General features: G+C 63.1%; 48 protein-coding genes and 1 pseudogene. 36 read left to right on the forward strand and 13 right to left on the reverse strand.

Features of this window, described 5'->3' with window-relative positions; all coding sequences use genetic code 11:
* Positions 1 to 482, reverse strand: a 482-nt coding sequence (locus CQ12_RS46865) for an FAD-dependent oxidoreductase (protein ID WP_245310243.1), incomplete at its 3' end; no start/stop codon positions are given.
* A gap of 56 nt (positions 483 to 538) precedes the next feature.
* Positions 539 to 856: an ArsR/SmtB family transcription factor gene (locus CQ12_RS30835; RefSeq protein ID WP_057839047.1), complete on the reverse strand. Its 318-nt coding sequence runs from the start codon at positions 854 to 856 to the stop codon at positions 539 to 541.
* Positions 857 to 966: 110 nt separating this feature from the next.
* On the opposite strand from CQ12_RS30835, the gene CQ12_RS30840 reads away from it, so the two are divergent.
* Genes CQ12_RS30840 through CQ12_RS30855 form a run of 4 tightly spaced genes read left to right on the forward strand, consistent with a single transcriptional unit; the run spans position 967 to position 3728 of the window.
* Complete coding sequence (locus CQ12_RS30840; protein WP_057839048.1) at positions 967 to 1335, forward strand: ArsR/SmtB family transcription factor; 369 nt, start codon at positions 967 to 969, stop codon at positions 1333 to 1335.
* A complete protein-coding gene (locus tag CQ12_RS30845; protein ID WP_057839049.1) occupies positions 1322 to 2017 on the forward strand; it encodes an aquaporin in 696 nt (231 codons plus the stop codon). Before CQ12_RS30840 ends, CQ12_RS30845 begins: the two co-directional genes overlap by 14 nt.
* Positions 2014 to 2421, forward strand: coding sequence for an arsenate reductase (glutaredoxin) (gene arsC / locus CQ12_RS30850; RefSeq protein WP_057839103.1), 408 nt, complete (start codon positions 2014 to 2016; stop codon positions 2419 to 2421). Before CQ12_RS30845 ends, arsC begins: the two co-directional genes overlap by 4 nt.
* A 47-nt stretch (positions 2422 to 2468) precedes the next feature.
* On the forward strand, positions 2469 to 3728 hold the full coding sequence (locus tag CQ12_RS30855; protein ID WP_057839050.1) for an adenylate/guanylate cyclase domain-containing protein: 1260 nt from the start codon (positions 2469 to 2471) through the stop codon (positions 3726 to 3728).
* A 126-nt stretch (positions 3729 to 3854) separates the two neighbouring features.
* On the opposite strand, the gene CQ12_RS30860 is transcribed toward CQ12_RS30855, so the two are convergent.
* The 4 genes from CQ12_RS30860 to CQ12_RS30875 form a co-directional block, all read right to left on the reverse strand.
* Positions 3855 to 5099 carry an MFS transporter gene (locus tag CQ12_RS30860; RefSeq protein WP_057839051.1) on the reverse strand — a complete coding sequence of 415 codons (1245 nt, stop codon included), beginning with the start codon at positions 5097 to 5099 and terminating at the stop codon, positions 3855 to 3857.
* Between the two features lie 169 nt (positions 5100 to 5268).
* A complete protein-coding gene (locus tag CQ12_RS30865; RefSeq protein WP_057839052.1) occupies positions 5269 to 7038 on the reverse strand; it encodes a flotillin family protein in 1770 nt (589 codons plus the stop codon).
* A 3-nt stretch (positions 7039 to 7041) separates the two neighbouring features.
* Complete coding sequence (locus CQ12_RS30870) at positions 7042 to 7701, reverse strand: OB-fold-containig protein (RefSeq protein WP_057839053.1); 660 nt, start codon at positions 7699 to 7701, stop codon at positions 7042 to 7044.
* Complete coding sequence (locus tag CQ12_RS30875) at positions 7698 to 8837, reverse strand: PspA/IM30 family protein (protein ID WP_245310244.1); 1140 nt, start codon at positions 8835 to 8837, stop codon at positions 7698 to 7700. Before CQ12_RS30875 ends, CQ12_RS30870 begins: the two co-directional genes overlap by 4 nt.
* Before the next feature lie 633 nt (positions 8838 to 9470).
* Here CQ12_RS30875 and CQ12_RS30880 point away from each other — a divergent pair.
* The 5 genes from CQ12_RS30880 (at position 9471) to CQ12_RS30900 (ending at position 15040) form a co-directional block, all read left to right on the forward strand.
* Positions 9471 to 11159 (forward strand): arylsulfatase, encoded by a 1689-nt coding sequence (locus CQ12_RS30880; RefSeq protein WP_057839055.1) that lies wholly within the window; start codon positions 9471 to 9473, stop codon positions 11157 to 11159.
* A 114-nt stretch (positions 11160 to 11273) separates the two neighbouring features.
* Positions 11274 to 12587: a metallophosphoesterase family protein gene (locus CQ12_RS30885; RefSeq protein ID WP_245310245.1), complete on the forward strand. Its 1314-nt coding sequence runs from the start codon at positions 11274 to 11276 to the stop codon at positions 12585 to 12587.
* Positions 12588 to 12612: 25 nt separating this feature from the next.
* Positions 12613 to 13077 carry a hypothetical protein gene (locus CQ12_RS30890; RefSeq protein WP_057839057.1) on the forward strand — a complete coding sequence of 155 codons (465 nt, stop codon included), beginning with the start codon at positions 12613 to 12615 and terminating at the stop codon, positions 13075 to 13077.
* Positions 13074 to 13439, forward strand: a complete 366-nt coding sequence (locus CQ12_RS30895; protein WP_057839058.1) for a hypothetical protein — start codon at positions 13074 to 13076, stop codon at positions 13437 to 13439. The genes CQ12_RS30890 and CQ12_RS30895 overlap by 4 nt, the downstream gene beginning before the upstream one ends.
* Before the next feature lie 206 nt (positions 13440 to 13645).
* Positions 13646 to 15040 (forward strand): Nramp family divalent metal transporter, encoded by a 1395-nt coding sequence (locus CQ12_RS30900; protein WP_057839059.1) that lies wholly within the window; start codon positions 13646 to 13648, stop codon positions 15038 to 15040.
* Between the two features lie 151 nt (positions 15041 to 15191).
* Here the strand turns inward: CQ12_RS30900 and CQ12_RS30905 are convergent, their stop codons facing one another.
* The 4 genes from CQ12_RS30905 to hemB form a co-directional block, all read right to left on the reverse strand.
* Positions 15192 to 15728 (reverse strand): hypothetical protein, encoded by a 537-nt coding sequence (locus CQ12_RS30905; protein WP_157088597.1) that lies wholly within the window; start codon positions 15726 to 15728, stop codon positions 15192 to 15194.
* Between the two features lie 7 nt (positions 15729 to 15735).
* Complete coding sequence (locus CQ12_RS30910; RefSeq protein ID WP_057839061.1) at positions 15736 to 16512, reverse strand: arginyltransferase; 777 nt, start codon at positions 16510 to 16512, stop codon at positions 15736 to 15738.
* Between the two features lie 176 nt (positions 16513 to 16688).
* Positions 16689 to 17273: an RDD family protein gene (locus CQ12_RS30915; protein WP_057839062.1), complete on the reverse strand. Its 585-nt coding sequence runs from the start codon at positions 17271 to 17273 to the stop codon at positions 16689 to 16691.
* A gap of 251 nt (positions 17274 to 17524) precedes the next feature.
* Entirely contained in the window at positions 17525 to 18586 is a 1062-nt protein-coding gene (gene hemB, locus CQ12_RS30920) for a porphobilinogen synthase (RefSeq protein WP_057839063.1), read from the reverse strand.
* Positions 18587 to 18791: 205 nt separating this feature from the next.
* Between hemB and CQ12_RS30925 the strand changes: the two genes are divergently transcribed.
* The 11 genes from CQ12_RS30925 to CQ12_RS30975 all read left to right on the forward strand — a co-directional run bounded on the left by CQ12_RS30925 (position 18792) and on the right by CQ12_RS30975 (position 26945).
* Positions 18792 to 19259: a DUF6163 family protein gene (locus CQ12_RS30925; RefSeq protein WP_057839064.1), complete on the forward strand. Its 468-nt coding sequence runs from the start codon at positions 18792 to 18794 to the stop codon at positions 19257 to 19259.
* 448 nt (positions 19260 to 19707) lie between these two features.
* Complete coding sequence (gene ldtR / locus CQ12_RS30930) at positions 19708 to 20223, forward strand: transcriptional regulator LdtR (RefSeq protein ID WP_028345688.1); 516 nt, start codon at positions 19708 to 19710, stop codon at positions 20221 to 20223.
* Between the two features lie 344 nt (positions 20224 to 20567).
* A complete protein-coding gene (locus CQ12_RS30935) occupies positions 20568 to 21461 on the forward strand; it encodes a carbohydrate ABC transporter permease (protein ID WP_245310246.1) in 894 nt (297 codons plus the stop codon).
* A gap of 7 nt (positions 21462 to 21468) precedes the next feature.
* The gene (locus CQ12_RS30940) at positions 21469 to 22305 is read left to right on the forward strand and encodes a carbohydrate ABC transporter permease (RefSeq protein ID WP_057839066.1); all 837 of its coding nucleotides are present in this window, start codon (positions 21469 to 21471) and stop codon (positions 22303 to 22305) included.
* 61 nt (positions 22306 to 22366) lie between these two features.
* Positions 22367 to 23653: an extracellular solute-binding protein gene (locus CQ12_RS30945; RefSeq protein ID WP_057839067.1), complete on the forward strand. Its 1287-nt coding sequence runs from the start codon at positions 22367 to 22369 to the stop codon at positions 23651 to 23653.
* Positions 23654 to 23729: 76 nt separating this feature from the next.
* Positions 23730 to 24824: an ABC transporter ATP-binding protein gene (locus CQ12_RS30950; RefSeq protein ID WP_057839068.1), complete on the forward strand. Its 1095-nt coding sequence runs from the start codon at positions 23730 to 23732 to the stop codon at positions 24822 to 24824.
* 111 nt (positions 24825 to 24935) lie between these two features.
* The gene (locus CQ12_RS30955) at positions 24936 to 25160 is read left to right on the forward strand and encodes a hypothetical protein (protein WP_057839069.1); all 225 of its coding nucleotides are present in this window, start codon (positions 24936 to 24938) and stop codon (positions 25158 to 25160) included.
* A gap of 32 nt (positions 25161 to 25192) precedes the next feature.
* The gene (locus CQ12_RS30960) at positions 25193 to 25414 is read left to right on the forward strand and encodes a hypothetical protein (RefSeq protein WP_057839070.1); all 222 of its coding nucleotides are present in this window, start codon (positions 25193 to 25195) and stop codon (positions 25412 to 25414) included.
* 101 nt (positions 25415 to 25515) lie between these two features.
* Complete coding sequence (locus CQ12_RS30965; RefSeq protein WP_057839071.1) at positions 25516 to 25872, forward strand: DUF6152 family protein; 357 nt, start codon at positions 25516 to 25518, stop codon at positions 25870 to 25872.
* Between the two features lie 7 nt (positions 25873 to 25879).
* On the forward strand, positions 25880 to 26368 hold the full coding sequence (locus tag CQ12_RS30970; protein ID WP_057839072.1) for a DUF6644 family protein: 489 nt from the start codon (positions 25880 to 25882) through the stop codon (positions 26366 to 26368).
* Between the two features lie 10 nt (positions 26369 to 26378).
* Entirely contained in the window at positions 26379 to 26945 is a 567-nt protein-coding gene (locus CQ12_RS30975; protein WP_057839073.1) for a histidine phosphatase family protein, read from the forward strand.
* Between the two features lie 12 nt (positions 26946 to 26957).
* On the opposite strand, the gene CQ12_RS30980 is transcribed toward CQ12_RS30975, so the two are convergent.
* Positions 26958 to 27209 carry a hypothetical protein gene (locus tag CQ12_RS30980; protein WP_057839074.1) on the reverse strand — a complete coding sequence of 84 codons (252 nt, stop codon included), beginning with the start codon at positions 27207 to 27209 and terminating at the stop codon, positions 26958 to 26960.
* 299 nt (positions 27210 to 27508) lie between these two features.
* Here CQ12_RS30980 and CQ12_RS30985 point away from each other — a divergent pair.
* From CQ12_RS30985 to CQ12_RS45305, 10 genes and pseudogenes are all read left to right on the forward strand, one after another.
* Positions 27509 to 28133 (forward strand): annotated as a pseudogene (locus tag CQ12_RS30985) (glutathione S-transferase family protein).
* A gap of 250 nt (positions 28134 to 28383) precedes the next feature.
* On the forward strand, positions 28384 to 29682 hold the full coding sequence (gene glyA / locus CQ12_RS30990; RefSeq protein ID WP_057839075.1) for a serine hydroxymethyltransferase: 1299 nt from the start codon (positions 28384 to 28386) through the stop codon (positions 29680 to 29682).
* A 13-nt stretch (positions 29683 to 29695) separates the two neighbouring features.
* Positions 29696 to 30178 (forward strand): transcriptional regulator NrdR, encoded by a 483-nt coding sequence (gene nrdR / locus CQ12_RS30995; RefSeq protein WP_057839076.1) that lies wholly within the window; start codon positions 29696 to 29698, stop codon positions 30176 to 30178.
* The gene (gene ribD / locus CQ12_RS31000) at positions 30175 to 31326 is read left to right on the forward strand and encodes a bifunctional diaminohydroxyphosphoribosylaminopyrimidine deaminase/5-amino-6-(5-phosphoribosylamino)uracil reductase RibD (protein WP_057839077.1); all 1152 of its coding nucleotides are present in this window, start codon (positions 30175 to 30177) and stop codon (positions 31324 to 31326) included. The genes nrdR and ribD overlap by 4 nt, the downstream gene beginning before the upstream one ends.
* Positions 31326 to 31934, forward strand: a complete 609-nt coding sequence (locus tag CQ12_RS31005; RefSeq protein ID WP_057839078.1) for a riboflavin synthase — start codon at positions 31326 to 31328, stop codon at positions 31932 to 31934. The genes ribD and CQ12_RS31005 overlap by 1 nt, the downstream gene beginning before the upstream one ends.
* 193 nt (positions 31935 to 32127) lie before the next feature.
* The gene (gene ribH, locus CQ12_RS31010) at positions 32128 to 32619 is read left to right on the forward strand and encodes a 6,7-dimethyl-8-ribityllumazine synthase (protein WP_057839079.1); all 492 of its coding nucleotides are present in this window, start codon (positions 32128 to 32130) and stop codon (positions 32617 to 32619) included.
* Between the two features lie 2 nt (positions 32620 to 32621).
* Positions 32622 to 33116: a transcription antitermination factor NusB gene (nusB, locus tag CQ12_RS31015; protein WP_057839104.1), complete on the forward strand. Its 495-nt coding sequence runs from the start codon at positions 32622 to 32624 to the stop codon at positions 33114 to 33116.
* Positions 33109 to 34101 carry a thiamine-phosphate kinase gene (gene thiL / locus CQ12_RS31020; protein WP_057839080.1) on the forward strand — a complete coding sequence of 331 codons (993 nt, stop codon included), beginning with the start codon at positions 33109 to 33111 and terminating at the stop codon, positions 34099 to 34101. The genes nusB and thiL overlap by 8 nt, the downstream gene beginning before the upstream one ends.
* A gap of 243 nt (positions 34102 to 34344) precedes the next feature.
* Positions 34345 to 36465: a sodium-translocating pyrophosphatase gene (locus CQ12_RS31025; protein ID WP_057839081.1), complete on the forward strand. Its 2121-nt coding sequence runs from the start codon at positions 34345 to 34347 to the stop codon at positions 36463 to 36465.
* A gap of 101 nt (positions 36466 to 36566) precedes the next feature.
* Complete coding sequence (locus CQ12_RS45305) at positions 36567 to 36722, forward strand: hypothetical protein (protein ID WP_187399163.1); 156 nt, start codon at positions 36567 to 36569, stop codon at positions 36720 to 36722.
* A gap of 129 nt (positions 36723 to 36851) precedes the next feature.
* Here the strand turns inward: CQ12_RS45305 and CQ12_RS31030 are convergent, their stop codons facing one another.
* Entirely contained in the window at positions 36852 to 37856 is a 1005-nt protein-coding gene (locus CQ12_RS31030; protein ID WP_057839082.1) for a Bug family tripartite tricarboxylate transporter substrate binding protein, read from the reverse strand.
* 127 nt (positions 37857 to 37983) lie between these two features.
* A complete protein-coding gene (locus CQ12_RS31035; protein ID WP_430642285.1) occupies positions 37984 to 38460 on the reverse strand; it encodes an outer membrane protein assembly factor BamE in 477 nt (158 codons plus the stop codon).
* Between the two features lie 128 nt (positions 38461 to 38588).
* Between CQ12_RS31035 and CQ12_RS31040 the strand changes: the two genes are divergently transcribed.
* The 6 genes from CQ12_RS31040 to CQ12_RS46870 form a co-directional block, all read left to right on the forward strand.
* A complete protein-coding gene (locus CQ12_RS31040) occupies positions 38589 to 39140 on the forward strand; it encodes a ubiquinol-cytochrome C chaperone family protein (protein WP_057839084.1) in 552 nt (183 codons plus the stop codon).
* Positions 39137 to 39721, forward strand: coding sequence for a YceD family protein (locus CQ12_RS31045; RefSeq protein ID WP_057839085.1), 585 nt, complete (start codon positions 39137 to 39139; stop codon positions 39719 to 39721). The genes CQ12_RS31040 and CQ12_RS31045 overlap by 4 nt, the downstream gene beginning before the upstream one ends.
* Before the next feature lie 300 nt (positions 39722 to 40021).
* The gene (plsX, locus tag CQ12_RS31050; RefSeq protein ID WP_057839086.1) at positions 40022 to 41077 is read left to right on the forward strand and encodes a phosphate acyltransferase PlsX; all 1056 of its coding nucleotides are present in this window, start codon (positions 40022 to 40024) and stop codon (positions 41075 to 41077) included.
* On the forward strand, positions 41074 to 42051 hold the full coding sequence (locus CQ12_RS31055) for a beta-ketoacyl-ACP synthase III (protein WP_057839087.1): 978 nt from the start codon (positions 41074 to 41076) through the stop codon (positions 42049 to 42051). The genes plsX and CQ12_RS31055 overlap by 4 nt, the downstream gene beginning before the upstream one ends.
* Positions 42052 to 42182: 131 nt before the next feature.
* Complete coding sequence (locus CQ12_RS31060) at positions 42183 to 42512, forward strand: integration host factor subunit alpha (RefSeq protein ID WP_057839105.1); 330 nt, start codon at positions 42183 to 42185, stop codon at positions 42510 to 42512.
* A gap of 64 nt (positions 42513 to 42576) precedes the next feature.
* A partial coding sequence (locus CQ12_RS46870) for a MerR family transcriptional regulator (protein ID WP_245310248.1) occupies positions 42577 to 42746 on the forward strand: 170 nt, incomplete at its 3' end.

Below are 42746 nucleotides of genomic sequence, written 5' to 3' on the forward strand. Positions count from 1 at the left end.
GGATTCGGCGCATGCCAGGTGCCGGAAGCGTCGATCACGGCGTCGGCCCTCACGACCTTCGGGCCTTGCCCGTTCTGATAGCGGATTTCGAACGGCGCCTTTTCGCGGCCGTTGGTCTTCATCTTGTCGAAGCCGGTCCGGCTGATGCCGGTGACGCGGCTCGAGATCTGAATGCGGGATTTCAGCGCGGTCTTGCCGGCGAGCGGTTCGAGATAGCGCTCGACCATCTCCGCGCCGGTCGGGTACTGGTCTGGCTCGGGAGAATTCCAGCCCGCCGCCGCGAGCAGGCGTGCTGCCGCCTTGTCGACATTGTATTCCCAGGGCGAGAATAGTTTGACGTGGCCCCATTGCCGCATGGCATGCCCGACATTGTCTCCGGCCTCCAGCACGATCGGCTCCAGCCCGCGCTCTAGCACATGGGCAGCGGCGGCGAGGCCGACCGGCCCGGCTCCGATGATGGCGACGGTCCTGGTTCCGCGCATGCGCTCCTCCCGTAAAACTAGAAATATCGAAATAGGGTTCGAGAAAAACGCGGCATTCAAGCCGCGGTCTTGGTGTCCTTGGTCTCGGCGCTTTCAGTGCAGCATTCGGCAACGAGAAAACCCACCAGCTCCCGCATCACCTCATAGTTGGCGTGGCAGATCAGCGTGGTGGCATCGCGCACTTGGGTGACGAGACCCACCACCACCAGCGCCTTGATGTGGTGGGAGAGGGTGGAGGGCGCGATCTTCAGTTTCTCCTGCAGCCGGCCGACGGCAAGCCCGGCGCCGCCGGCGCGGATCAGCGCGCGGTAGATTTTCAGCCGGGTCGGATTGCCCAGCGCTTCGAGATGGGCGGCGGCGTCGTCGAGTTTCATGGTGAGATCATGACCGGAAGGTCGCGGTTCGTCAACGGTATTTCCAGAACTATCGAAATATGGACCGGTATCCATTGACGGTGCGGTCATATATCGATAAGTCCAGATATATGGAATCCGAGCAAGCCATTCTGGCGCTGGCAGCGCTGGCGCAATCGACCCGGCTCGACGTGTTTCGGCTGCTGGCTAAGCACGAGCCGAAGGGGCTGGCCGCTGGCGACATCGCCAAGGCGCTCGCCGTGCCGCAAAACACCATGTCGTCGCACCTGGCGATCCTGTCGCGCGCCGGGCTGGTGACGGCGCGCCGCTTCAGCCGCTCGATTGTTTATCGCGCCGATCTCAGGGCTTTTCAGTCCGTGGTGTTGTTTATGCTCCGGGATTGCTGCGACGGGCGCCCGGAAATATGCGGTCCGCTGATTGCAGACCTCACACCGTGTTGTCCGCCTGCGAAGAAGAAGCGCGCCAATGCAGGAGTTTGACCTCACACGCCGCCTCGCGGCCGAAGCGCTCGGCACCGCTTTGCTCGTTGCGACGGTCGTCGGCTCCGGCATCATGGCGGAGACCCTGACCAAGGACGTCGCGCTGGCGCTGCTTGGCAATACGCTGCCGACCGGCGCGATCCTGGTGGTTCTCATCACCATCCTTGGCCCTGTCTCGGGCGCGCATTTCAATCCGGCGGTGTCGCTGGTCTTCGCGCTGAGGCGCGAGCTCGCGCCGCGCAACGCGCTGGCCTATGTCGCCGCGCAGGTCGCGGGCGGAATTGCCGGGACCATCATCGCGCATGCGATGTTCGCGTTGCCCTTGATCGATGCCTCCCTGAAAATGCGAACCGGCGGTGCGCAATGGTTTGCCGAGGGCATCGCCGCCTTCGGCCTGCTCACCACCATTCTGGGCGGTATCCGGTTCAACCGCGTCGCGGTGCCGTGGCTGGTGGGCCTCTACATCACGGCGGCCTACTGGTTCACCGCCTCGACGTCGTTTGCCAATCCCGCCGTTGCAATCGCGCGCTCGATGACGAATACGTTTTCCGGCATTCGTCCCGCCGATCTGCCCGGTTTTATCGCGGCGGAGCTTTGCGGCGCGGTGATTGCCTTGATCTTCATAACGTGGCTGCTGCGTGGGGCAGGCGAGGCGGCAGCAGCGAAGGAGGCCCGACCATGACCGTCACGATCTATCACAACCCGGCCTGCGGCACCTCGCGCAACACGCTGGCGATGATCCGGCAGAGCGGCGAGGAGCCCGAGGTGATCGAGTATCTGAAGACGCCGCCGAGCCGCGCGCGGCTGGTCGAGCTGATTAGGGCGCTTGGTATCTCGCCGCGCGAGCTGCTGCGCGAAAAGGGGACGCCCTATGCCGAGCTCGGCCTCGCCGATCCGAAATGGAGCGACGACGAGCTGATCGATGTCATGCTGGCGCATCCGATCCTGATCCAGCGGCCGATCGTGGTGACGTCGAAGGGCGTCCGGCTATGCCGTCCCTCGGAGCTGGTGCTCGACCTGCTCGATACCCCGGTCGATTCCTTCGTCAAGGAAGACGGCGAGGCGGTGACGCGCGCGAAACGTTGAAGGGCGCGAGGCTTTCACTCGTCACGATTGCGCGGCATAATCAGCGTATGGAACTCACGCCCCGTTTGCGCCTGACGAACTGGCTGGTCAGCCAGGGCCTCACAGGCCTGCCCCAAAACGATTTGATCCGCGGCTTCTGCGAGCGGTGCCGCGCCGAAGGCCTCCATGTGTCGCGCGGAATGGTCTTCATCGATACGCTGCACCCGATTTTCGAGGGCCGCGGCTTTCGCTGGAACGATGCCGAGACCAACGAAAGCGACGTATTCGAATACGGCTCGACCAATGAGGGCGAAGCCGCGGCGGCCTGGCGCAGCTCGATCTTCTATCACATGCTCGAACATGGCCATGACGAACTGCCGGTCGACCTCGCCGACGGCGCGGCCCAACGGTTCAAGTTCGTGAACGAACTCGCCGAGAAGGGCCACAAGCATCTCGTGGCCTATGTGCACCAGTTCGGCGAGGCCGGCACCATGGGGCAGATGGATTGCGTCTATTCCTATTGGGTGACCCGTCGCGACGAGGGATTCGGCGCGCAGGGGCTCGCGGCGCTTCGCGATCTCGTGCCGGTGCTGGGGCTTGCGATCAAATCCGCGGCGCAGGCCGACATCACCAAGACGCTGGGGCGCGTCTATCTCGGGCGCGATACCGCCGAGCAGGTGCTGCGCGGACGGATGACGCGCGGCGTCACCGAGCGGATCAACACCGTGCTGTGGTTCTCCGATTTGCGCGGCTCGACCGCGATCAGCGAGACCATCGATCCCGGCGAGATCATCCCGTTCCTCAACGACTACGCGCAGGCCTCGATCGATGCCATCCATGACGCCGGCGGCGAGGTGCTGAAGCTGATCGGCGACGGCGTGCTGGCGATGTTCACCCACGAGAACATGGCGAAGGCAAATCGCGCCGCGCTGCGCGCAGAACATCGCTTCCGCCGCAACATGAAAGCGCTCACCACCCGCCGCACGGCGGAGGGGCGGCCCGTGACATCGGCCCATGTCGGCCTGCATGTCGGCGAGGTCTTTTACGGCAATATCGGCAGCGATGACCGGCTCGACTTCACCGTGGTGGGACCGGCGGTGAACGAGGTCAGCCGCATCGCCTCGATGTGCCGCTCGGTCGACCGGGAGCTGTTGATGTCGTCAGCCTTCCGCGCCGGCCTCGACGCCGCGGGGCGCAACTATCTGGTCTCCACCGGCCGCTACGCGCTGCGCGGCATCGGCCGCGCGCAGGATTTGTATACGCTCGATCCGGATATTGCTGCCGACGAGGTGGTGGGGGGGAAGTACGAGCGGTATTTAGCGAGCTGATTGTGAGGCATCCCCGTCATTGCGAGGAGCGAAGCGACGAAGCAATCCATCGCTCCGCGTACGCCGCGCTCCGGATTGCTTGGCTTCGTTCGCAATGACGACCACAGCGGCGCGCGAACCTGATGGCTAGCAGTGCGCAGCTTCCCCCACCATCTCCGGCTGCCGTGCCAGCGAAACGGCGGGCGACAGCAGGATCACCAGCGCCTGCGCGGCGAAAATCACCGCTGCGAGATAGAGGCAGGCTTCGGCGCTGTAGAGGCCGCCGACGATGGCGCCGAGCGCCGAGCCGAGCGGGCGGGCGCCGTAGCTCATGATGTTGATGGCGGAGACGCGGCCGAGCAGCGAGGGCGGCGTCACCGATTGGCGCAGCGTCGTGGTCGAGATCACCCACAGGATCGGGCCGGCGCCGAGCAGGAAGAAGCTCAAGGCCGCAACCCATGCAGCGGGGACGATCGTGGTCAGCGCCATCACGGTGGCTGCTATGAATCCGGTCACGGGCCCAAGGCCGATTACGGTGCCGAAGGCCAGGCGCTTCATCACCCGCGTCGCCGAGAGCGCGCCGGCCACCATGCCGACGCCGTACATTCCGAGCGTCACGCCGACGCCGGTGGCAGATAGCCCGAGATGGCGCACGGCATAGGGCACGAACACGGCGAGCAGCAGGAACGAGGCCGTGTTGAAGATGAATTGCGTGATGAACACCGGCCGCAGCAGCGGATGATGCAGCACGAACGCCGCACCTTCCCTGATTTCCTGCAGCGGATGCCGTCGCGGGGCGGGCGCGCGCGCCGGCTCGTAAATGCCTGACAGCAGCACGACTGCGATCACCGATAGCGCCGCGGCAACGCCGAACGCAGGCGCAGCGCCGACCCATCCGACCAGCACGCCGCCGAGCGCGGGCCCGCTCGCAAACGCCACCGTGCGCGCCAGTTCGATCCGCGCATTCGCCGCGGGCAATTGCTCCGAATTGACCAGCGATGGCACCAGCGCAGGCGCGGCGACGCTGTAGGCAACCGTGCCGCACACTGCGATGAAGCCGAGCAGGGCGAGCAGCGGGAGTGTCATTAGCCCAAGCCAGAGCAGCAGCAGGATTCCGGCAAGTGCGGCCGCCCGCAGTGCTTCCGAGCCCGCCATCACCCAGCGCCGCGAGACGCGGTCGGCGAGCAGGCCGGCGGGAATCGCAAACAGGATGAAGGGCAGCGTCAGCGCCGTCTGCAACAGGCCGGTCTGGCCTTCGCCGACGCCGAGCAGGAGCACCGCAACGATCGGCGCAGCGGCCAGCGCGATCTGCTCGGCCGATTGGGCGGCGAGGTTCGACCAGGCCAGGCGGTTGAAGGTCGCGGGCAGGCGCGTTGGTTCGGCGGCGGACATGACGAAATCCTTGGAGCTTGAATCGATCTAGCTGCATTGTCCGGCCAGGGGACGATCCAACCCACCCGTTTCCCGACAAGGCAGAGGGAAACAAGAAAAAGGCCCGCCGCGAACCGCGGCAGGCCTCTTCGACGTCGATGGGAACGGCGGAACCGTTCCCTGATGTGATTTATGATTTCGGACCGAGCGTCGCCTTGCCTGTTCCCGAGATGGTGGCGGGTGGCGTCGCTACATGATCTTCATCTTCGTCTATCACGGCCGGCAGTTCGGCCGGAGTGGCCAGTTGCTGCGCGGCCAATGCATTGGTCAGGCTGGTCAGCGCGTCCGGGCCGGCGGCAAAACCGCCTTCGGCCAGAATCTTGTCGATGATCGGCTTGAACGCCGAGACCGACAGCAGTTGCGCGGCAAGGCCGTCGCCGAGGCCGAGACCGTTGCTGTGGCCGTTCATGGCGCCGTTGCCGCCACCGCGGCCGAGCATGCCGCCGGTGTCGAAGATCCGGATGTCCGAAATCTTTTCGATCGGCTTGACCGCTTCGGCCAGCGCGTTGGGGATCACGTTGATGCGCGCCATTGTCAGATCGTACTCGACCATCGCCGTGGAGAGCTTGTTGCGGGCTTCCGCCTTCAACGCCGCCACCTCGGCTTCCGCCTGACCGAGCGACTTGACGCCGGCCGCGCGGGTCGTCGCGGCATCGGCGTCGGCCTTGGCCAGCATGGTGATGGCTTCCGCCTTGTTGGCCGCGGCCTGGTTCTCGGCTTCCGCCATCACCGTGATCGGCATCGCGTCGGTTTCGGCCGCCTTGCGCGCGGCGATCACGTTGATGATCTTGTCGCGTTCGGCGATTTCTACGGCCTTGGCGGTGGTGACCTTTTCTTCCGCTGCAATCGCCAGCGCACGCGCGGTTTCGGCAACGGTCTGCGCCTCGGATTGCTCCTTGCTCTTGGTGGCAATTGCGATCGCACTTTCCTGCGCCACGATCTGCAGGTCGCGCTCCATTTCGGTATTGCGCCGTTTTACGGCAAGATCTGCCTCGATCTTGCGGGTGTCGCGGGCCTGATTGGCTTCGGTCTGCTTGTTGGCGACCGCCAGCTCCTGCTGGATGCGGTATTCGGCCTCGTTCTGCACCGCGGTCTGCTCGACCTGCGCGGTCTGCGCGCGCATCGCGGCGGTCTTGTTGGCGATGTCGCGCTGCTGCGCCAGTTCCGCCTCGCGCTTGGTGGCTTCGATCGTCAGCGTGGTCTGGCGTGCGACGAGGTCCTGCTGCGCAATATTGACCTCGGTGGTGCGGACGATCTGGTTGCGCTCCTGCTCGCGCTCCCGGGTGATCTTGGTCAGCGTCGTCAGACCGTGCGCGTCGAAGAAATTGCTCGGATTGAAATGCTTGATGTCGCTCTGGTCTAGCCGCGTCAGCGACACCGATTCGAGCTCGAGGCCGTTGTTCTGGATGTCGGCGCCGACCGCTTCCTGCACCGATTTGACGAAGGTCGCGCGCTGCTCCTGCAGCTCTTCGAGGTTCATGGTGGCGGCCACCGAACGCAGGCCGTCGACGAACTTCGCCTCGATCAGTTCGCGCAACTCGCCGGCTTCGTTGGTGCGGCTGCCCAGCGTCTGCGCGGCGAGCGCGATCGAGGAGCTATCGGGCTTGACGCGCAGGTAGAATTCGGCGCCGATATCGACGCGCATGCGATCCTTGGTGATCATCGAATCCGGGCCGCCGCGGGCAACCTCCAGCCGCAGCGTCTTCAGATTGACGGCGGCGACGGAATGGAAAACCGGAAGCACGATCGAGCCGCCGTCGAGGACGACTTTCTGGCCGCCGAGGCCGGTGCGGACATAGGCCTCGTCACGGGTCGAGCGGCGGTAGAGTTTGGCAAGCAGGAGACCGATAACAAGAATGGCAATGACGCCAATAGCGACGGGTACTGCAAGTTCCCACATGTGTTAAGCCCTGTCTGATCGTTGTTGCGCAATGAGGTCGGCTGGTGCGGAAATAGCGATAAAGCTCTTGGCGTCCCGGTCGACCAGCAGCACGCTGGCGCCGACCGGTAGCGGCGTGGATTCGGGACTGGCGCGTGCGACGAGAGAATGCCAGTTGCCGAAGACATCCTTGAGACGGACGCGGCCGGGCAGCCCCTGGTCGAGCGGGCCGATCGAAACCTCGGCGACGTGACCGACAAAGTCGGCCTCGTCCACCACATAGGTCTCGTCGCGCGGGATGATGCGGGCGATGCCGCGGCTGGTGACGCGGATGACGGGAAGGCTTCCGGCTGCGGCAGCGAGCGCCGCGATCGAGGCCGGGACCGAAATTCCGACACCGTGCGCCAGCCCCTGCAGGAAAAATCCCGCGATCGAGAACACGCCGAGCGCGAGGATGATCAGGATCAACAGCGGCAGGCGGCCCGCATTGATCCACAGGAACAGGCCGCCGAGGCCGTTGCCGTGGTCGACGTCGACGGCGACTTCCTTTCCGAAGACTTCGCCGATCGAGAAGCCGACCAGCATCGCCAGCAATTCGATGCCGCCGAGCGCCATCATGATCGCGGCAGCCACGGCGAAGGGCCGCACGTCCGGCGCTAGCAGGATGTCGGTCAGGGCACTCATTGCTGCGACTTGATCCTTTCAAGGCGGGCCGCGATTTCCTTTTCGCGGTGCAATCGGTCGAGTTCGTCGAGCTCCTTGTCACCGGGCACGCTGGAAGCGGGCACGCCGGTGACGCGTGCGATCGCTGCCATTGCCCGATCGGGACTCACTGTTTTAGTCGCGCCAGCTGCGCGTCCGGTTTCCTGCGGCGAATGCTTTTCGAGGCTCGCTTCGAGATCGGCGAGACGGGTTTCGGCTTCGCGTCGCGCGCCAAGCATCGCCTGTAAGGCCTTGGTCTGCTCGTCGATTTCGAGTTCGATGAAATCCATCGCACGTTCGAGCGCGGTGCCCTGCGATTCCAGATCAATTTGCCGTGCGACCCCAGCGCGCGCAAGATCCTCGCGGCTTTCTGCAACCGCAAGACGAATCTTTTCCGTCAACCCGCCGATTTCGGCATCCAGCTCCTCGCGCCGTCGCTTGAGGCGGAATTCCTCGGCGCGCGACTTGCCGAGCGCATGGCGCGCTTCGTCGGCGCCGGCGTCGATCTCGCGGATCGCCTGTTTGACCAGCGCGACCTTGTTGCTGTTCTCGGCATTGTCGATGGTCTCGCTGGCGATAGCGGCAAGAAGTCTACCCATACGTGCAAGGATACCCTCGTGAACCATGGTCCTCTCCTCCGGTGGTGATTTCGATTTGACGGCGATGTGGATTTCGTAGCCGCGGCCATCCGAGACGAGATGCGCCGGGAAGGGGCTTTCCCAGCCATCGAGATAGCCAGGGATATGGAAGGGCACCAAAACACGCCCGCGGACCGTGCTGATGGTCACGGACGTCGGGCCCTTGATCGCAAACAGCTTGTCGTCGAGCGGAATCTTGCGCACCGCCGCATCAGCCGCGTAGTTGGCGCGGTCGCGCAGGCCGAGCGTCACCAGCCGGGCGGGCAGCCCCGTCTCGGTGCGGATCCGCTCATAGGCCTGGGCGTGGAGTGCGACGAGATTGGCGCCAACCGGCGCCACCTCGGCGAGGATGGCCATCATCCGATCGTAATCGGCAAAGGTCGCTTCGATGGCGGCAATGCCGGCCTCGTCGGGCGCGAGGGCGTATCGCAGCGTGGCCGTGGGTGTTTCGACCGGAAGCTTGATCATGGGAACTAACATAAAGCACTTCCTCAGTGCTTTCCAGGGGGATGAGCGGTATTATTTTCGTGATCGTCGACTGCAGTTGCAAATGAATTGCAGCACTCGCCTCAGCCGGAGCATGCACGTGTAAGTGTGAGGCTTCATAATGCTTGTGGAATCGTCGCCCGAGCGTTGTCGGCTCCGCACTTGTGGACCGCGCGCGTGCCTCTGATTTTGGCAGACAGAAAACTTGGATGTCCGCGACAGGACCGTGCACTGCGCAGGCTGCTGCGGGCGAGCTTGCGCAGGAACGCTGTCCAGAACGCCTCGGCTTCCGAGGGACCGCCGCCTATCGGTAGAACAGTCGCCAGCAGCGAAGGTCGATGTCCGTCTCGGGCCTGACCGAAATAGCGTTGATCTAAGTCAACAACCAATCGATCGAACGCCAATCATTAGTCGGTAGTGAACTGCCAGCCTGCGAGCAGAAGCCTCGTGAAGGCTCTTTCGATGCCAGCCACATAACAAATAGCTGCAAGCCCCCTAAATCCGCGACCCCGTCGATAACCCAAAAAATCAAGAAGCAATTCGGACCGACAGAGTTCTTTGGAATCGTTCGCTGCACGAGCGATCCGAAATCAATTGGAGAAAATAATCAACCGGAGAAAGTATGCCATGAGTATCCGTAGCCTCATCTGGACGAGCGCAGTCGCGCTGTCTACCAATTTGACGCTCGCAACCTTGCCCGCGACCGCGCAGCAACAGCGGCCACCAAACATACTTGTGATCATGGGCGACGATGTGGGTTGGTTCAACATCGGCGCGTACCATCGCGGCATCATGTCGGGGAAGACGCCTAACCTGGACAAGCTGGCGTCAGAAGGCATGATTTTTACGGATTACTACGCCGAGGCAAGCTGCACGGCGGGCCGGGCGAACTTCATAACCGGCGAGTTGCCTATTCGCACGGGGCTGACGACCGTCGGCCAGGCCGGGGCGGATGTCGGCATGCCGGCACAGGCAGTCACGCTCGCCACCGCTCTGAAGGCGCAGGGCTATGCCACCGGTCAGTTTGGCAAGAACCATCTCGGCGATCTGAACAAGTACCTCCCGACCTTGCACGGCTTCGACGAGTTCTTCGGATATCTGTACCACCTCGATGCGATGTCCGATCCGTACTGGTACTCGTTTCCCGTCAACCAGGACTATTACAACAAGAACGGCCCGCGCAGCCTGATCCGCAGCTTCGCGACCGAGACCGACGATCCGACCGAGATGCCGCGCTGGGGGAAAGTCGGCAAGCAGAGGATTATCGATGAAGGTCCACTGCCGCCGTTCCCCGACATGTCGAACGTGCCGAACATGCACGACTTGCCTTTCCTGAAAGCAAAGTACGACATGACGACCTTCGACGAGGTGCTGGTCAAAGCTACCAGCGACTTCATGGACAAGACCAAGCGGGAAGGCAAACCGTTCTTCATCTGGCACAACACCACGCGCATGCACGTCTGGACCTTCCTCTCGAAGAAATACAGCGCGATGCAGAACAGCGAGACCAATTACGGTCTCGAGGAAGCCGGCATGGCGCAGCTGGACGACAGCGTCGGCGCCCTGATGAAGAAGCTCGATGACATTGGCGAGGCCAACAACACCATCGTGATCTTCACCACGGACAACGGCGCGGAAGTATTCACCTGGCCGGATGGCGGCATGACGCCGTTCAGGAACACAAAGGGCACCGTCGGCGAGGGCGGCTTCCGTGCGCCCGCCATTATCCGCTGGCCGGGCCGTATCAAGCCAGGGAGCGTCGAAAACGGAATCTTCTCCGGGCTGGATTGGTTTCCCACTCTGATGGCTGCGGCAGGCAATCCCAATATTACCCAGCAGCTGCTGAAGGGCGTGAAGCTCGGCGATCGCACCTACAAGAACCATCTGGATGGCTACAATCAGATGGACTTGCTCACCGGGAAAGGCCCGTCCAAGCGAGAAGAGATCTTCTATTTCGGCGGAGCACAACTGGGTGCGGTGCGCATCGGCAATTTCAAGTTCCAATTCTATGTGCAGCCGTGGGGCTGGCCGGGCGAGAAAATCACCACGGACATGCCGTCGATGGTCAACATTCGCCAGGATCCGTTCGAGCGCACGCCGTTCATTCGAGGCGAATCGTCCAATACGGGCGCATTCGGCTATGGCAACGACTTCTTCGCGCGCGAGTTCTGGCGTTTCGTCCTGGTTCAGGAATATGTCGGGAAACTGGCCCAGACGGCAATCGAATATCCGCCGATGCAGGACCCGGCTTCCTTCAACCTTGAATCGGTGAAGAAGAAGATCGAGGAGTCGATCAAGAATCGCCCGGGTCAGTAGATCACTTCCGACCGGAAGTCGGGGTCGCCCGACAAAGCAGGAGACGCAAACGGCAACAGCAATGCGAGCGCACGTGACAGATGCGCTCCATTGCAAAACGCGAAGGAAGGAATCATGAAGTCGATATCTTCTCGCTTCGGAATTAGCCGCCGTGTTCTGCTCTCGGCTTTGGCATTGCTTCCGGCCTTTGGGCCATCGGCTGCGATGGCCCAACAAGCTCCATCGGCTGCCTTTTCATTTGCCGCCTACGGCGACTCGCGTCCGATGATGTATCTCCCGTACAAGGAGGGGCAGGGGGAACTCAATCAGTTGTTCGTTGAAATGTTCGGGCTGGTCATGCCCGAAAAGATTGCTGAAGCGGTGGTGAAGAGGGATGTGAAGTTGATCTTCGATCCGGTCACCAAGGATCTCGTAAAAGCCGTGATGCCGTTCGAGTCCAAGTCGGAAGTCATGACGTTGACGTTCGAAAAGGGGTGGGTCACCGAGGCGTCTGTCGAGGACGTAAAACTGCTTCCTGGCGTGCACCGTACGATGTTCCGGCTTCATGGCGGCGAATGGGTAGCCCGCGAAATCGTGAAGGACGTCAAATCCGGGCGGGCCAAATTTGTGATCAACAGCGGCGACGTCATCTGGTGGGGAAACCAGGGCCGCACGGTCACCGACAGCCCGTACTGGAAGCGGGTGAACGACACCATGTTGAAGCAACTCCCGCCTGCGGACAGCGAGATGCGCGCTGCCGGGCTGGAGGGGCGGTGGTTCATGGGGGTGGGCAATCACGAGGTGTGGGGCGATCCCAAGATCGAGGGGGTGCTGGACGCAGTCCCGTACCTGAAGAAGTTCGGAGTCACACCGGAGAACCTGATCTACAAATTCGATCTCCATGGCGTCCGCTTCATCTATCTGTGGAGCGGCAAGTACGACTACCGGTCGCCGTCGCTATGGGACGCTGATCGGCCGAAATACGCGGAGCAGATGAAGCAGTTGCAACAATGGATGGACGAGGCCAAGGCCGCCGGCATCCGCAAAGCCTTCATCACCTTCCACTACCCGACGTTCGCCCGGTCCGGCATGGGCGCCATCCCTGCGCCTGACAATCCGCACAAGGTGATCGCGGCCTACGCGAAGGACATGGAAGTGATCGTGTTCAACGGACATGTCCACACCACCGAACTGTACGACGTTGACGGCGTGAAATACCTGATGCTGGGCGGCGGCGGCGCCGAACAGGACCCGATCCTCCCAGGGCGAACGAGCATCAAGGTGCCGGCGGACTATCCACCGGACCTTTATTGGAAGGGTGAGCCGCCCAAGGAGGAGTACAACTACGTCCTGGTGGATGTTGAGCCCAACCAGAAAACCAAGTTCACCCTTAATCGCTTCCGACCCTGGTCGGCCGAGCCGTTCGCAACTGTAGAGCTTTTCAAGTAAGGCGCTCAAAAGGCAGGGGACGCGCTTGGACACCGCTCTGCTGATTATTCACGGGCTGGTCGCGGTCGCCCTGCTCGGTGCGATCACACATCAGACAATCGCGGCGTGGGTGCCGTCGCGCGGCCGACGTGGTTCGTTCGTCGGCCGCTTTCGCGCCGTGACACCGGGATCATTTGCCACCGCCATCGTCGTTCTCTATTCGGTCTCCGCTTTGTTGGGCGCGGTTTTGTACCTGTCATTCCGCGTCCAGATACGACCCGATTTGGAGCGCGCCGGACATTGGCCGGCGCTCGGTGTTTTTGATCTGAAGGAGCATTTCGTCTCCATCGGATTGGCAATGCTGCCGGCCTATTGGGTTTGTTGGCGACAGCAGCGAACCGACGAACCCTCTCGAACGCCTGCCGCCCTGACCTTGATCCTAGCCTTCATCGTCTGGTGGAGCTTTCTGATCGGTCACGTCCTGAACAACATCATGGGTTTCGGGAGATGACGCCGCCTCCTTGGTTTCGCAGGTTCGCATTTGCATTCGGAATCGCCTTTGCGGCGCTCTACGTGGTCGCGGTCAAGCTCGACCTCGCGCTGTTCACCGTCTATCCATCGATTCGCGTCGTGCTTCTGGGTACCCATCATTCGCGAGATTACGTGGGGCCATCGATGGGAAGCTTCATGCCGGCGATGTATTGGTACGGCTGGACTGCGACCGCCGCGCTGGGCGCGCTAATAGTCGGCATTGGCGCCGCATTCCTGCCCGAGCGTTGGTCGCAACCGTTCTGGTCGGGATGGTTGTGGGTGATTCCCGTGGCCGCGATGATTGGGTGCGTTTACCTCACGCTGCCCTGGTTTCGACTTTAGTCACGAATCTGTCCTCTCGGTTCCTTAGCGATCTTGGCTGCCGTCAATCCGGATGCCTGCTGTCTGAAAGGCAGGCGGATCTAGAGAAGGCGAGGGGTGCGTGCTGCATCGCGGGCTTCAACGGCCGATCGAGATATTCGACTACCGGGGCTAGATGCAGTTGCAAATGAGTTGCAATAAGAACGGATATCAGTCATCTTGGTGAAATGGATGCCCGAACGCCTGCATTGGGCCGCGAGACCGCGACCAAGAGTTTGCCTATGACTGAGACGACTGCCGCTGGATGGCGTGCGGATGCCGCCGCTGGCGCCCAGCGCAGCCTGCCAGAAGTCAATTCGACCATCAGAGTGCCCTTTGGCGGGCATTGGTCGCGCCGGCTGCTGGCCTTCCTGGGGCCGGGCTATCTGGTGTCTGTCGGTTACATGGACCCCGGCAACTGGGCGACCGACCTCGCGGGCGGTTCGAAGTTCGGCTACACGCTGCTGGCGGTCATCCTGCTGTCGAACCTGATGGCGATCCTGTTGCAGGCGCTGGCCGCGCGGCTTGGCATCGTCACCGACCGCGATCTGGCGCAGGCCTGCCGCGCCAGCTTCTCCCGGCCCGTCAACTTCATGCTGTGGGTGGCCTGCGAGGCCGCGATCATCGCCTGCGATCTCGCCGAGGTGATCGGCACCGCAATCGCGCTCAATCTCTTGTTCGGCATTCCCCTGATCTGGGGAGCGCTGATCACCGCGCTCGACGCCTTCCTGCTGCTGCTCCTGATGAACAAGGGTTTTCGCTTCCTCGAAGCCTTTGTCATCTCGCTGTTGATCGTGATCGCGATCTGCTTTTCGATTCAGATCGTGGCTGCGGCGCCGCCGGTCGCCGCCGTGCTGAAGGGGTTTGTACCGTCGCCGCAGATCGTCACCAATCCTGAAATGCTCTACATCGCGATCGGCATCATCGGCGCGACCGTTATGCCGCATAATCTCTATCTGCACTCCGCGATCGTGCAGACCCGCGCCTATGAACGCACCAACGAAGGCCGCCGCGAGGCGATCAAATGGGCGACGACGGACTCGACGATTGCGCTGATGCTGGCGCTGTTCATCAACGCTGCGATCCTGATCGTCGCTGCCGCCACCTTCTATTCGAGCGGACGTACCGAGGTCGCCGAGATCGGCCAGGCCTATGAACTGCTGTCGCCGCTGCTCGGCCTCGGCATCGCCTCGACGCTGTTCGCGGTGGCGCTGCTTGCCTCGGGCCTCAACTCGACGGTGACGGCGACGCTGGCCGGCCAGATCGTGATGGAAGGCTTTTTGCACCTGCGCCTGCCGAACTGGGCACGGCGGCTTCTGACGCGCGGCATCGCCATCGTTCCGGTCGTGATCGTTACCGCAGTCTATGGCGAGCGCGGCACCAGCCAGCTCCTGGTGTTCAGCCAGGTCATCCTGTCGATGCAATTACCGTTCGCGGTGATTCCGCTGGTCAAGTTCGTTTCCGACAAGCGCAAGATGGGCGAGTTCGCCATCCCCCGCGGCGTGGCGGTCGTGGCCTGGATCGTCGCCGGCATCATCGTGGCGCTGAACGTGAAGCTGCTGATCGAGACGTTCTTCGGCTGAACATCGCTGTGACTGCCCGGCTTGACCGGGCGACCCAGTACGCCGCGGCCTCTCGGTTTCATCACTGCTGTCTCTGGAATACTGGATCACCCGCTTTCGTGGGTGACGACAACTGCATGGGTGGTTCAAGCGCGAGCGCTCGATCCTGAGGTTAGCACAGCCCGCTCATATGCCGGAACTTCCAGAGCGAGGGTACATCCTGAGGATTGGTTCTTGGCACGTACCCCCGCAGCGTCGTCTTCGGTCCCTTCAGCCTGAATTCATCGATGCCGCACGAGGTCGGACCATCATACACACTCACCGTCACGTAATAGAAATCGGGCAGGATCTTCTCGATCCTGGCTTCGGATTCGATGTCCGCGTTCGGCCGTTTCCATGAATGGATGATCTTGCGACCGGGCTCAGGCTTGTCGAACAGAGGAACATCCGGAGCGAAGAGGTCGGCGACCTCGCCAATTTTGCTGACCTGCTGACCATAGCCGTTGAGGAATTTCAAAAGCCTGGCAGATGGGGGCTTGGCCTCGACGCAGTGTCCATAATAATCCTTGAAGCCGGTTTCGCAGGCATAAGCGTGGGTGCTCGTCAGCAAAGCAAAAATGGGCAATGTAAGGAGGACCAGCGATCTGAAATTCTGAGTACCGGCAAATGGCGCCGATGCGCTTCCACTCGCCGCGCAACGCCGAACCATCGTTCTCTCAGTCCTGCGGCTCGGACAGCATTTCGCCGGTCGCATCCACCCGGAGCCAGCCCGAGGGCGCCAGCCGCTGTTGCGGCAGGAAGCGGCCCTTGTAGTCCATCTTCTTGGAGCCCTCGATCCAGTAGCCGAGATAGACGTAAGGCAGCCCGAGCCGGCGGGCGCGGGTGATGTGGTCGAGAATCATGAAGGTGCCGAGCGAGCGGCTCTGCTGCGACGGCTCGAAGAACGAGTAGACCATCGACAGCCCGTCGCTGAGTACGTCGGTGAGCGCCACCGCAATCAGGTCCTCGCCGCGCCCGGTGATGCCGGTGTCGACGCCGCGCTTGCGGTACTCGATGATGCGGGTCTCGACATGGCTGTCTTCCACCATCATCGCGTAGTCGAGCACGGTCATGTCGGCCATGCCGCCATGGCGGTGCCGCTTGTCGAGATAGGCGCGAAATACCGAATACTGCTCCGAGGTCGGCACCGCGCTGCGTTGCTCGCCGACGATGTCGGCGTTGCGCGCCAGAACCTTCTTGAAGTTGCGCGAGGGCCGGAATTCGTTGGCGACGACGCGCACGGAAACGCAGGCCCGGCACTGGTCGCAGGCCGGGCGGTAGGCGATCGACTGGCTGCGGCGGAAGCCGCCATGGGTCAGGAGGTCGTTGAGGTCGCCCGCCTTGTCGCCGACCAGATGCGTGAACACCTTGCGCTCGTGCCGGCCCGGCAAATAGGGGCAAGGCGAGGGCGCTGTCAGGTAGAATTGCGGGGTATCACGCGAATGCTGGGTCACGTCGGTTCGTCAGGCCTCCGAAACAATCAACCATAGCGCTTTCGAGCGAAGTAGACACCAGTTCCCGTTAAGAAAACGCATCCAAACGCAAAAGTGCCGGTCCGACCCCGACTCCGGGTCGGACCGGCTACAGCATTGCGCTCCGAAGGCTGACGGTCAATTGGTTTGCGGCTCGCTCAGTAGCTGCTGCGGGCCGAAGGAACGACCTGGGTACGAACCGAGCTGTTGACGATCACAGTTCCCAGGACGATGTCATGCAGCAGCCGGCGGCGGCCGTTGAACAGGCCGACCAGCAATACCAGCGGCGTCAGGAACGACACCGAGACCCAGTACAGCACGGCATGGCAGGCGCCGAGCACGAAATAACCTGGCGCGCCGTACCAGGTGCGCAGTTCCAGATCCATCGCGCGCATGCCAAGCGTGGCCGAATGCGGGCCGCCGATCGAGGCGCCGTAATAGACGACCGCCCACACGATGGTCGCCGGCCACGCCAGCCAGAACAGCATCCAGCCGAGCCCCAGCGTCACGATGCCGAACACGAAGATGAAGATGTAGCCGAGGATGACCGGCACCGACAGCACGACGAGGTCGATCAGGAACGCAAACACCCGCCGCGTCAGCACGCCGCGAAACAGTTCCGGCTGCAGATCGGGATCGAACGCATGCGGCGGCACCCCGCCGTCGTTCCGCCAGGCGCCGCCGGCATTTGAGGCGCCACCGGCAGAAGAGCCGCCGCTATTGCCAGAGCCGCTATAAGACATGGTTCGTCCTCCAGGCCGATATTCCCTGGCATCACATGGGAACCAGCCACGCCGCCGCCAAGAGCCTGCGACCATTAACAGCGTGCAATATTCGGTGGGAGACGGAATGCGGCGCTCTTACCCCGTCATTGCGAGCGAAGCGAAGCAATCCATAGTGCCGCATAACGGATAGATGGATTGCTTCGTCGCTTTCGCTCCCTTGCGCAAACGCTTCGCGTTTGTCGCAGGCAATGACGCGGAGAGGGCGGAGGTTACCCCTCCGCCTTCAACTTCTCGGCGGCCTTCGGCGCGAAATAGGTGAGGATGCCATCCGCACCGGCGCGCTTGAAGCCGAGCAGGCTTTCCATCATCGCGCGCTCGCCGTCGATCCAGCCATTGTTGGCGGCGCCTGCGATCATCGCGTATTCGCCTGATACCTGGTAGACGAAGGTCGGCATCGCAAACGTGTCCTTCACCCGCCGCACGATGTCCAGATAGGGCATGCCGGGCTTCACCATTACCATGTCGGCGCCCTCGGCAATGTCGAGTTCGACCTCGCGCAGGGCTTCGTCGGAATTGGCGCTGTCCATCTGGTAGGTGCGCTTGTCGCCGGTGAGCGTCTTTGCCGAGCCGATGGCGTCGCGGAACGGGCCGTAGAAGGCGCTGGCGTATTTCGCCGCGTAGGACATGATCTGCACGTCGACAAAGCCGTTGTCGTCCAGCGCCTCGCGGATCGCGCCGATGCGGCCGTCCATCATGTCTGACGGTGCAATGACGTCGCAGCCGGCCTCGGCCTGCACCAGCGCCTGTTGCACCAGCACCGCCACGGTCTCGTCGTTGAGGATCCTGCCGTCCTCGATCAGCCCGTCATGGCCGTGGCTGGTAAAGGGATCCAGCGCGACGTCGCAGAGCAAGCCGATCTCGGGGAATTCCTTCTTGATCGCGCGCACCGACTGGCAGACGAGATTGTTCGGATTGAGCGCCTCGGAACCGGTCTCGTCCCGGAGCGACGGCTCGGTGTAGGGAAACAGCGCGATGCAGGGAATGTTCAGTTTCATCGCGCGTTCGGCATCGCGCACCGCCTGGTCGACGGTGAGGCGGTCGACGCCGGGCATCGAGGCCACCGGCGTGCGGGTGTTGGTGCCGTCGACCACGAACAGCGGCCAGATCAAATCGTCTGTCGTCAGCACGTTTTCGCGCACCAGCCGCCGCGTCCATTCAGCCTTGCGGTTCCGGCGGGGGCGGATGATCAGGTCGAGCGGGGTGGAGGCGAGGGCGGTCTGCCGCCGCGGCGCGTCGCGCATTTCGATCGGACGCCCGAATTTGATCGCCATGTGATGGGTACTCCTGGAGGCAGGCCAGTTTTGATTTGTTCCAGTTCTAGCATCTTGCCCGCCGCTCGTCACCGCGCCTTGATCCATCTCATCGGCAATTGATTTTGCCGTCCCGGCGGGCCAAGACATGACGCGATAAGGAGATTCCAGCATGCATTCAGCTCCGATCCCCGGGGCTCCCAAATCAGCCCGTGGGCCGGTGGCCATGTCCGATCTTTCGGCGCGCGATCAGGCGCGGGCCAGGGACAGTGCGATGTCGGTCGGCGCGATGTCGTCGGAGCGGATCGAGCCCGACGAGAATGTGTGGACGCGGCGCCTCGTGCTGTTCCTGCGCATCATGGCGATCGTGTCGATCATGAAGGGCCTGTACCACTGGGCGCAGGTCACGGGTTTCATCGGCGGCGAGGAAGAGGCGTTCGAAAACCAGTCGATGGCCTGGCAGACCGCGACCGTCTATTTCGCCGTTATCGAACTCGTCGCCGCCGTAGGCCTCTGGCTCGCCACGCCCTGGGGCGCGGTGGTGTGGCTCACCACCGTGGTGTCGATGGCTGTAATCGAGCTGATGTTCCCGGGCATCTATGGCGGCAGCCTGACGGTGGTGGCGCTCGAAGCCGTGATGCTCGGCGCCTATCTCATGCTCGCCTGGATGGCGGCCCGCGAACGGCCGCCGTAGGCGGCTTGTACCGATGTGCTTTCGCGTCTTCGCGGGGAGATGGTGAAGCACAACGCGTCAGTTTTCCGCCATAATCCATTCGCGTGCAGAAACCGCCACGCCGTCCCGTACAATTTTCCAGAATTTTGCCGGTAACGTTTCGCTCACCGTTAAGGGCCGTAAAGGGTTCCACCGCACATCTTACGCGAGCGTTTCGATTTCAGACGCACCTGTTTCCGAATGCGACAGGGAGTGCAGACGAAGCGTGAACAGGGCGCTTCCAGCCTCAATGAAATGTTGCAAAAAGCCTTGATCCATAGGGCTTAATGCACAATTCACTCTGTTAAATTCATGATCTCTTTATTGTCTTATTTAAGCGGATCTTCAAACGGGCCCCTTAAGTTGAGGCTATCAGGCGGGACAGAAGTTTCGTCGAAATAAGTCGAAAAACGACGACAGGGGAAGTGTCATGATCAAAGCCGTTGCAACGGCGGTGGAAACCGCTGAGCGCTCTGCCGGCCAAACTCCGGTGCAGCCGCTCTATCTGGAAGCGTTGACTTTGGTGGAGCGGCTTCACCGCCGGCTGCTCGACGTCATCAAGGACGAATTCGATCGCCGCGGCCGCGCCGATATCAATTCGGTGCAGGCTCTGCTGCTCTATAACATCGGCGACAAGGAGCTGACCGCGGGCGAGCTGCGCACGCGCGGTTACTATCTCGGCTCCAACGTCTCGTATAACCTGAAGAAGCTCGTCGAGCTCGGCTTCCTCGATCATCAGCGCTCCCGCGTTGATCGTCGCTCGGTCCGCATCCGCCTCACCGCGCAGGGCCAGGAAATCCGCAAGATCGTCGACGCGCTCTACCAGAAGCACGTCAAGACGGTGGAGCAGGTCGGCGGCATCTCGAACGAAGAGTTCGCGACGTTGAACAAGTCGCTGCACCGCCTCGAGCGGTTCTGGACCGACCAGATCCTGTATCGGCTCTGAGAAATTTCTTTCCACTCGCGGCAAGCCGGCCATCCAGAAGACGGCAGCCAACGGCGGACAACGAACTGGCAAGGCAGTAAGCCTTGCTCAAAGCGCATCGGCCCGGTTTTCCGGGTTCGGTGCGTCTTGTTTTTCAGGCAACCTCAAGTCGCCTGGCTGCGTCGCAGATGCTTGCGATAGCGCCCGGTGTTCGCTCGTCCCTTGCCCCATCCGACTGTGCCCCTTGCACAATCCGGATTGACTAGCCTTCGACGCCCCGCCCATAATCCCAAAAAATACAGGCTTCACGCACGTAGCGGCCGAGAAGAGTCGTGACGGCTTGACGCCCAAATGGGGAAACGGGCTTGTCGGCATCACGGCGTCCCATGTTCGGCGAGCAACAGCGCTTCGTCCTGCTTCTGATCGCGCCGGCTGCGCTGTTGATGTTGCTGTTTCAGGTCGTGCCGATCGTGATCGGCGCCAATGCGAGCTTTCGCGACTGGGCGCTCTACAATCCCAAGAAGACCTGGATCGGCTTCGACCATTATGCGGCCGTGATAACGGATCCCGCGTTTCTCTACGTGGTGCTGCCGAACACTTTCCTGTTCATGGTGCTCAGCGTTGCCGGCGCGCTGGTGACGGGGCTGGCGCTGGCGCTGCTGCTCAACCGGCCATTCCGCGGGCAGAAGCTGGTGCAGACGATCCTGCTGGTGCCGCTGATGGTCGCGCCGGTGGTTGCCGCGATCATGATCCGCTGGATATTCAATGACCAGTTCGGCATTGCGAATGTGGTGCTGGAAGCCATCGGCCTCGAAGGCCAGCCCTGGCTGGTGCAGCGCTGGAGCGCCTTCTGCATCATCCTGCTCACCGACATCTGGCTGTGGACGCCGTGGTTCACGCTGCTGCTGCTCGCAGGCCTGCAGAGCCTGCCGAAGGAGCCATTCGAGGCCGCCGCCATCGACGGCACCACCACCTGGCGCGTGTTTCGCTATCTGACGCTGCCGATGCTGCGGCCGGTGATCGTGGTCTGCGTGGTGATCCGCGCCATCGACGCCTTCCGCACCTTCGACATCGTCTGGACGCTGACGGGCGGCGGCCCCGGCCGCTCCACCGAGCTGTTCAGCCTCTATGCCTATGTGCTCGCCTTCCTCAATCTCGACCTCGGCCGCGGCTCGGCGGCCGCGATCGTCGGCGGGTTGATCATCCTCGTGCTCGGCGTGGTGATGTACCGTCTCGTAGACCGCATCGCGAAGGCTTAGACCGCTCATGCCGATGGTGACACGCCCCGCATTTCTCCCCGGCCTGCCGAACTGGAGCCGCAAGACGTTCTTTGCCCTCGCGCTCGCTGCGATCTGCTTCGCCTTCGCCTTTCCGGTGCTGTGGCTGATACTGACCTCGCTGCGCCCGGAGTCCGGCGTCTATTACGTGCATCGCGGCACCGAATTCACTCTCGGCAATTTCAAGGAGGTGCTCGGCCAGGAACGCATCGTCGAGGCCTTCATCAACAGCGCCGTCATCTCGACGCTGGCGACGGTGTTTTCACTGCTGGTGACCGTATCGAGCGGCTACATGCTGTCGCGCTTCACCGGCCCCGCGGCACGCATGTGGTTCGGCACCATCTACGTGTTTCGCTGCGTGCCCTATATCTCCTGGGTCCTGCCGCTCTACTTCGTGGTGCAGAGCTGGGGCATTTACGACACCTATGTCGGGCTGCTGCTGCCGCATATCGCTGTCCACATCTGCTTCTTCTCCTGGCTGATGAAGGGCTTTTTCGATGGCATCGATCCCTCGATGGAATATGCCGCCATGATTGACGGCTGCAGCCGCTGGGGCGCGTTCATCCGCGTCGCCATTCCCTCCGCGCTGCCGGCCATTTCCGCACTTGCCGTGCTGTGCTGGCTGTTCACCTGGAACGAATTTCTGTTCGCGCTGATCCTGACCGGCAACCGCGTACCCGTGATTACAGTCGTGATGGCGCAGTTTGTCACTGAAATGGGCCTGCACTGGAATCTGATGGCCGCGACCGCCGTGATGGCCCTGCTGCCGGCCTTCCTGATCGCGCTGTTCGGCCAGAAATACGTGATCAGGGGATTGAGGATCTGACTATTTAAGGAAAGACCAAGCCGAGGCAACGAAAGACACAACAAAAAGAGGAGGAGAGGCAATGCAGGGACTGGCGAGATGGTTCGTGGCCGCGACGGCAGCCCTGGTGGCTGTGACCGGTGGTGCCGCGGCACAGGTGAAGGAGCTGCGGATCGGCTATCAGCCGAGCCCGATCCAGGACGCCTCGATCGCGATGTTCGAGGCATGGGGCGCCAAGAACGGCGTCAAGATCGTCAAGGTGCCGAACTCCTACGGCGTCTATGTCGAGAAGATGACGGCCTCGCTGACCTCGAACTCGGATCAGTACGACGTGATCTGGCACAATGACGACTGGGGTCAGACCTGGGCGCATCTGCTGGAGCCGACCGACGATGTCGAAGCCAACAAGTTCGGCTCCAAGTGGAGCATGTCGCCGATCGTGTTCGCCAATGCGCAAGGCCAGAACACCGTCGTGCCGATGGGCCAGACTTTTAGCGTGTTCTTCTACCGATCCGACCTCGTCAAGCCAGAGGAAGTGCCGAAAACGCTGGAAGAGCTCGTCACCATGAGCAAGAAGCTGCAGGCCGACGGCAAGGTGAAGTTCGGTTATGTCGGCGGCATGTCCATGAACCACTCCTGGTTCAGCTGGTTCTGGTCGATGTGGGCGAACAATTGCGACGTGCTGCTGCCGGCTTACGAGCGCGACAACAAGAAGCTCGCGGAAGCCGGCTGGAAATCGGGCCTGACCGACCCTTGCATGCAGAAGACGGTGGAGTACTGGTGGGATGCGATCAACACCCACAAGATCTCGCCGCGCGGCATGCCGGCCTATGACCGCAACGAAGCCAACGCCATCTTCATGGCGGGCGATGCCGCGTTCACGGTGGCGGACACGCTGTGGTGGGGCACGTTCAACGATCCCAACAAGTCGAAAATTGCTGGCAAGGTCGCTGCCGCGCGCTTCCCGCTTGGCCCCGACCGGAAGAAGCCGTTCGGCTGGGACGACATCTGGGGCTGGGCAATCCCGAAATCCATACCGGAAGAGCGCAAGAAGCTCGCCAAGCAGATGCTGAATGCGATGATGCTGGACGAGGAAGGCCAGACCAAGATGTTCAAGGCGACCGGCGCGCCGCCGCCCAACACGACGTTCTGGCCGAAGATCGCCGAGCAGGATCCCTTCATGAAGCTGCTGAAGGAGGCGGTGCTCGACTCCCCGGACAAGGTGCGCGGCGCCTATTACTTCCCGCAATGGCCCGCCGTGCACAAGGCGTTCAATGACGCCGTCACCAAGGCCGTCACCGGCAAGCGCGAGGACATCGCAAAAGTGCTCGCCGAGAACGCCCCGCTGGTCAGCAAGGCGGCGCAGTAATCAAGAACATGAAGCCCGCCGCGCAACTAGCGGCGGGCTCTCCAAAAACAGCAACAGGTTCGATAGCGGCGAGGCAATGGCAGCAATTTCACTGAGCAAGCTCAACAAGCATTATGGCTCGCTGTTCCACGCCGTGAAGGACGTCGATCTCGAGATTGCCGACAAGGAGTTCGTGGCGCTGGTCGGCCCGTCCGGCTGCGGCAAGTCGACGACGCTGCGGATGATCGCGGGGCTGGAGGACATCACCAGCGGTGATATCCGCATCGGCAACAAGGTCGTCAATCACCTGCCGCCGCGCGACCGCGACGTCGCCATGGTGTTCCAGAACTACGCGCTCTACCAGCACATGAGCGTCTACGACAATCTGGCGTTCGGCCTGCGCAACAAGAAGACGCCGGAAGCCGAGATCAAGACGGCGATCGACCGCGCCGCCGGCATGCTCGGGCTGCACGATCTGCTGCAGCGCAAGCCGAAGCAGCTCTCGGGCGGTCAGCAGCAGCGCGTCGCGCTCGGCCGCTGCATCGTTCGCAACCCGCAGGTGTTCTTGTTCGACGAGCCGCTGTCCAATCTCGATGCCAAGCTGCGCGCCCAGATGCGGATCGAGATCAAGCGCCTGCATGCGGAGATCCCGACCACCTCGGTGTTCGTGACCCACGACCAGGTCGAGGCAATGACGCTGGGTGACCGTGTCGTCATCATGCGCGACGGTCGCATTCAGCAGATCGGCACGCCGCTGCAGGTCTATGGCAAGCCCGCCAACAAGTTCGTGGCCGGCTTCATCGGCGCGCCCGCGATGAATTTCATCGACGTCACCGTGCGCAGCGCGGCGGGCGTGACATCGGTCGAGGCGGAGGGGCTGCGGCTCACGATCGGGCCCGCGGACGCGGCCGCGCTCGCGATCCACAGCGGCCGCCGCGTGATCATGGGCATGCGACCGGAGCACCTCACGCTCGGCAGCGGCGCCCCCGGCCTTGGCTTCGATGCCCACGTCGAGGTCGTCGAGCAACTCGGTTCGGAAATCCTGCTGGAGACGCGGGTCGGCGGCGCCACTATCACTGTTGCCCGTGTGCCCGCGGAAAGTACCGTTGCGCGCGGCGATCAGGTCCGCCTGTCGGCGCAGGCCGGCCGCCTGCATTTCTTCGATCCGGAAACGGAGCTCCCGATTTCCTGAGTGAAATCAGGCCGAAGCATTCTATTTCGGCCGCCTGAGTTCCGGGTTCCAAAAAAATGGAACCAATCCGACCCTTGTGCATTGTCGGCCCGGCCATAAAACAGGTGGGGCATGCTGGTCGAACGCGGGTTGCAGGTCATGAATGTCGAGGTGGTGGGCGAGGCCTATGCCATCGCTTCGAACTACCTCCGCAAGACCGGCGCCATCGCCGACAGCTTCGCCACCGACGAGCGGCTGCTCGAAATCATCGTCAAGATGTTCCGGCAAGGCGAATTCAACCGGATCAGGCTCGCCAACAGGGCAATCGCCAAATTCGAAGCCAGCGTACCGGCCTGACCGCAACAGTGTCATCCCCACAGGAGAATTCCATGGAAGCCGCGATCGACCGCATCATGCAGACCTATGATCTGCTTTTGAACTGCACGGCTGCGGCCAGCGACGAGGCGCGCGCCAAGGTGACGGCCTATCTCACCACGCTGGTCGAGGCCGGCGAAAAGGACCCGCACCGGCTGACCGTGTGCGGGCTGACTTACCTGCGTCAGCTCGACGGCAGCAACGATCCGGTGAAGGCAGGATATACGGGGCTATAGAGGGATCCGATCGGCGCAGCAGGAAGCACAACCTCGCGGAGAAAGCTTGCTGCCCCGCGTGCGCCGCCATAGATTCCGGGCTCTGATCGACGGAGGCTGCCATGACCTCTCTCACCCGTCGCCTATTCTTGTCGCTTGCGGCAGCGCTCGTGCCGGCTTCCGCTATCGCCCATCACGGCTGGGGCGGGTACGATACGTCAAAATCGTTCACCGTCACCGGCAAGATCCTGAAATCGACCTTCGAGAATCCGCATTGCGAGATCGAGATGGAGGTTGACGGCAAGCACTGGCACTTCGTCCTGGCGCCGCCATCGCGAATGCAGGCGCGGGGCGCAACCGCAGACCTGATCGCACCCGGCAAGACCTGCACCGTGTTCGGCTATCCTCACACCAGCAAGCCGGACGAGGCGCGGATCGAATATATCGTGCTCGACGGCAAGCGCATCGAGTTGCGGTAGGCCGCGCGTGGAACAGCAGCCGGCCGCATCGATCTTCCTGTCGCTGCAGGAAAGCGCGCTGGGGCACACGATGCGCGCTTCGCCCGCGCTTTATCCCGCGGTCGAGATTTTGCACATCATCGGCTTTGTGGTGCTGGTCGGATCGATCCTGGCGCTCGATCTGAGGCTGCTCGGGCTCGGACGCGCGATTGCGATCCAGCCGATGGCGCAACTGCTGTTGCCGGTGTCACGCGTGGGCTTTCTGCTCGCGATCAGCATGGGGTTTCTGCTGTTCAGCGCCGATGCCTCGCATGTCGTGAAAAATCCGGCGTTCCAGGCCAAGGCGCTGCTGATTGCGGCGGCGCTGGTCAACATCGTGATCGCGCATGCGATCCCATGGCGCGATGCCAGTCGCTGGGGCGACAAGGCGTCCAGCGGCGCCAAAGCGACGGCGCTGCTATCGATCGTGCTGTGGCTCGGCGTTATCTGTGCGGGTCGCCTGATTGCGTACTTCTAGCGAGGTGGCCATGTCCTTTATTCGCTTCGCCATCTTCGTACTCCTGCTCGCGGCGGCGGAGGTCGCCACAGCCGACGAGTCCGCCAAGGCCTGGAACGCACTGCGCGCCGGCGGGCATGTTGCGCTGATGCGCCATGCCGACGCACCGGGAGGGTTCGGCGATCCGCCTGGCTTCCGGGTCGAGGATTGCGCCACCCAGCGCAATCTCAGCGCCAAGGGCAGGGCGGACGCGGAAAAGATCGGCGCGCGGCTCAAGCGGGAAGGGATCGCGTTCGAAAAGGTCCTGAGTTCGCCATGGTGTCGATGCGTCGACACCGGCAAGTTGATGAACCTCGGCACGGTCGAGACCGAGGCGACGTTCGGCAATGTCGTGGTGCTGCGCGATCAAAGGGAGACGCTGACCGCGGGAGGGCGTGCGCTCATCGCCAAATGGACGGCCGACGGAAACCTGCTCGTCGTGACCCACGGCGCGAACATCTCGGCGCTCACCGGCGTCTCGCCCGCCAGCGGCGAGATCGTCGTCGTCAAAGGCGGCAGCGACCGCGCCGAGCCGGTCGGGCGCCTGCTTCTCGATTGAGCGCGGGTTCGATTATCGCGCTTCCGCCCGCGCGTCCCTGTTGCGATAGCGGTTCCAGTTGGCGATCACGGCCTCGTATCTCACAGCCTTCGCTGCAGTCTGGAGGGGCGCGCCTTGTCCTTGCGTCCCCTGGGTGCTCGTATCGGGAAAGACGATAAAGTATCCGAGCAGGCCGACGACCATCGTGCCGTAGATGAGGAAGGCCGTCATCAGCACGTGCCGGGTCTTGGCCTTGCGTTCGTTCGGTGGGAATGAGCTAGCCATCTTGGAAAATCCATCTGTCAGCCCCCGATCGGTTATAGGCGCAGTCGAAGCGCCAGCATGTGATCTGGTTCACGCAAGGGCCGGCGAAACGGCGTGGTGACCGTAGGATGGGTGGAGCGCAGCGAAACCCATCACGACATGCGCAGTCTTGGTGGCATTGATGGGTATCGCGGAGTTTATCATCGGGCCGGCCGAAGGCCGGACCCGTTGGCTCCACCCATCCTACGGTCTGCGATTGCTTCACTTCGCTTGCAATGACAATCTCAAGCGAACCGCACCAACAACAAACAGGAAACCCCATGCTCACACTCCACCATCTCAACGATTCCCGCTCGCAGCGGATCCTGTGGCTGCTGGAAAGAGCTCGGGCTTCCGCACGAGATCAAGCGCTATCAGCGCAACGCCGAGACCCGGCTCGCACCGCCGGAGTTGAAAGCGGTTCACCCGCTCGGCAAATCGCCTGTCATCACCGACGGCGACGCCACGATCGCCGAATCCGGTGCCATCGTCGATCACATCATCCGCCGCTACGGCAAGGGCGCGATGATGCCGGCGCCCGGCAGCGCCGACTTTGAGGCCTACAATGAGTGGCTGCATTATTCCGAAGGCTCGGCGATGCTGCCGCTGATGCTGAACCTCTATGTCGGCCGGCTGAAGGAGGCGGGCGCGCCCCTGCATCCGCGCATCGACAGCGAACTCGCGAACCACCTCGGCTATGTCGACGGTGCGCTGAAGGGGCGGGAGTTCTTCGTCGGCCCGTCGCTGACCGGCGCCGACATCCAGATGAGCTTCGTCGGCGAGATGGCCAAAGTGTTCGACAAGCTCGGCCCCTATCCGAACCTCGCCGCCTGGCTGGCGCGCATGCACGCCCGCCCGGCGTTCCAGCGCTCGGTCGCCGAGGGCGGGCCGTACCGGTTTGCGTGAGGAAGCTGGCGGTCATTCCGGGTTCGCTTCGCGCCCCGGAATGACGGTTGCGGGGGTTCAAGGCGCCCGGGCGGGGTCCCCCTTGGAACCCTTACATCCCCACCATATCTGGCATAAATACCAGCGGGATACCGCAAATGCTTGGCCATTCCGGCCCGGATGTGGTATCTCGCAGGCGCTTCTTTCGACCGCCACACCAGACCGCCCGCTACGCCCCTAAGGGCCTGCGGCGGTGGAGATATTCCGCCCAATGACCAGCGCCAAGACCGCCTCCGCGCCCGACTCGTTCTTCACGGCCAGCGTTGCCCAGGCCGACCCGGAAATCGCCGCCGCGATCAAGGGCGAACTCGGCCGTCAGCGCCATGAGATCGAGCTGATCGCCTCCGAAAACATCGTCAGCCGGGCCGTGCTGGAAGCGCAGGGTTCGGTGATGACCAACAAATACGCGGAAGGCTATCCGGGCGCGCGGTACTATGGCGGTTGCGAATGGGTCGATGTTGCCGAGACGCTGGCGATCGAGCGCGCCAAGAAGCTGTTCGGCGCGCAGTTCGCCAACGTCCAGCCGAACTCCGGCAGCCAGATGAACCAGGCGGCGTTTCTGGCGCTGCTGCAGCCCGGCGACACCTTCATGGGCCTCGATCTCGCCGCCGGCGGCCATCTGACCCACGGCTCGCCGGTCAACATGTCCGGCAAGTGGTTCAAGGCTTCGCACTACACGGTGCGGCGCGAGGACCAGATCATCGACATGGACGCGGTGGCCAAGCAGGCCGAGCAGGTGAAGCCGAAGCTGATCATCGCAGGCGGATCGGCCTATTCGCGCGCATGGGACTTCAAGCGCTTCCGCGAGATCGCGGACTCTGTCGGCGCCTATCTCCTGGTCGACATGGCGCATTTCGCCGGCCTCGTCGCCGGCGGTGTCCATGCCTCGCCGGTGCCGCATGCCCACGTCACCACCACCACCACGCATAAATCGTTGCGCGGCCCGCGCGGCGGCCTGATCCTGTGCAACGACGAGGCGATCGCCAAGAAGCTGAATTCGGCGATCTTCCCGGGCCTGCAGGGTGGTCCCCTGATGCATGTCATCGCCGCCAAGGCAGTGGCGTTCGCCGAGGCGCTGCGGCCGGACTTCAAGGTCTACGCCAAGAACGTCGTCGAAAACGCCAAGGCGCTGGCGGAAACGCTGCGCGGCCACGGCCTCGATATCGTTTCCGGCGGCACCGACAACCATCTGATGCTCGTCGACCTCAGGCCGAAGGGCCTGAAGGGCAACGTCTCGGAAAAGGCGCTGGTGCGCGCTGCCATCACCTGCAACAAGAACGGTATTCCGTTCGATCCCGAAAAGCCGTTCGTCACCTCCGGCCTGCGTCTCGGCACGCCGGCGGCGACCACGCGCGGTTTTGGCGTAGCCGAATTCAAGCAGGTCGGCGGCATGATCGCCGAAGTGCTCAACGCGCTGGCGCAGTCTGAAGACGGCAAGGCGCCGCTGGTGGAAGCCGCCATCAAGGAACGCGTGAAGGCACTCACCGACCGCTTCCCGATCTATCAGTAAAGGACGCGAGTGGATGCGCTGTCCGAGCTGCAACAGTCTCGATACACAGGTGAAGGATTCGCGGCCGACCGAGGATTCGGCCGTGATCCGGCGACGGCGGGTGTGCATCGCCTGCAACTTTCGTTTCACCACCTTCGAGCGGGTGCAGTTGCGCGAGTTGACGGTCATCAAGCGCAACGGCCGCCGGGTGCCGTTCGACCGCGACAAGCTGGTCCGCTCGCTGCAGATCAGTCTGCGCAAGCGCCCGGTCGACCCTGAAAGGGTCGAGAAGATGGTTTCCGCCATCGTGCGCGAGCTCGAAAGCGGCGGCGAGGCGGAAGTCTCCTCGGAGGCGATCGGCGAGATCGTGATGGAGCATCTGCGTCAGCTCGACGACGTCGCCTATGTGCGCTTCGCCTCCGTCTACCGCAATTTCCGCGAGGCCAAGGATTTCGAGACCGTGCTCGGCGAACTCACCGGCGAAGACGACGCGCGGGTCGCCACGTTACGCAAATGATCTTCCGCATTCTGGAAGACCAGTACGGGCAGAAACTCAGGGAGACCAAAGCCGCGGACCAGCGCTTCATGCAGCTTGCGCTTTCGCTCGGCCGTCGCGGGCTGGGGCGGACCTGGCCGAACCCGGCCGTTGGCGCGATCGTGGTGAAGGACGGCGTCATCGTCGGCCGCGGCTGGACCCAACCCGGCGGCCGGCCGCATGCCGAGCCCGAGGCGTTGAAGCGCGCCGGCGAGGCCGCGCGCGGCGCCACGCTCTATGTGACGCTCGAACCATGCTCCCATTTCGGCAAATCGCCGCCCTGTGTCGACGCCGTGATCGCCTCCGGCATCGCGCGCGTGGTCTCGGCGATCGAGGACCCCAATCCCGAAGTGGCCGGGCAGGGGCACGCAAAACTTCGGGCCGCCGGGATATCAGTCGATGTCGGCCTCGGCGCTGAGGAAGCCGCACGCGACCACGCCGGACACTTCCGCCGCATCCGCGACAAGCGCCCGCATGTAATCCTCAAACTCGCCGTCTCGGCGGACGACAAGATAGGTGCCGCCGGCCACAAGCCGGTCGCGATCACCGGTGAGGCAGCGAAGGCACGCGTGCATCTGTTGCGCGCACAATGCGATGCCATCCTGGTTGGGATCGGCACCGTGCTGGCGGACGATCCGCTGCTGACCTGCCGATTGCCCGGGATGGAAGGCGTTTCGCCGGTGCGGGTGGTGCTGGATCGTGCGCTGCGGCTGCCCGGCACCAGCAAGCTGGTTCAGTCCGCACGGCAGACGCCGCTCTGGGTGATGACCTCCGATTTCGCCGACGCCCCTGCGGCCATGAAGCTCGGCGCCGCTAGTGCGCAGGTGGTGCGCGTCGCCGCCTCCGCCAAACCGCCCGGACTGGACTTGCCGGCGGTCCTGTGCGCGCTGTCGGAAAAGGGCATCACGCGGCTGATGGTGGAGGGCGGATCGCGGGTCGCATCCTCCTTTGTCGCCGCAGGCTTGGTCGATGAAATCTGGCTGTTGCGAGGCCCTGACAAGATCGGCGCTGACGGTATTCCCGCGCTGGGCGCATTGCCGCTCTCGGCAATCACCGGGTCGCCCGCGTTCAAGACACGTGCTAGCGAACCACTCGGCCAAGACACTCTCACTGTTTACGAGCGCGTTTAATGTTCACCGGAATTGTCACCGACATCGGCGAGATCACGGCCCTCACGCCAACGGCGCAGGGGCAATTGCACCGCATGCGGATTGCCTGCCGCTACGACCAGACGACCATCGCCGACGGCGCCTCGATCGCCTGCAACGGCGTCTGCCTGACGGTAGTCGCCTCCGGCGTCGAAGGCGGCAAGACCTGGTTCGACGTCGATGCGGCCGCGGAAACGCTCGGCATGACCACGGCGAAGCATTGGGTCAAGGGCACCAAGCTCAACCTCGAGCGGGCGCTGAAGATCGGTGACGAACTCGGCGGCCATATTGTTGCGGGCCATGCCGACGGTATTGCGACCGTCGTCAGGCGTGACGATCTGCCCGATATGGCCCGGTTCGAACTGCGTACGACGCGCGAACTGGCCCGCTTCATCGCCGCCAAGGGCTCGGTGACGCTGGATGGCGTATCGCTGACCGTGAACACGGTCGAGGATGTCACATTTTCGGTGCTGATCATCCCGCATACGCTTGGCGTCACCACGCTCAGCGGCTGGGCGGCAGGCAGCGAGGTCAATATCGAGGTCGACCTGATGGCCCGCTATGCGGCGCGGCTGTCGGAAATGAAGTGACGGCGCAGCCGTCATTCCGGGGCGATGCGTTAGCATCGAACTATGGGGCGCCCCTTGCGCCCCTGAGAATCTCGAGATTCCGGGTCTGGTCCTTCGGACCATCCCGGAATGACGACGTCTAGAGTTCGTGCTTGGCTTAGCCACCCGCGGCGACTACATAACGCGCAAGTATCAGAGTGAAACGGATTGAACGATGGCAGACGCACGGCGCGCACCGCTGAAGGACCAGACCGACATATCAGGCGCGCGCGCGCTGATCGTCGAGGCGCGATTCTATGACGATATCCAGGATGCGCTGCTCGAAGGTGCGGTTGCCGAGCTGAAGGCCGCCGGCGTAACGCATGATGTCATCACGGTTCCCGGCGCGCTGGAGATTCCGGCCGCAATCGCGATCGCGCTCGATGCCGCCGACAGGAACGGCAAGCCCTATGACGCAGCGATCGCGCTCGGTTGCGTGGTGCGCGGCGACACCATCCATTTCGAGATTGTCTCGATCGAATCCTCCCGCGCGCTGATGGATCTGGCGGTCGCGCGCAAGATGCCGCTCGGCAACGGCATCATTACGGTGAATACCGACGAGCAGGCCTGGGCGAGGGCGCGGGCCAGCGAACTCAACAAGGGCGGCGACGCCGCGCGCGCGGCGCTGGCGATGCTGCGGATCAAACGCCGGCTGGCAAAGGTCTGATGATGGCGGATCAGAAAAAGCCCGCGAAAAGTCCCGACAAGAAAGCCAACCGCCGTGGCGCGGCGCGGCTGGCCGCCGTGCAGGCGCTGTACCAGATGGATATCGCGGGCGCAGGGATCAACGACATCTTCGCCGAGTTCGAGAGCCACTGGCTCGGCAACGAGGTCGAGGGCGACAAATATCTGCCGGCGGAGGCCGCGTTTTTCCGCGACGTGGTATCGGGCGTGGTCCGCGACCAGGCTAGGCTCGATCCCCTGATCGACGATGCGTTGCAGAAGGGCTGGCCGCTAAAGCGGATCGACGCGATCTTGCGCGCGGTGCTGCGCGCCGGCTCCTACGAGCTGGAGCACCGCAAGGACGTGCCGGGCCGCGTGGTCGTATCCGAATATGTCGACGTCGCGCATGCCTTCGTCGAAAAGGACGAGACCGGCATGGTCAACGCCGTGCTCGACCAGATCGCGCGCCAGTTCCGCTCCGACGAGTTCGCGCGTGGGTAGCGCCAAACCCGCGTCCAGCGAGGACTCGCTGATCGCGCGCTACTTCCGGCCGCTTGCAACCGATCCCGGCGCTTTCCGCCTCGACGACGACGCCGCCGCGCTGAGGCCCGATGGCAACGACATCGTGGTGACGGTGGATGCCATCGTCGAAGGCGTGCATTTTCTGCCCGACGATCCGCCCGAGACCGTCGCGCGCAAGGCGCTGCGGGTAAACCTCAGCGATCTCGCGGCGAAGGGGGCCAAGCCCGCTGGGTTCGTGCTGGCCCTGGCGCTCCGCAGTACCGACGAAGCCTGGCTAAAGCCGTTCGCGGCAGCGCTCGGCGAGGACGCTGTGCAGTTCGGCTGTCCGCTGCTCGGCGGTGACACCGTGTCGACGCCGGGACCGCTGATGATCTCGGTCACCGCCTTCGGCCGCGTGCCGCCGGGCAGGATGGTTCATCGCAGCGGGGCCAAGGCTGGCGAGCGGGTGATGGTGACGGGCACGATCGGCGACGCCGCGCTGGGGCTGGCAATCCTCAAGGGCGGGCAGATTCACGCCGCCACCGATAATGCCGTGCGGGAGCTGCTGGTCGGTCGCTATCGCGTGCCACAACCGCGCCTGGCGATGGCCGAGATCATCAGCGAATTCGCCAGCGCGTCGATGGACGTTTCCGATGGCCTCGCCGGTGATCTCACAAAGCTCTGCGGCGTGTCGGGCATCTCGGCCGTGATTGACCTGCAGCAAGTCCCGCTGTCCGGCCCGGCAGCGGATCTGGTGTCACGCGGCATTGTTGGAATGGAAACATTGCTGGCCGGCGGCGACGACTACGAGATCCTGTGCACCGTGCCGGAGGACCGCGTCGACGCATTCGCGCAGGCTGCGCGGCGCGCCGGCATACCTGTCGGTTCCATCGGAACGGTGGTGGCGGGGAGCGCCGCCCCGAAGTTCGTCGACAAGGCGGGCAAAGAACTCGCGCTGGAGCGGCTGTCCTACAGCCACTTCTGACGGCAGGCAGGCTGCGCCTTCCGCGGTGGTCCCGCCGCGCGGCAAATTTTTAGACTGATTACCGGTGATTCCTTTCAAAATTAGACGGTTTTTGCCCCAGGTGGCGTTGCGCCGGGAAGGCGATTTTGGCAAGGTCCCGCCGATTTGAGGTCACCCTTTTGGGGAGGGTAGACTTCCTAAATAATGCGCCGGCCGCGCTCGCGGGATGGCGTGGGGCGGAAACGAGCATCTGAGGCAAATTCAATGACAGCATTGTGGGTGATTGTGCTCTGCGGAGCGCTTTCGATTCTTTACGCCATCTGGGCCACGTCTTCGGTTCTGAAGTCGGACGCCGGCAATCCGCGCATGCAGGAAATTGCGGCGGCGGTGGCCGAAGGCGCGCAGGCCTATCTCAAGCGCCAGTACATGACGATCGCTATGGTCGGCGTCGTGATCTTCGCGCTGCTGGCCTACTTCCTGGGCATGCTGGTTGCGATCGGCTTCCTGGTCGGCGCCGTGCTGTCGGGCGCCGCCGGCTTCATCGGCATGAACGTTTCGGTCCGTGCCAACGTGCGCACCGCGCAGGCGGCGACCACTTCGCTGGCCGGCGGCCTTGAACTGGCCTTCAAGGCGGGCGCGATCACCGGCCTTCTGGTGGCCGGCCTCGCGCTGCTCGGCGTCACCATCTATTTCGCCTATCTCACCCAGATCATGGGGCTGAAGGCCAATGACCGCGTCGTCGTCGACGCGCTGGTGGCGCTCGGCTTCGGCGCCTCGCTGATCTCGATCTTTGCCCGTCTCGGCGGCGGCATCTTCACCAAGGGTGCGGACGTCGGCGGCGACCTCGTCGGCAAGGTCGAGGCCGGTATTCCCGAGGACGATCCGCGCAACCCGGCGACCATCGCCGACAACGTCGGCGACAACGTCGGTGACTGCGCCGGCATGGCGGCCGACCTGTTCGAGACCTATGCGGTGACCGCGGTCGCCACCATGGTTCTCGCCGCGATCTTCTTCGCGAACTCGCCGCTGCTGGTGAACATGATGACCCTGCCGCTCGCCATCGGCGGCGTCTGCATCATCACCTCGATCATCGGCACCTTCTTCGTCAAGCTCGGCGCCAGCCAGTCGATCATGGGCGCGCTGTACAAGGGCCTGATCGCAACCGGCGTCCTGTCGCTGCTCGGCGTTGCCGCCGTCATTCACTGGCTGATCGGGTTCGGCCCGCTGGAGGGTGTGAAGTTCACCGGTATGGCGCTGTTCTGGTGCGGCGTCGTCGGTCTTGCCGTCACCGGTCTGATCATCTGGATCACCGAATACTACACCGGCACCGACTATCGCCCGGTGAAGTCGATTGCGTCGTCCTCGGTCACCGGCCATGGCACCAACGTGATCCAGGGCCTGGCGATCTCGATGGAAGCGACCGCGATGCCCGCGATCGTCATCATCGCCGGCATCCTCATCACCTACAGCCTTGCCGGCCTGTTCGGCATCGCGATTGCCACCGCGACGATGCTGGCGCTGGCAGGCATGATCGTCGCCCTCGACGCCTTCGGCCCGGTCACGGACAATGCCGGCGGCATCGCCGAAATGGCAGGCCTGCCGAAGGAAGTCCGCAAGTCGACCGACGCGCTCGATGCGGTCGGCAACACCACCAAGGCGGTCACCAAGGGCTACGCGATCGGTTCTGCCGGTCTCGGCGCGCTGGTGCTGTTCGCGGCCTACAATGAAGACCTCAAGTTCTTCATCGCCAATGCTGCGAAGTTTCCGTACTTCCAGGGTGTGCTGCCCGACTTCTCGCTCAACAACCCCTACGTGGTGGTCGGCCTGCTGTTCGGCGGCCTGCTGCCGTATCTGTTTGGCGCGATGGGCATGACCGCGGTCGGCCGTGCAGCCGGCGCGATCGTTGAGGAAGTGCGCCGTCAGTTCCGCGAGAAGCCCGGCATCATGCAGGGCACCGACAAGCCGGACTACGGCAAGGCCGTCGACCTGCTGACCAAGGCGGCGATCAAGGAAATGATCATCCCGTCGCTGCTGCCGGTGCTGTCGCCGATCTTCGTCTACTTCGCGATCTACGCGATCGCGGGTGGTGGTGCAGCCGGCAAGTCGGCGGCGTTCTCCGCCGTCGGCGCCATGCTGCTCGGCGTGATCGTGACCGGCCTGTTCGTCGCGATCTCGATGACCTCGGGCGGCGGCGCCTGGGACAACGCCAAGAAGTACATCGAGGACGGCCACTACGGCGGCAAGGGCTCCGACGCCCACAAGGCGGCGGTGACCGGCGACACCGTCGGCGATCCCTACAAGGATACGGCGGGTCCCGCCGTCAACCCGATGATCAAGATCACCAACATCGTGGCGCTGCTGCTGCTGGCAATCCTGGCGCACTGAGCGGCGAGCTGATCGAAACGAAAACCCCGCGGTGCGAGCCGCGGGGTTTTTGCTTGGCATGAAACTCGTTCGCTGTATGCGGACAACACGGAGACCAATCTATGTCGCTCTCATCTGCCCGGAATTATGCACTTCGCGCCTCCAAGTCGCAGGACCAGAAGGAGGCCATCGAGTTGCTGTCCAAGGCCATTCTGGAACTGGCTTTGTCAATTGAAGCCACTGACGCGAAGGTCAAGAAGATCAACAAATCGTCCTAGGGAATTATGCGTAGCGATCCATCTCCGCCCGTCGGATCGAAACGAAGAAACCCCGCGGCGCGCGGGCCGCGGGGTTTATTGGATGTCCCGGATATCGCTGCGCACATCCGGGCTACGCGAATTACGCGATCAATTCACGTCCATCTGCAGGCCTTCGCGCTTGATGATCTCGCCGAACTTTGCCGTCTCGGCCTGCACGAAGTCAGAGAACTGCTGCGGCGTGCCCCAGTCGGCGGTGGCGCCCATATTGCCGATGGTCTTCTTGACGTCATCGCGCGCCAGCATCGCCTTGATCTCCTTGTTGAGCGCCTCGACGGCGGGAGCGGGCGCGGCCTTCGGCAGGAAGATGCCGAACCAGGAGGAGACGTCGAACTTCGCAAGCTCGGGCACGCCCTCGCGCATGGTCGGGATGTTGGGCGCCGCCGGGGTACGTTCGGGCGTCGTCACGCAAAGCGCGGTGAGCTTGCCTTCCTGGGTCTGCGGCAGCGTGGGATAGAGGTTGTCGAACAGGATCTGGATGTCGCCGGCCAGCGCCGCCTGCAGCGCCGGGCCCGCGCCGCGGAACGGCACATGCACCATCTTCAGGCCTGTGAGTTGCAGGAACCAGGCGCCGGTGAGGTGAGGGCTCTGCCCGACACCGGAGGAGCCGTAGGTCAGCTTGTCCGGATTGGCCTTGATGTAGGCGATCAACTCTGGGATCGACTTGATGCCGGTCGACGGATGCGCCGACACGATGTTCGGAATCCGGATCATGTTGCTGACCGGCTGCAACTGATCGGCCTTGTAGGTCATGTTGCGGAAGATGCTGTAGGCGATCGCGTTCGGACCGGGATTGCCGACCAGGATGACGTGGCCATCAGCCTTGCCTCGCACGGCTTCGGCGGTGCCGATGGTGCCGCCGCCGCCGGAGCGATTTTCGACAACGGCAGATTGGCCCCACGCGGTCTGCAGATGCGCAGCCAGCAACCGTCCCATCACGTCGGTGCTGCCGCCGGCCGCTGCCGGTACGATGAGACGCACGGTCTCGGTCGGGCGCCAGTCGGAGCCGAAGCTCGAGCGCGGCAAGATTGCCGCCGCCGAAACGGCTGCAGCTCCGGTCAAAACGCGGCGTCGAGAAATAGCTTTAATCGTCACAAGTTCACTCCCTGCTTTGGATTCTTGTTGGCAGGGACCGTAGGCAGCGCGCACGCGGAGAGCAAGCGGGCGACTTGGCGCAGGATTTCCGCGCCACGGAACAGAGTGAATTTGAGCTTACCGGGCTCTAGTTGAAGCTGAGCAGCTTGAACAGCGGCGTCAGGTAGCTGAGCTCCTGGCCGGAGGTGGGCGTGGTGCGGCTGATGAAGTCGAAGATCTTGCCGTCCTGCAAGCCGTAATTGGCAAGCCGCTGCACCTGGCGGTTCTTGTCGAAATAGATCGCGATCACGCGCTGGTCGACGACCTGCTGATTCATGAAGGCGACTTTGCGCTCGGAGCGCTGCGAGATGTAATAGAACACCTCGCCGTTCAGGGTCGCCACCGTGGACGGCGTTCCCATCACGATCAGCACCTGATCCTGGCTGGCGCCGATCGGAATCTGCTCCAGCGCGTTGGGCGGCAGGATATAGCCCTTCTGGAACTGCTCGCCGGTGCATCCGGCCAGCGCCGCGCAGACCAATGCCACGGCTGCCGCCGCGCGAAAACCGCGCCGGCGTGCGGACAGGCGGCACGGCGAGGGCACGCTGGTGCTCAGGTGGCTCATTTTCGTCATGTCAGGAATTAGCCCATCCTCTTGCATCGCGCGGTGCGTTGACGTACCGGGCAGAACGCTGGATTGCAACATGCGGGCTCCGGGCAAAGAATCTGGAAGGCTCGCTCGCGGAACCCACAATGCTTTGGCCGTTCAATCACTTCAGGAAACCCCGGCCGCCGTTGCGCGGCACCATCGAGGCCATCTATGGCATGATCGTGACGCAGGCGCGAGAACCGTTGTTTTATCGGGACTTTGGGGTTCCGGACACGGTTAACGGCCGTTTTGACCTGCTTCTGGTCCATTTGTGGCTGATCCTCCGGCGGTTGAAATCGGTCGAGGGGACCACGGCCCTGTCGCAGGGGCTGTTCGACCATTTTTGCAACGATATGGACGATAATCTGCGCGAGATGGGGGTCAGTGACCTCAAGGTGCCGAAACGGATGCAGGCCTTCGGCGAGGCCTTCTATGGCCGGACGGCGGCCTATGACATGGCGCTGACCGAGGGCCGAGAGGCGCTGGCGCAAGCAATGTGCAAGAATATCCTGAACGGCGAGCACATCGAAAAGGCCCGGCTGCTTGCCGCCTATGCCGAATCGGCGATCATCACCCTGGATGGCTTTGACGAGGCGACGCTGCTGAGCGGTTCGGCCAGGTTTCCCGTGCCGGAGAAGGCGGGCGCACAGCCATGAACAAGACCGGCACAGAGAAGCCCGACCCGTGGCGCGTTCCCGTTGCCGTCGCGCAGATCCCCGAGACGGGCCTGCATCGCGACATCGAGGCCGATCAGGCTATCCGTAACGCGATGGCCGAAATGGGAGGCCTGCGGGAAGTGCTGTCGGCGCAGGCCACGTTCGACGTCACGCCAAAGAGCGGCGGCCGCTTCCACGTCGCCGGCCACGTGCGGGCACGCATCGGCCAGACCTGCGTGGTCACGCTGGAGGAGATCGAGAACGACATCGATGAGCCGATTGATCTGATCTTCGCGCCGCCCGAGCAGATCCCGCAGATGGCCGCGCTGGTCGACGAGGCCGAGGAGAGCGACGAGGAGACGCCCGATCCGCCCGAGCCGATCGAGAACGGCATGATCGACCTCGGCAGGGTTGCCACTGATGCGTTGTATCTCGCGGTCGATCCCTATCCGCGCAAGCCCGGAGCCGTATTCGAGCCGGTGGTTGAAGCCGCCGATCCCGAAGATCATCCGTTCGCGGCGCTGAAGGCGCTCAAGGTAGAGCCGAAAAAACCTCGCTCCAGGAAGCCCAAAGGCAAGTAGCCGGCAGTTAAAGTGCCTGGCGAGGCTGCCGCCAATTTGAGGCAGCTCTGATGGCCGCTCAAAAATACCCCGTAAGGCATTGATTTGTCTAACTATATCTTGCCTTCTTGATTTCGGGCCACACAGCTTCCCTTTCGCCAAAAGAGGGTGGCCAAGAGGTTGTGTCGGGGCGCGGAAACGCTATTGTCGCGGCCCGACGGGGGCGCGGGTTGCGTTTCGCCGAGCGCCGCGTAGGCGGTGCCATTCCAGTGCGCGGCCGGCTCTACGAGGGCCGCGAGAGATCAGGTTTCCGGGACATTCATGCCGCAAAAGGTTCGAATCGCGCTTGACGCCATGGGCGGCGATGTCGGCGCATCGGTCGTCATTCCCGGCGCCGCAATCTCTTTGAAACGGCATCCCGATAGCGAATTCCTGCTTTATGGCGACAGCAAGCTGATCGACGCAGAATTGGCGAAACACCCCGCACTGAAGGCGGCTTCGCGCGTTATCCATACCGACGTGGCGATCAGCAATGACGACAAGCCGAGCCACGCGCTGCGGCGCGGCCGCAAGACCTCCTCGATGTGGCTTGCGATCGATGCGGTAAAGCGGGGCGAGGCGGATGTCGTGGTTTCCGCCGGCAACACCGGTGCGCTCATGGCGATGGCGCGGCTCCACTTGCGCACACTGCCCGGCATCGACCGTCCGGCAATCGCGGCGCTTTGGCCGACCGTGCGCGGCGATACCGTCGTGCTCGATCTCGGCGCATCGATCGGTGGCGATGCTCACCATCTGGTGTCGCTGGCGGAGATGGGCGGCGCGATGGCGAGCGTTCTGTTCAACATCGAGCGTCCGACCGTCGGGCTGCTCAATATCGGCCGTGAAGAGATGAAGGGACACGAGGAAATCCGTGAGGCGGCGGAGCGGTTGCGGGCGATGAAGCTGCCGCAGCTCAATTATGTCGGCTTCGTCGAGAGCGATGACATCGGCAGGGGAGCGGTCGATGTGGTCGTGACCGAAGGCTTTTCCGGCAATATCGCGCTGAAGGCGGCCGAAGGGACCGCGCGGCAGATGTCGGAATTCCTGCGTAACGCCCTGACGCAAAACTGGCTGAGACGTATCGGCTATCTCCTTGCCCGCGGCGCCTTTCAGGCGCTGCGCGCCAAGATGGACCCCAATAAATCCAATGGTGGTATGCTGCTTGGACTGAAAGGGTTGGTTGTCAAAAGCCATGGCGGAACCAACTCCGAAGGCTTTGCGTACGCAGTCGACGTTGGCTATGAGATGGTCCGCTGCGATCTCCTCACCAAGATCACTCAGATGATAAATAGCGACGGTAGTGCGCTGGCACAGACCGCGCAGGAGGCTGTCTCGTGACTGCGAAACGTTCGGTCGTACTGGGCTGCGGCTCTTATCTGCCGCAGAAGGTGCTGACCAATGCGGAACTCGCCGCCCGTATAGATACGTCGGACGAGTGGATCGTGCAGCGTACCGGCATCCGGGAGCGGCATATCGCGGCCGAGGGCGAGTTCACCTCGCACCTGGCGGTCAACGCCGCGCGCGCAGCGCTGGAGCATGCCGGCCTCGACGCCCAGGCGATCGACCTGATCGTGCTGGCGACCTCGACGCCGGACAACACCTTTCCGGCGAGCGCGGTTGCGGTCCAGAATGAGCTCGGGATCCACCATGGCGCCGCCTTCGATCTGCAGGCGGTGTGCTCCGGCTTCGTCTTCGCGCTCGCCACCGCCGACAATTTCCTGCGCTCAGGCGCCTACAAGCGTGCGCTGGTGATCGGCGCCGAAACCTTCTCGCGCATTCTCGACTGGAACGACCGCGGCACCTGCGTGCTGTTCGGCGATGGCGCGGGTGCGATCGTGCTCGAGGCGCAGGACCAGCCGGGCCTGCCTTCCGACCGCGGCGTGCTGACGACGCATCTGCGCTCGGACGGCCGGCACAAGGCAAAGTTGTTCGTCGACGGCGGTCCTTCCAGCACCCAGACCGTCGGGCATCTCCGGATGGAAGGGCGCGAAGTGTTCAAGCACGCGGTCGGCATGATCACGGACGTGATCGTGGACGCCTTCAATGCGACGGGAACCAGCGCCGAGGACATCGACTGGTTCATTCCGCACCAGGCCAACAAGCGAATCATCGATGCTTCAGCGCACAAGCTTCATATTGCGCCGCAGAAGGTGGTGCTGACCGTGGATCAGCACGGCAATACTTCGGCGGCGTCGATTCCGCTGGCGCTTTCGGTTGCCGTCAAGGACGGGCGCGTGAAGAAGGGCGATCTGGTGCTGTTTGAAGCCATGGGCGGCGGCTTCACCTGGGGTTCCGCCCTCGTGCGCTGGTAAGCGCCGGGTAAAACCGCCGATTAAAATTGTGGCCGTCTTCATGCGTCTGCATGATGCTCGCTGTTGACCATTGCGAGCTAACCTCCTAATTTCAGGCAATAAATTTGTTCGCCGAGAGTGCGGGGCAGGCGATGACCGGGACCGGAAAAACAGTCACACGTGTCGATCTATGCGAGGCGGTCTACCAGAAGGTGGGCCTGTCGCGAACGGAATCGTCCGCGTTTGTTGAACTCGTTTTGAAAGAAATCACCGATTGCCTGGAGAAAGGCGAGACGGTGAAGCTGTCGTCGTTCGGCTCGTTCATGGTGCGCAAGAAGGGACAGCGGATCGGACGTAACCCGAAGACCGGTACTGAAGTGCCGATCTCACCGCGTCGTGTGATGGTGTTCAAGCCATCGGCGATTCTGAAGCAGCGCATCAACGGCCATGCGGTGGGCAACGGCGAAAGCAAGGCCGATTAGCGAGATCGCGTAGCAAGGCGAGTACTGCGTCTTCACCAACCAGATGAGTTGAGAGGAGTGGCATTTGGACAAAGCGCCGGATGCGTTCCGCACCATCAGCGAAGTCGCTGAAGAGCTCGACATTCCCCAGCACGTGCTGCGATTCTGGGAGACGCGGTTCGCCCAGATCAAGCCGATGAAGCGAAGCGGCGGGCGGCGGGACTACCGCCCCGACGACGTCGATTTGCTGAAGGG

Origin of the sequence: Bradyrhizobium jicamae, from assembly GCF_001440395.1 — a bacterium.
Lineage (GTDB): Bacteria > Pseudomonadota > Alphaproteobacteria > Rhizobiales > Xanthobacteraceae > Bradyrhizobium > Bradyrhizobium jicamae.

Coding starts and splice junctions, on each gene's coding strand:
- CQ12_RS30835 (WP_057839047.1), bottom strand. CDS start 856: ATGAAACTCGACGACGCCGCCGCCCATCTCGAAGCGCTGGGCAATCCG.
- CQ12_RS30840 (WP_057839048.1), top strand. CDS start 967: ATGGAATCCGAGCAAGCCATTCTGGCGCTGGCAGCGCTGGCGCAATCG.
- CQ12_RS30845 (WP_057839049.1), top strand. CDS start 1,322: ATGCAGGAGTTTGACCTCACACGCCGCCTCGCGGCCGAAGCGCTCGGC.
- arsC (WP_057839103.1), top strand. CDS start 2,014: ATGACCGTCACGATCTATCACAACCCGGCCTGCGGCACCTCGCGCAAC.
- CQ12_RS30855 (WP_057839050.1), top strand. CDS start 2,469: ATGGAACTCACGCCCCGTTTGCGCCTGACGAACTGGCTGGTCAGCCAG.
- CQ12_RS30860 (WP_057839051.1), bottom strand. CDS start 5,099: ATGTCCGCCGCCGAACCAACGCGCCTGCCCGCGACCTTCAACCGCCTG.
- CQ12_RS30865 (WP_057839052.1), bottom strand. CDS start 7,038: ATGTGGGAACTTGCAGTACCCGTCGCTATTGGCGTCATTGCCATTCTT.
- CQ12_RS30870 (WP_057839053.1), bottom strand. CDS start 7,701: ATGAGTGCCCTGACCGACATCCTGCTAGCGCCGGACGTGCGGCCCTTC.
- CQ12_RS30875 (WP_245310244.1), bottom strand. CDS start 8,837: ATGTTAGTTCCCATGATCAAGCTTCCGGTCGAAACACCCACGGCCACG.
- CQ12_RS30880 (WP_057839055.1), top strand. CDS start 9,471: ATGAGTATCCGTAGCCTCATCTGGACGAGCGCAGTCGCGCTGTCTACC.
- CQ12_RS30885 (WP_245310245.1), top strand. CDS start 11,274: ATGAAGTCGATATCTTCTCGCTTCGGAATTAGCCGCCGTGTTCTGCTC.
- CQ12_RS30895 (WP_057839058.1), top strand. CDS start 13,074: ATGACGCCGCCTCCTTGGTTTCGCAGGTTCGCATTTGCATTCGGAATC.
- CQ12_RS30900 (WP_057839059.1), top strand. CDS start 13,646: ATGGATGCCCGAACGCCTGCATTGGGCCGCGAGACCGCGACCAAGAGT.
- CQ12_RS30905 (WP_157088597.1), bottom strand. CDS start 15,728: ATGGTTCGGCGTTGCGCGGCGAGTGGAAGCGCATCGGCGCCATTTGCC.
- CQ12_RS30915 (WP_057839062.1), bottom strand. CDS start 17,273: ATGTCTTATAGCGGCTCTGGCAATAGCGGCGGCTCTTCTGCCGGTGGC.
- hemB (WP_057839063.1), bottom strand. CDS start 18,586: ATGGCGATCAAATTCGGGCGTCCGATCGAAATGCGCGACGCGCCGCGG.
- CQ12_RS30925 (WP_057839064.1), top strand. CDS start 18,792: ATGTCCGATCTTTCGGCGCGCGATCAGGCGCGGGCCAGGGACAGTGCG.
- ldtR (WP_028345688.1), top strand. CDS start 19,708: ATGATCAAAGCCGTTGCAACGGCGGTGGAAACCGCTGAGCGCTCTGCC.
- CQ12_RS30940 (WP_057839066.1), top strand. CDS start 21,469: ATGCCGATGGTGACACGCCCCGCATTTCTCCCCGGCCTGCCGAACTGG.
- CQ12_RS30945 (WP_057839067.1), top strand. CDS start 22,367: ATGCAGGGACTGGCGAGATGGTTCGTGGCCGCGACGGCAGCCCTGGTG.
- CQ12_RS30950 (WP_057839068.1), top strand. CDS start 23,730: ATGGCAGCAATTTCACTGAGCAAGCTCAACAAGCATTATGGCTCGCTG.
- CQ12_RS30955 (WP_057839069.1), top strand. CDS start 24,936: ATGCTGGTCGAACGCGGGTTGCAGGTCATGAATGTCGAGGTGGTGGGC.
- CQ12_RS30960 (WP_057839070.1), top strand. CDS start 25,193: ATGGAAGCCGCGATCGACCGCATCATGCAGACCTATGATCTGCTTTTG.
- CQ12_RS30965 (WP_057839071.1), top strand. CDS start 25,516: ATGACCTCTCTCACCCGTCGCCTATTCTTGTCGCTTGCGGCAGCGCTC.
- CQ12_RS30975 (WP_057839073.1), top strand. CDS start 26,379: ATGTCCTTTATTCGCTTCGCCATCTTCGTACTCCTGCTCGCGGCGGCG.
- CQ12_RS30980 (WP_057839074.1), bottom strand. CDS start 27,209: ATGGCTAGCTCATTCCCACCGAACGAACGCAAGGCCAAGACCCGGCAC.
- glyA (WP_057839075.1), top strand. CDS start 28,384: ATGACCAGCGCCAAGACCGCCTCCGCGCCCGACTCGTTCTTCACGGCC.
- nrdR (WP_057839076.1), top strand. CDS start 29,696: ATGCGCTGTCCGAGCTGCAACAGTCTCGATACACAGGTGAAGGATTCG.
- ribD (WP_057839077.1), top strand. CDS start 30,175: ATGATCTTCCGCATTCTGGAAGACCAGTACGGGCAGAAACTCAGGGAG.
- CQ12_RS31005 (WP_057839078.1), top strand. CDS start 31,326: ATGTTCACCGGAATTGTCACCGACATCGGCGAGATCACGGCCCTCACG.
- ribH (WP_057839079.1), top strand. CDS start 32,128: ATGGCAGACGCACGGCGCGCACCGCTGAAGGACCAGACCGACATATCA.
- nusB (WP_057839104.1), top strand. CDS start 32,622: ATGGCGGATCAGAAAAAGCCCGCGAAAAGTCCCGACAAGAAAGCCAAC.
- CQ12_RS31025 (WP_057839081.1), top strand. CDS start 34,345: ATGACAGCATTGTGGGTGATTGTGCTCTGCGGAGCGCTTTCGATTCTT.
- CQ12_RS45305 (WP_187399163.1), top strand. CDS start 36,567: ATGTCGCTCTCATCTGCCCGGAATTATGCACTTCGCGCCTCCAAGTCG.
- CQ12_RS31035 (WP_430642285.1), bottom strand. CDS start 38,460: ATGAGCCACCTGAGCACCAGCGTGCCCTCGCCGTGCCGCCTGTCCGCA.
- CQ12_RS31040 (WP_057839084.1), top strand. CDS start 38,589: ATGCTTTGGCCGTTCAATCACTTCAGGAAACCCCGGCCGCCGTTGCGC.
- CQ12_RS31045 (WP_057839085.1), top strand. CDS start 39,137: ATGAACAAGACCGGCACAGAGAAGCCCGACCCGTGGCGCGTTCCCGTT.
- plsX (WP_057839086.1), top strand. CDS start 40,022: ATGCCGCAAAAGGTTCGAATCGCGCTTGACGCCATGGGCGGCGATGTC.
- CQ12_RS31060 (WP_057839105.1), top strand. CDS start 42,183: ATGACCGGGACCGGAAAAACAGTCACACGTGTCGATCTATGCGAGGCG.